The organism is Sagittula sp. (assembly GCF_052825245.1).
Genome location: NZ_JBRBWD010000014.1, coordinates 1 through 55808, shown reverse-complemented (window position 1 = coordinate 55808; position 55808 = coordinate 1). Strand labels below are relative to the sequence as shown.

Below are 55808 nucleotides of genomic sequence, written 5' to 3'. Positions count from 1 at the left end.
ACCTTCGGTGCCTGCACCTACGACATGATCCCGATCGAGATCCGCTATTCGGAGGACGACTCCAACACCGTGGATCTGCTGCATTATCTGCCCGAACTGGGCATCGCGTATTTCGCAGGCAGCACCTATGACGGGACCACCGACCGCTACAGCTATCACCGGATCGAGGCAGTGAAATGAACGATATCCCCGTGGCACAGATCCTGAAACGCGGTGAGGGCGCAGGCGCCCCCGAGACCGTGGTTCTGGACTATGACGGCCGCTTTCTGCGGCGCAAACGGCTGGTGGCCGAGAGCGGACTGGCCTTTGTGGTCGACCTGGAAAAGACCACCTCGCTCGACGATGGCGATGCGCTGGAGCTGGGCGACGGACGGCTTGTGGCGGTGAGGGCCGCCGCCGAGGAGGTGCTGGAAATCCGCGGTCCGCTGGCGCGTCTGGCCTGGCACATCGGCAACCGCCACACGCCCTGCCAGATCCTCGATGACCATCTTGTGATCCAGCGTGATCCGGTGATCCGCCACATGCTCGAACACGTCGGCGCCGAAGTGCGCGAAGCCGTGCGGCCGTTTACCCCCGAGGGCGGCGCCTACGGGCATGGCCGCACCCACAGCCATGAACACGGCCATACCGCCCATGCACATTGACCCCCGGCTCCTGACGGTCGCGCAATGGCTGTCGCCGTCCTACCCCTTGGGATCGTTCGCCTTTTCCCAGGGGCTGGAGCGCGCCTGCGCGGACGGCCACGTGCACGATGCCCGGTCGCTGGAGGCCTGGCTGCGCGACGTGGTCGAGGTGGGCAGCGGACGGTCGGACGCGGTCTGGATCGCGCGGGCATGGCACGAGGACCTGCCGCTTGCCGAACTGGACGCGCTGGCGCGGTCCTACATGCCCTCCTCCGACCGGCTGAGGGAGGCGGAGCGGCAGGGCGCGGCCTTTGCCCGGATAACCTCCGACGTGTGGCAGATCGAGGTGCCCGCGGTGGTGCTGCCGGTCGCCCTGGGCCATGCCGCGCGCCGCGTGGGGCTGGAGCTTGGGCCGCTGCTCATCCTTTATCTTCAGGGGGTTGTGAGCAACCTCGTGGCCTGCGGACAACGGCTGATGCCGCTGGGCCAGACCGATGCACAACGGATCATCGCCGCGCTGTCGGCGCCCTGTGTCGCGGTGGCGGAGACCGTCGTGACAGAAGGTGGCGAGATCTGGTCGAACAGCTTCATGGCGGATATCGCCTCCATGACACACGAGACACTGGACGTAAGGATTTTCCAATCGTGACAACCATGAACGGGCCGCTTCGCATCGGGATCGGGGGACCGGTCGGTGCGGGCAAGACGACGCTGACCGCCCGCCTCGCGGAGCGTCTGAAGAACGATTATTCGATCGGGGTCATCACCAACGACATCTACACGCAGGAGGACGCAGAGGCGCTGATGCGCATGCAGATCCTGCCGATGGACCGGATTATCGGTGTGGAAACAGGGGGTTGCCCGCATACGGCAATCCGCGAGGACGCCTCGATCAACCTGGCCGCGGTGGCGGAAATGGTAGAGCGGCACCCCGAAGTGGAGGTCGTCCTGATCGAATCCGGCGGCGACAACCTGAGCGCCACCTTCTCGCCGGAACTGGCGGATTTTACCGTCTATGTCATTGATGTTGCTGCCGGAGAAGAGATCCCGCGCAAGGGCGGGCCTGCTATCCGGCGCTCGGACCTGCTGGTCATCAACAAGACCGACCTTGCGCCTTACGTGGGGGCCTCGCTCGACGTGATGCGTGAGGATGCCACCCGGGTCAGGGACGGTCGTCCCTTTATCTTCACCAGCCTGCGGCAGGGCACCGGGGCTGATGACGTTGTTCAGCAGATCCAGGCACTTACCGGGATCTAGACCCAGGCCTTATAGCGAAGCCCAGTCGGTGAAACGCCACGACTTGGGCTTCGGGGCCACCGGCAGTTCGGGTTGCGGTTTGCGTGTCTTGCGAGCCATTCTTGGCACCTCCTTTGACAAGATTAACCTGTGCTCTATCAGGAGGTTCCACCAGTACGGAATACGTGACCGGAGTGTGGCAGGATCACCCCGGCGGAATGATGCCCTTGGTCAGCAGGATGTTGCCGTAAAGTCTTGTTTCCCCGGTCTGAATCACGGCGAAACTACTTTTGGCCCGGTCGTAGAAGGCGAATCTTTCGGCGCTGGTAATCTTCGTTGGGTTATCGGAAACGCGGTCGATAATGCCTTGGAATTCCGCGACAATCTCGGGCACGGCGTCCGCATCGCCCACGACCTGCATGGTATAGGCGGGATCCGGGATGAAGCTGTCGAGCGGCATCAGCGTCAGAACCGCGTCCAGAACGTCGGTCGCCGGGATGCCGTCGAGGCGATGCACCTTGCAGCCCATTGAATAGGCCGGGAAATTCGCATCGGTGATGGCGAGCACATCGCCGTGGCCCATGGCACGCAGCGTGTGGAGGATGTCGGGGGACAGGATAGCCGGGATATTGCGCAACATGGCGCCATGAAGCGCGAGAACGGCGAAACTGGCAAGTGTAAATGGCGCGTCCGCACCGTTCATCCTGCCGCGTTAACCTTTGCGAAAGGTGAGTCCCGGCCGGTTTGGCCCCCCGAACCGGCCGGTTGGTAACCTTTTCGGGAGAGGCGCTGCCGCACAGTCTCAGAGACGCCGAAAGCGCCCCGAATCGTCTGCATTCGTAAGGGGACCGGCATGACCGGAGCCTGCGGCTCGACAGTGCTGGTGCCGGAAGGGGAGGGGCCCCGTCGCGCGGGCGGCGCGGAGCCCCGAAAGCGTGCTCAGAGCAGCTCGAGGTTGCCTGCGGACTGCTTGCCGTCGCGGCCGGTCTGCAGCTCGTAGCTGACTTTCTGGTTGTCGGCGAGGCCGGTCAGGCCGGAACGCTCGACTGCGGAAATGTGGACGAACACGTCCTTGCCGCCCTCATCCGGCTGGATGAAGCCATAACCTTTGGTGGTGTTGAACCATTTCACGGTGCCTTTGGCCATCGTGATGTCTCCTGTCTTGTTCCGCACGCGGGAGTGCTGCGGGTCGGCGTAGGTCAGAGCAAAATCGGTGCTCTGTCGCCGTATGAGGGAGACAGGTAGGCGATCTGGTAACGTAGCAAGGGCAATCGTATCTCAGATCTGGTGATTCTGAGCAAGAGAGATTGCGTTAACGTTGTGTTGAACGCGCAGCGCGACAGGCGCTTTTCGGCCTGAGCGTCAAATCTGCGTCGTCTGGCGCCGTTCTTTTCGGCGGCGTAGACATCGGGCGCGGCGGTCTGCGCCCGAGCCGCAGGGAGAGGGCACTCTCCCTGCGTCCGGTTCTGCCCGAAGGCAGAGTCGTCAGAGCAGCTCGAGGTTGCCTGCGGACTCTTTGCCGTCACGGCCGGTCTGCAGCTCGTAGCTGACTTTCTGGTTGTCGGCGAGGCCGGTCAGGCCGGAGCGCTCGACTGCAGAGATGTGCACGAACACATCCTTGCCGCCGGATTCCGGTTGAATGAAGCCGAAGCCTTTGGTGGTGTTGAACCATTTCACGGTGCCAGTGGCCATCGTGTGTCTCCTGATAGATTTACCGCACGCAAAATCGCTACGGTCCGGCGTAGGTCAGAGCAAAATCGATGCTCTGTCGCCGGATGAGGGAGACAGGGAGGCGATAGTGGTAACTGCAGCAAGACGGCGTATGACAGGTTGAGGGCCCGGACGCAAGGGGGAAGGTGTGTCGCCTGTCAGCGGCGTATCTGTGCGCTGTCGGCGGACCCAGGCAGGGGAACGGGATCGCGGCACTGGGGGCCGATCAGTGGCTGGCTGCCGACGATCCCTCTTCGGGGTCATGGCTGCCCGGGGGCATCCGGTGTCGCCGTTTGCCGAGGCGGGCGCCCTTCGCGAACAGCAGCTTTCCCAGCCGCATCGGGCGTGCCTGAGAGTGCGCGGGGACTTCGTCAGACGGTGCGCCAAAGGCCACGGCATCGCACAGCCGAGTTTCCAGGTCGTGGGGCGGCGCGGGCTGGCGGACGACATCGTTCAGGGCTTCGGACCCGTAGTGATGGACAAGGGTGGTCAGCAGGGCGTCGTGATCGGACTCCAGATCCGCCATCTGGCGCCAGTGCGTGGCGTAGCCTTCGCCGTCCGCGAGCCGGTCGTTCGCGGCCAGTCCCGTCGCCAGTTTCGCGCGGAGCTGCGCGGTGGAGCGGATCGGCAGGTGCAGGACACGTATCCCGCAATTCACGGACCGGGCGTACTTGTGCTTGCCGAGAAACCGGTGATTGCCCTGGGCGACGGTCAGGTCCCTGTCGGCAATCGCGAGGTTGATCGCGGACTTGCGGATCCAGATGGCCGTGTCGTTCCAGCGGCCGATACGGCTGTGCGGCTGCACCTTGCCCTTCTCCAGCAGGACCGCGTTGTCCCAGAACAAGTGCACGCATTGTCTGAACGACCAGCGCCGCAGGGTCCTGCTGAGGTGCTTGCGGGAGCGGACATCGAGGAACTCGTCGGCGTCCAGAAAGAACAGCCAGCCGCTTTCGCCCCTGGCCAAAAGCTCGTTCTTCACCGATGTCATGAGCCGGCCCTGGGCCAGCTCTGGCTCTTCGAAGGGACGGACGTCCAGGTTCGGGTGCCTGGCAGCCAGTTCCACCAGCTTTTCGCGGGTGCCGTCCGTGCTCAGGTGATCGTAGATGATGCACTGGTCGAAGATCGACGTGATGTGCGCGATCCAGGTTTCGATGATGTCGATCTCGTTGCGGACCATCCCGGTGCAGAGGAGCCGCCTGTGGGGCCTGCGCGAGACGACGCGCCAGAGGGGGTATGCGCCGGACGTGCGCGCCGAATTCGGTCTGCGGGCCATGGGCGTCTGTCCTCTTCGGCGGAAAGTCATTTGAAAACGGGTCGTGCTGAAAATGCAGGGTAGGGTGGGCTTGCCGCCCACCCTATATTGCTCAGCGCGTGAACTTCTTGTGCTTCAGGCGCTTCGGTTCGAGGGCGTCGGCGCCGAGGCGGCGTTTCTTGTCCTCTTCGTAGTCCTCGAAGTTGCCTTCGAACCATTCCACGTGCGCCTCGCCCTCGAAGGCCAGGATGTGCGTGCAGATCCGGTCGAGGAAGAAGCGGTCGTGGGAGATGACCACGGCGCAGCCGGCGAAGTCGACGAGCGCGTCCTCGAGGGCGCGGAGGGTTTCCACGTCGAGGTCGTTGGTCGGTTCGTCGAGCAGGATGACGTTGCCGCCCTCCTTCAGCAGGCGCGCCATGTGCACCCGGTTGCGTTCACCGCCCGAGAGCTGGCCCACCTTCTTCTGCTGGTCGCCGCCCTTGAAGTTGAACGCCCCGCAGTAGGCGCGGGAGTTCTGTTCGGCGTCGCCCAGCTTGATCACCTCGGCCCCGCCGGAGATCGCCTGCCAGACGGTGTCGGTGGCGTTCAGGTCGTCGCGCGACTGGTCGACGTAGGACAGCTGCACGGTGTCGCCGAGTTCCACCGTGCCGGCGTCGGGTTTTTCCTGCCCGGTCAGCATCTTGAAGAGCGTCGACTTGCCCGCGCCGTTGGGGCCGATGACGCCCACGATGCCGCCCGGCGGCAGCGAGAAGGACAGGTCCTCGATCAGGAGCTTGTCGCCCATCGCCTTGTTCAGGTGCTCCACCTCGATCACCTTCGCGCCGAGGCGCGGGCCGTTGGGGATGACGATCTGCGCCCTGCCGACGCGTTCGCGCTCGGACTGGTTGGCCATCTCGTTGTAGGCCTGGATCCGCGCCTTGGACTTGGTCTGGCGGGCCTTGGCGCCCTGCCGGATCCAGTCGAGTTCGCGCTCCAGCGTCTTCTGCTTGGCCTTGTCCTCGCGGGCTTCCTGTTCCAGCCGCTTGGCCTTCTGTTCGAGCCACGAGGAATAGTTGCCCTCGTAGGGGATGCCGCGGCCGCGGTCGAGTTCGAGGATCCAGCCGGTGATCGAATCGAGGAAGTAGCGGTCGTGGGTGACGATCAGGATGGTGCCCTTGTACTCGATCAGGTGCTGCTGGAGCCAGGCGATGGTCTCGGCGTCGAGGTGGTTGGTCGGTTCGTCGAGCAGCAGCATGTCGGGCGCTTCGAGCAGCAGCTTGCAGAGCGCGACGCGGCGCTTTTCACCGCCAGAAAGGGTGGCGACATTGGCGTCGTCCGGCGGGCAGCGCAGCGCCTCCATCGAGACGTCGATCTGGCTGTCGAGATCCCAGAGGTTCTCGGCGTCGATCTGGTCCTGAAGCTGGGCCATCTCGTCGGCGGTCTCGTCCGAGTAGTTCATCGCCAGCTCGTTGTACTTGTCGAGGATCGCCTTCTTGCCCGCGACGCCCAGCATGACGTTTTCGCGCACGGTCAGGCTCTCGTCGAGCTGCGGCTCCTGCGGGAGGTAGCCGACCTTGGCGCCTTCTGCGGCCCAAGCCTCGCCGGTGAAGTCCTTGTCGATGCCGGCCATGATCTTCATCAGGGTCGACTTGCCGGCGCCGTTGACGCCGACGACGCCGATCTTCACGCCCGGCAGGAAGGACAGGCGAATGTTTTCAAAGCACTTCTTGCCCCCGGGATAGGTCTTGGAGACGCCGTCCATGTGGTAAACGTACTGGTAAGAGGCCATAACATCGCTCCGCTGAGGGTGTCGGTTTCGTGCGCAGTATCGCATGGGCCGTGAAGGTGCAATCCTGAGCGGCGGGACACCTGCGGGCCGCCCTGCCGGCAAAGCGGCGCGGCGGTCATTTTTCCCAACGATTGCAGCGACCTGAAGGGTGGCGCGCGGGGATCCGGCCCGGCGCTCCTGTGATCGGTTTTCGATTAATTCGATCTAAAGACTTCGCGATCATGAATAGCCCGGACCGACGGGGCCGGAGGGCCGCGCCCGTCCAGACCCTTTTTCGCCGGAGAAGCCGATGACGTCCGAAACCCTGTCCCGCAAGACCAAGGCGATGAACCTGAAGTGGAAGGTTCCGCTGCAGATCGCGATGCCCACGCTTGCGATCGTCCTCGCCGTTTCGGCCTTTGCCTACTGGCAGGCGGCGCGGGCGCTGGAAGAGCGGCGCAGCGCGGTGCTGGAGGCGGTGATGGAAGAACGCCAGGTGGCGCTTCGGGAATGGCTGGCGCAGATCGAGACGGACATCATCCTGATGGCCGAATTCGACAGCACCGGGGATGCGCTGAACCGCTTCACGCGGTCGCGCCGCCTTGTGGGGGAGAACCCGGACGAGACGCTCCGCCAGCTCTATATCGACGAAAACCCCAACCCGGTGGGGGCCAAGGACGAGCTGATGACGGCGCGCGACGGATCGCTCTGGTCGGAGGCGCATGCGCTGTTCCACCCGGACCTGCGCCGGTTCCAGCAGATGCGGGACTACAATGACCTCTTCCTGTTCGATCCCGACGGCAACCTCGTCTACTCGGTCGTCAAGGGACCGGAGTTCGCCACGAATTTCGTGACCGGCCCCTATGCCGACAGCGCTCTGGGCAGGGTCTTCCGGGAGGCCCTGGCGCTGGAGGCCGTCGACGCGGTGTTCTCCGAGATAGAAGCCTACGCCCCGAGGGACGGTCTGCCCGCCAAGTTCGTCGCCGCACCTGTGCTCAATGCGGAGGGCGTTCTTCTGGGGGTCGCGGCGCTGCAGATCAGGGTCGAGGAGGTCGGCACGATCCTCGGACAGACGCCGTTCCTTGGCCGGACCGGCCTGATCTACGCCGTTAATGGCGAGGGGCTGGCGCTGACCGCATCGCAGCACCCGGGCGGGCACGGCATCCTCGACCCGCTGCCGGACCTGCCGCAGGTCATTGCGACGCGCCAGAACGAGACCTTCTTTTCGGACGACGTCACGGGGCTGTCGGGCAATCCGGCGCTGGCGCTGGCCGACAGCTTCGAGGTCAACGGCACGGACTGGCACATCGTGATGGAGCAGGACCGGGAGGAGGCGATGGCCACCGAGAACGGGCTGTTCGTCACGACCGTGGCGCAGGTGCTGATCGTGCTTGTCATGGTGATGGGCGTGGCGATCGTGGTGGCGCGGATGCTGACGGGCCGGATCGGCGACCTGCTGCAGAGCGTGCGCCGGATTGCTGACGGCGACTACCATACGGAAGTGGCGCAGGCCGGCACGACCGACGAGATCGGCGACATCGCCCGCGCGCTGAACGGCTTCCGCGAGGACCTGTCCCAGGTCGAGGCGGCGCATGCCCGCGAACAGCAGAAGGCGGCTCAGCAGGCGAAGGCCATGGAGGCGCTGCGCGAGGCGCTGGTCAAGCTGGCGGACGGCGATCTGGACTGTGCGATCCGGCAGACGCTGGACGGCGACTACGCGCCGCTGAAGGAGCACTTCAACGCCACGGCGGAGTCGCTGTCGGCGATCATCGAGGAGTTGCGCTCCAGCGCGATCTCCATGGAGACGGATATCGACCGGCTGGGCGAGGGGGCGGAACAGCTCTCCTCCCGGACGGAGAACCAGGCCGCCACGCTGGAAGAGACGGCAGCCGCGATGGACCAGATTTCGGCCAGTGTGAATTCCACCGCGCGTGGCGCGAAGGAGATCGTCGGCGCCATCGGGGTCGCCCGCGACCAGGCGGAGCGCGGCGAAGAGGTGCGGGGCCGTGCGGTGCACGCCATGAGCGCGATCGAAAGCTCTTCGAAGCAGATCGCGCAGATCATCGGGGTGATCGAGGACATCGCCTTCCAGACAAACCTTCTGTCGCTGAACGCGGGCGTCGAGGCCGCGCGGGCGGGCGAGGTCGGGCGCGGCTTTGCAGTGGTCGCCTCCGAGGTGCGCGCACTGGCGCAGCGGTCGTCGGACAGCGCGTCGGAAATCCGCAGCCTGATCACCAACTCCAGCGAGAACGTGTCGAACGGCGTGCGGCTGGTGTCGGAACTGGGCACCGCGATGGAGGGCATCCTGCACGAGGTCGTCTCGGTCTCCGAACGGGTGCAGCACATCGCGGTCGGCGCGGCAGAGCAGGCGCAGGGCATCGGCGAGATCAACAACGGCATCTCCATGCTCGACCAGGTGACCCAGCAGAACGCCGCGATGGTGCAGGAGAGCGTGGCCTCGGGCCGCGGGCTGAAGGACAAGGCGGTGGGGCTGCGCAGCCTCGTGGCGCGGTTCCGCACCCAGGGCACCCCGGGGACAAAGCCCCGGCCGGTGGCGAGGGACGCAGGCCCGGCCGCAGCCGTGTCCGAGAAGGCCCCCGCGCCGAAGCGCGCCGCACAGAAGACCCAGCCCAGGGCCGCCCGGCCCGCCGCGTCCGGCGGCGGCCATGCCGACACCGCGGACCTCGGCTGGGACAGCGCCGATGCACGGCCCCTGCCTGCGAAAAGCGCGTCCCCGGTCCGTGCAGCCGCCGGCGGAGCCGCGCCGCTCTGGCAGGATTTCTGAGAAACGGCAGCGGCTTGACGGCGATCCGCTTGATCCGGGCCCCGGGAATGCGTAGGCCTGAAAACAGGAGCCACGCAGGAACAGGACCCGCGATTGAGACCGTCGGACATGCCATCCGCGTTCCGGCCCGGCGCCCGCGTGGGACTGCTGGGCGGATCGTTCGATCCCCCGCACATGGGGCACGTGCAGCTTTCGAGGGAGGCGCTGAAGCGTTTCGGCCTCGACCGGGTGGTGTGGCTGGTGAGCCCCGGCAACCCGCTGAAACCCCATCCGCCCGCGCCCATGGCCGAGCGGGTGGCGGTGGCAGAGGCCATCCTCGGCGGCCATCCCGCCATCTCCGTCAGCGACATCGAGGACCGGCTGGGCACACGCTACACCGCCGAGACGCTGGCCGCGCTGACCGGGCTTTGCCCGCGTGTGCGGTTCACCTGGCTGATGGGCGCCGACAACCTCGTGCAGTTCCACCGCTGGGACAACTGGCACGACATCCTGGACCGCGTGCCGGTGGGCGTGCTGGCCCGTCCGGGCCACAGGCTCTCGGCGCAGAGGTCGGTCGCGGCGCGGACCTATGCCGATGCCCGCATCCCCGCCCGGGCCTCGCGCCTGCTGGGGTCGGCGGCGGCGCCGGCGTGGTGTTTCGTCAACATGCCGATGCGCCCGGACAGTTCGAGCGCGCTTCGGGCGGACGGCCGCTGGGGGTCGAAAACGTGAACGCCCGGGCCCAATTGCCCGGTTGCGGCGGGCTGTCGGATTGGCTTAGATCGCCGTCATGACCACCGGGGTTTCAAGACGTTCCTTTCTTTTCGGCGCGGGCGCCCTGGCGCTTTCCGCAGGCGGAGCCATGGCGCGGCCGCCAGAGGTGTCGCTCAGGCCAGTGGCCCGCGGCGACGACCTGCGGCTGCGCAACCTGCCCTCCATCGAGGAGATCATCGCGCGGGCGAAGCTCGACGGCACCGTGGGGTTCTGCGTCTCGGACGCGGCGACCGGCGAGGTGCTGGAAAGCCACGATGCCGAGATCGGCCTGCCGCCCGCCAGCGTCGCCAAGGCGCTGACATCGGGCTACGCGCTGGCCCATCTGGGCCCCGATCACCGCTTCGAGACGCGCGTGCTTGTGACCGGCGCCGTGACGGACGGCGTGGTGCAGGGCGACGTGATCCTCGCCGGCGGCGGCGATCCGACGCTGGAGACCGATCACCTCGCCACGCTGGCGCAGCGGCTGAAGGCGGCGGGCGTCACCGGCGCGACCGGCGGCTTCCGCGTCTGGGGCGGCGCGCTGCCCTACCAGCACGACATCGACACCGCCCAGCCCGACCATGTGGGCTACAACCCGGCGGTGTCCGGCCTTTGCCTGAATTACAACCGGGTGCATTTCGAGTGGCGCCGGGCCGGGGCCGAGTACGAGGTCACGATGGACGCGCGGTCGGGCGCGCACCGGCCGGAGGTGCGCATGGCGCGCATGGCCGTCGAGGCCCGGAGCATGCCGGTCTACACCTACAACGACGCCAACGGGCAGGACGCCTGGACCGTGGCGAAGGGCGCGCTGGGCTCTGGCGGGGCGCGCTGGCTGCCGGTCCGCAAGCCGGAGCTTTACGCCGGCGAGGTGTTCCAGAGCTTCGCCCGTGCGCAGGGCATCAAGCTGGGCGCGCCGCAGGTGATCGAGGATCTGCCCGAGGGGGCAGAGCCCGTGGCCCGCATCGAAAGCGGCCTGCTGACCGACATCCTGCACGACATGATGACCTATTCGACCAACCTGACGGCGGAGGTCGTGGGCCTGTCGGCCAGCCGGGCGCGCCTGGGGCGGTTGCCGCGCGACCTGCGCGAATCCGCGGGCGCGCTGAACGACTGGGCGAAGGAGAGCCTCGGCGTGCCGGAGATCGGGCTGGTCGATCATTCGGGTCTGGGCGACCTGAGCCGTGTGCCAGCCGCGCGGATGATGGAGGCGCTTGTCGCCCTGCACCGCGACAAGCAGCTGAAACCGCTGATGAAACCCTTCCTGATGCGCGACGCCCAGCGCCGCGTGATGGACAACCACCCGATCGCGGTCCACGCGAAGACCGGCACGCTGAACTTCGTCAGCGGGCTGGCGGGCTTTGCCGACCTGCCGAAGGGGCGGGAGCTGGCCTTTGCGATCTTCACCGCCGATCTCGACCGCCGCGCCAAGCTGACGGTGGAGGAACGGGAACGCCCTGACGGCGCTTCGTCCTGGAACGTCCGGGCGAAGATGCTGCAGCAGGCGCTGATCGAACGCTGGGGCGTGCTTTACGAGACCTGAGCCGGGGGCTGATCCCATCGGCTTCTGGTTGGCACCACGGCCCGCAGCGCACCTTGCAGCGGGCCTTTTCCGGTCATGGCGACGGCCTCGCGTGCCACGGGCACCTGTCCGCGGACCTTTGCAAGGCCCGTCCGCCCGCGGAACGCAGGGTAGGGCGGGGCTTTGCGCCGCCCCGCCTGCGGCTCAGTTGGTGATGACCACCCGCATGTTCTGCTTGCCGACCTGCTGGGTCAGGCCGAAGAGCACGGCGGCGTGTTCCGGGTGCAGCCGCACGCAGCCCGCCGAGGCCGGACGCCCCAGGCGCGAGATCTGGTCGGTGCCGTGGATCGCGTAATTGCCGTTGAAGAAGATCGCGTAGGGCATCGGCGCGTTGTTGTAGAGGCTCGACTTATGGTGGCGCGACAGCCACTTCGCCGACCACGCGCCGCGCGGCGTGTACTTGCCGCTGCGCGCGGTCGAGACCGGCCACTGGTAGGCCACCTGGCCGTTGTAGATCACCGTCATGGTCTGCGACGAGATATCGACCTGCGCCACGAGCGGCGCGGCAAGCGCGCCCAGCGGCAGAAGGCAGGTCATCACCGCACCGAAGGCGGCAGCAAGAAATCGGTTCATAATTGTCCCTCCAGGAAAACGCGGGCAGCGCAATTGGCGAAAATATGCCGATCCAGAGGATACAATGACGTTAACGCCCGGTCAGTCCGGGAATCCTGACCCCTGACGGGTTCGCGGCGACATTCGCGCCGACCGATGCGAAAATGCCGCGGTCGGGCGCGTTTTCTGCGGCGATATCAGAGGGAAAGGTGACGCGCGCGGGCGCCGCGCTCGATCGCGGCGGCGTGCAGGCGATCTATGTTCAATTCGTAGCGAATCTCTTCGAGCAGCCTGAGTTCGGTTTCCCGCAGCGTGCCGTCGGCAGCCGCCACGTCGCAGGCCAGCGCATAGGCGGTCTCGAACAGGCGCTCGGGCAGGTTGTCCCGCATCAGGCCGAAGAGCGCGTCGAGCCCGTCTTCCTGGTCGAACAGCTCGAACACCAGCCGCGACATGGCGCCGATCCGGTCGTTGTCGTAGTCGGCGAAGACCGGCAGCAGGTTCACCGCGGAGTCGATCTTGACCAGTTCCGAGGTGCGGACGTTCTCGTCCGAGGCGGAGACCGCGATCATCAGGGCCACGAGGCAGTCCTGCGGGCTGAGCGGGTGTGTCACGTCGGTCATGGTCGAAGCCTTCGTCTGGTCAGCAAGTCTCGTATATCCGCTGTTTATTGACCCCGGCGCGCCGGGGCAATAGGAAGCGCGCGGTATCCACCCCCTGATGATCCCGAGGAGTTCCGGACATGTCCGATCTGCGTGACGCCGCCATGACGGCAAAGGCCTGGCCCTTTGAAGAGGCGCGCCGGATCCTCAAACGCTACGAAAAGACGCCGCCGGAAAAGGGTTACGTGCTGTTCGAGACTGGTTACGGCCCCTCGGGCCTGCCGCATATCGGCACCTTTGGCGAAGTGGCGCGGACCTCGATGATCCGCCGGGCCTTCCAGGAGATCTCGGACATCCCGACGCGGCTGATCTGTTTCTCGGACGACATGGACGGGATGCGCAAGGTGCCGGGCAACGTCCCGAACCAGGAGCGCCTGCGGGAGGACCTGCAGAAGCCGCTGACCTCGGTCTACGATCCGTTCGAGACGCACGAGTCCTTCGGCCACCACAACAACGCCATGCTGCGACGGTTCCTCGACACCTTCGGGTTCGAGTACGAGTTCATCTCGGCCACGGAGTTCTACAAGTCGGGCCAGTTCGACGAGACGCTGCTGCGCGCGGCGGAGCGGTACGACGACCTGATGAAGATCATGCTGAAGTCGCTGCGCGAGGAGCGCCAGCAGACCTATTCGATTTTCCTGCCGATCCACCCGGAGACGGGCCGCGTGATGTACGTGCCGATGAAGAACGTCGATGCGGCGAAGGGCGAGATCACGTTTGACGACGAGACCGGGCGCGAATGGACGCTGCCGGTGACCGGCGGGCAGGTGAAGCTGCAGTGGAAGCCGGACTTCGGCGCCCGCTGGGCGGCGCTTGGCGTCGATTTCGAGATGTACGGCAAGGACCATTCGACCAACACGCCGATCTACGACGGCATCTGCCGGGCGCTGGGGGCGCGTGCGCCCGAGCACTTCACCTACGAGCTGTTCCTCGACGACAAGGGGCAGAAGATCTCCAAGTCGTCGGGCAACGGCATCTCGATCGACGAGTGGCTGAGCTATGCCTCGACCGAGTCGCTGTCCTACTTCATGTTCCAGAAGCCGAAGACGGCGAAGCGGCTCTATTTCGACGTGATCCCGAAGGCGGTGGACGAGTATCACCAGCAGCTCCGGGCCTATCACGGGCAGGACGCGGCGGCGCAGCTCAACAACCCGGTGTGGCACATCCACGGCGGGGACGTCCCGGAAAGCACGCTGGTGGTGCCGTTCTCCATGCTGCTGAACCTCGCGTCGGCGGCCGGGGCGGAGGACAAGGCGGCGATGTGGGCCTTCATCAACCGCTACGCGCCCGATGCCACGCCCGAGACGCATCCCGACCTCGACGCGGCGGCGGGCTTTGCCGTGAAGTACTACGAGGACTTCGTGAAGCCGTCGAAGGTCTTCCGCGCGCCCGACGCGCAGGAGCGCGCGGCGATGGAGGACCTCGCGGCCCGGCTGCGCGGCTGGGACGGCGGCGCCGACGACGAGGCGCTGCAGTCGCTGGTCTTTGCCGTCGGCAAGGAGCACGGGTTCGAGAACCTGCGCGACTGGTTCAAGGCGCTGTACGAGGTGCTGCTGGGCCAGAGCCAGGGCCCGCGCTTCGGCGGGTTCATCGCGCTTTACGGCGTGTCGGAAACCGCTTCGCTGATCGAGACGGCACTGGCGGGCGAACTGACCGCCTGAGCGGCAGTCCTGCATTCCGACGCGTGACGGCGGGCGGTTGAAACTTTTGACCGGCCGCCCGCGTGCCTTACCTTGCGACACATGCAGGGGAGGCACGTCATGCGCGGATTGCTGAAATTGGTCATGCTGATGGGACTGGCGGGGATGCTGCTGGTCGGTGCGGTGAGCGCCGACGAGGAGGTGCAGCCCCGCGATCCCGCCATAGAGGGCGTCATCCGCCAGCAGATGGATGCCTTCATCGCCGAGGACGTCGAAAGCGCGTTCGAGTTCGCGGCCCCCAACATCCAGAGCATGTTCCGCACGCCGAAGATCTTCGGCGACATGGTGCGCAACGGTTATCCGATGGTCTGGAAGCCCTCGGGCGTGCTGTTCGGCGATCTCCGGATGATCGACGGCGCGCTGTGGCAGGAGGTCTATGTCACCGACGGACGCGGCCGCAACTTTGCGCTGGATTACCGGATGCTGGAGGTGGACGGCGCCTGGCGGATTTCCGGCGTGCAGTTCCTGCAGACGCCCGACGTGGCGGCCTGAGCGGGGCGTTGTCGCGCGGTTGCCCAGCGTACGCTCGGGTTCCAAGGCGTTAACCGCGCGTTGATACTTCCCTTTCCCGACCGGGGCGCCCGTGCCCCTCGCGTGGAAAGGGATCTCGATGAACAAGGCGATTACCGACGGACTGGTCTTCATGCCGCCCGCGTTTGCGGCGGGCAACCTCGGCCTGTTTTCCCGGGGCGACGGGGTGCCGGGGTCGGACACCTACGCCAGCTTTGCCTCGGCGGCCTTCGTTCCGGCGGATCAGGACTTTGGCGGCTGCCTCGAGATCCAGAAGACCAGCGGCACGCAGAAGCTGCGCTACATGGGCCAGACGCCGCTGCCGCCGGGCTGCTACCTGCGGGTGACCGCGCGGGTGAAGGCTGTGGCGGGCGCGCTGCCCTCCGTCCGGATCGCGGGCTATCCGGCGACGGCGGGCGGGGCTGCGGTAGGCGGCGTCGTGACGGTGGGTGCGTCGGTCCCGCTGACGGATTACGGCGAGGTGGTCGAGGTCTCGGCCATCGTCGGGGCGGGCAACCGGGGCGGTGTCGACCTGGTCTGGGGGACGGGCGCGGCCTACGGGCATTTCGGCATCGACCTGACCGGGGCGAACGGCGGCGTGGTGCGGGTCGACGACCTGGTGATCGAGGATATCACCGCCGCCTTCCTGCGCGACATGATGAACTGGGTCGACGTGCGCGACTTCGGCGCGCAGGGGGACGGCGTGACGGATGACACCGCCGCCTTTGCCGCAGCCGACGCCGCCGCGGACGGGCGCCGGGTGCTGGTGTCGGCGGGGACTTACCGGCTGGCGTCTTCGGTGACGCTGGCGAACCGCGTGACCTTCGAAGGGACGCTCGACATGCCGGTAGAGGCGATCCTGTCGCTGACCAAGGATTTCGCGCTGCCGGATTACATCGACGCTTTCGGCGGCGACGAGGCGCTGGCCTTCCGCAAGGCGGTGCAGGCGCTGATGAACGGCGCCGATCACGAGAGCCTCGACCTCTGCGGGCGGCGGATCTCGGTCTTTGCGCCCATCGACGTGCAGGCGGCGGTGCCGAACCGCACCAGCTATGCGCAGCGGCGGGTGATCCGCAACGGCCAGCTTCGGGCGGAGGACAGCGGCAACTGGACGCCGGACACGGTCACCAGCCAAGCCACCTATTCGGCGGCGAACGAATGGAAGCTGACCGGCGTCGCCAATGTCGCCAACATCGAGGCCGGCAGCCATGTCACCGCGCCGGGTGTCGGGCGCGAGGTCTACGTGCGGGAGGTCAACGTGCCCGCGCAGGAGGTGACGCTGTCGCAGCCGCTGTCCGACGCGGTGGGCGTGCAGGTCTACACCTTCACGCGCTACAGGTTCCTGCTGGATTTCACCGGGTTCGAGCGGCTCGACGGGTTCGAGCTGGAGGGCGTCGAGTTCCAGTGCAACGCACTGGCGAGCGGCATGGTGCTGCCTGCGCTGGGAGCGGTGAACGCGGTACGCAACTGCGTCTTCAACCGGCCCGGCCATCGCGGGCTGGTGTCCATCGGCGACGGGTGCCGGGGGATGCTGGTCGACCATTGCCAGTTCATCAGTCCCGAGGGCGGGACGCTGTCGCAGAACCGCCAGTCGGTGGGCCTCGTGGTCAACGCCGACGATGTGAAGATCCGCAACTGTCGCGCCTCGCAGTTCCGGCATTTCGCCGTGGTGAGCGGCGCGCAGAGCGTCATCGCGGGCAACCACGTCTTCCAGGGCGACGATGCGACGAACGGGGTGCGGACGGCGGGGATCGTCCTGGCCCTGCGCGCCTGCAACACGCAGATCACCGGCAACTGCATCGACAACTGTTTCATCGAATGGACCAACGAGCGCGAGCCGGAGCCGGATTTCTCCGGCGGGTCCGGCTTTGCGGGGCTGTCGGTCACCAGCAACGTCATGCGGGTGTCGGACGTGGCTGCGAGCTTTGCCTTCCTCGTGGTGAAGCCCTACGGCTCGGGGCATTTCGTCGACGGCCTGAACGTGTCGGGCAACACCTTCCGGGGCGTGCGCGTGTCTATCGACCGGGCAGAGAAGGCCGACACCTCATTTGCGGCGCTGGAGATGGGCAGCATGCGGGCGCTCAGCTTCCACGGCAACACCTACCACAACGTGGTGCGCGGCGCCGAGAACCCGCTGACCGTGACGCACAGCCAGAACACCCACGCGCAGGTCTGGGAGATCGACAGCGACCAGCGGCTGCCGTTCGGGGGGTGGGCAGAGCAGGTGGACGGCGTGACCGCCACCTCGCGCCCGCGCGACGCGTCGGGCGTCAGCACCTACGCGATGCCCTACACGCAGGCCGCCATCGGCAGCAACAAGGACAGGGTGCAGTTGGTCTGGCCGGTGCCGGTGCTGGGCGACGTGGCGGTGACGATGCGCTCCGACGTGTGAGCCGTTCTTCGGGGGTGATAGGCCGCGTTCCCTGCCGGGGGCGCGGCCTTTGCGCGTTCAGGCCGCGCTCAGTGCCAGCAGGGCAGAGCGGCGCACCGGCGCCAGCATCATGTCGAAAACGGTCTGCAGGAACTCCACCGTCAGGTCGGCGGCGGTGACGGCGGCGCGCAGGGCCAGCCGTCCGCACATCCTGAGCGCCGCCTTGACGAAGCGCAGCGTGGTCTCGGCGATCTTCTTCGACAGGAGCGCGCCCTGGTGGATCGCCTCAACCATGCGGTCGAGCACGGTGATCCCGGCCGACAGCGCCAGCCCCGCCATGTTGACCATCCGCATGATGCCACGCAGCGCCATAGACAGCGCGTGGTAGCCCAGCGCCGAGAAGCCCTGCGCCTTCTCCGCCAGTCCCAGCCAGTAGTCCGGGTCGCTCTTCTGCGCCAGCGGCGTGGCGGCCGGCCAGCCGGACGACGGCATCCGGTTGCGGTACTGAATGCGGTCGTGCGCGCGGGGCGTGATGTAGGTGAAGCCGAAGTCGAGCCCGGTCGCCCCGGCGGCAAAGTGCTGGAAGGGCAGGACGGGCAGCATCGGCACCGGGTCGGACACGGAGTAGACCCGCCGCACGGTGCCCGGCGTCAGCACCCGGCGCAGTTGCGAGGACAGGCCGAAGCCGCCGACCCGGGGCGTGCCGAAGGTATAGAGCCGGCAGGCCGCGCCGCCCCTCAGTCCGTAGTCGGCCATGGCAAGCGTCGCCATCGCCCCGCCCAGCGAATGCCCGACGAAGTGCAGCGTCTCGGGCTTTGCGGCATCGACGATGTGGTGCAGGTCGTCCTGGAAGGTCCTGTAGATCCGGTTGAAGCCGGAATGCACGATGCAGTCCCCCGGGCCGCGGTCCATCCCGAAGTTGAAGTTGGACACCCAGTCGCTGGCCGACACGCTGCCCCGGAACGCCACCACGAGGTCGCGCCCGCCGCCGCCGTTCCGCGTCTCGAACACCGCGCCGAAGCCCGAGGTGTCGCGCAGAGAGAACGCGCCGGACTGCCCGGTGAAACCGGTGAGGGTGGAGAACTCCGACAGGTCCGCCGTACCGCGGCCCTTCTTCTTCTGCGCCGCCGCCAGCGACCCCTTCGCGCGCCACGTTGCCGCCGCGTCGTCGGTCGCCGCGGCGGTGTCGTAGGCGAGATCGGCGAAGGTGGCGGCCTGGCTGCCGGTCAGGAGGGTCATGGCGTGTCCTTCACTCGATCAGGGTGCAGGTGCCGAAGTGGATGTCGTCGGCGTGGGGCTCCACGCCGATGGCACAGCGGACGTTGAAGGGGCGGCCATCGGTTTCGGCATTCAGCGTCAGGCCACGGGTCGACAGGTAGAGGAACTGGAAGGCGCCGTCGGGAAGGTCGGCGTAGAAGTCCTGGGTCACGGCCTCGCGCGCGGGGATCATCTCGAAGATCCCGCGCTTCGGCGGCACGGCTCCGAAGGAGAACCGGCCCTCGGCATCGGTCACGGTGCTGTCCTCGCCCCGCTTGCCGCGCCAGAACCACGCGCGGCGCACCGGCGTGTCGGGAACGGGCGCACCGTCCGCGTCGACAAGCTGACCGCTCATCGGGGAGCAGAGGTATTCGTCAGCGCGGGCCATCGCCGTCTCCGCATGAAAAAGGATGAGGGCCGCAAGCGCGGCCCGGGCCAGGATCCGAACCAGGGTCTGAAAGGGCATATCGCATGAACTTTGTCCTGCTCTCCTGTCTACCGCTTTGCGCGCAAGGCGAAAGTCAGGAAAACCGGAGGTGGCGCAGGCTGTCCGGATACCGGTCAGGTGGTGGGTCTTTCGGGCGGGGCGGGGAGTCGCGTTCAGAACTCCGTCCAGAGGCCGAACTTCAGCCCCATGGAGCTGTCGCCGGTCAGCCCGTAGGTGCCGCCGACCTCTGCCTTCAGCCGCTGGCCGAGCGGGACCACGTAGGACGGCACGAGGCGGGCAAAGGCCGGGTCGCCCTGCCTGAGGCCGCTCTGCATCTGCAGGATCAGCTTGCGGTCGTCCTTCAGGTTCCGGCCCCATGTCACGTCCAGCTTCAGGTCGTTGCGCCCGGTGCCGGTGTGCATCTCCGCCAGCGCGTCGACCGAGACCCAGCCGCGTTCCAGCCCCCAGCCGACGGAGAGGCCGGGCCGCACCACGGTGTCGGAGTCGATCCGGCCAAGGCCCAGTTGCGCCGCCACCTTCGGCCCCGTGTCGCGGTTGCGCAGCGGGGTCTGGAAGAACACGATGGTCTTGTCGCCGCCCGACACCGACCGCCCGAGGTCGAGCCCGAGGGTCAGCCGCGGTGTCAGCCCGTATTCGAGGTAGAAGGTCTGGTAATCCTCCGTCGGCCCGAACGCCGTGGCGAGCAGAAGGTCCTGCGGCCAGGACACCTGCGCCGAGACCATGGCAAACCCCGCCCCCTTCTCGCGCTGCCAGGCGCCCGCCTGCGCCGGGGCGCAGCCGAAGCAGGTCAGGACGAGGATGGTCACGGCAAGGACGGCGGCGCAAAGGCGCATGGCGCGACACTCCGGATACGGCAGACGTGGTAATCCTGGCGCAATGTTGGTTAAGGTGCCGTAAAGGCCCGGGTGCGGGCGGTTTACCGTCGGCGCGAAGTGTCGCGGTGCCGGGACCGCGGAAGGGGCTGGAACCGGCCATGCTGCAGGTGCACAATCGCGGCAGGCTCCCGGGGGGATGGACGATGGCAGGACAAGTGATAACCGTGGCCCAGCAGAAGGGCGGATCGGGCAAGACGACGCTGGCGGCGCATCTGGCGCTGGGGTTCCGGGCCGAGGGCAAGACCGTCGGGCTGATCGACCTCGACCCGCAGGGCAGCTTGGGTCGCTGGTACATGACGCGCTTCGAGGCGGACGAATCCGCCTGCGAGCGGCTGGAATTCGCGACATCCTCGGCCTGGGGCATCTCGATGGAGGTGCGCAAGATGGTCAACGTCTGCGATGTGGTGGTGATCGACACGCCGCCGAAGGTGGACAGCGACCTGCGCCCGGCTTTGAGGGTGGCGCATCTGGTCGTGGTGCCGATCTCGGTCGGGCACATGGACCTCTGGGCGACCGAAGGGGTGATGGACCTCGCCGACCGCGAGAACAAGCCGGTGCTGCTGGTGCTGAACCGCACGCGGTCGGGCACGCGCCTCGGCGCCGAGGTGATGGAGGCGGCCAGGAAGCTGGGCGCGCCGCTGGCCGACGCGGCGGTGGCGCAGCGGGTGGGCTACGCCGAGGCGATGGGCCACGGCCGTGGCGCCATGGAGACCCGGGGCCCGGCCCGCGAAGAGATCGCCGCCCTCGTCGCAGAGGTGGCGGAGCGGCTGAAACCGCGCTAAGGGCACCGGACGGCCCGCCCGGGCCAGATGACGGAGGTGCCCCCTCATGGCAGGCAAAAGCACAGGTCGCACGACCGATCACGCAGATATCCTCGCGGCGTGGCGCGCCCATGGCGAAGCCGAGGGCCAGCCGGTTTCGCGGCTGGGCTACTTCTGCGCGCCCTTCCGCCCGGCAAACGGCCCGCTGGCCGACCGGGTGATCAAGGTCTACCGCGGCCTGCCCGACCCGGCGGTGATGGACCGCCTCGCGGCCTGCCACGACGACTACGTGGCGGCGCTGCACGCCGCCCGCGTGCCGCTGCCGGAAACGGAATTCCACCTTGTCGACATGGGCGCACAGGCGCGCGTGCCGGTGATCGTGCAGGAGGCGCTCGACCCCGCCAGCCTGATGCGCCCGCTGATGCAGAGCCGCCCGCTCGACGAAACCGTGCAGATGATGGAGGCGGCGGGCCAGGTCATCGCGCGCTTCTGGCACTGGGCGGAAGGTTTCGACGGGCGCATCGGCTTCCACCCCTCGATCCGCAACTTCGCCATCGTCGACGGGGAGGCGGTGTTCTTCGACACCTTCCCGCCGCTGATCCACTACAGCCGCGACGAGATGGGCAGGATGCTGCTCCAGTTCTCCGAAAAGCGGCTGATGCGCGTGGTGGGGCCGTTCCTGAAGGCGCGCGTCACCGGCATCCAGGACGAATGGTATTCGCCGGCGGAAACGCTGGTCGGGCTGGTGGGCTCGGCCTGCCGTCTGCGCCCCGACGACGCGGAGGCCTACCTCGCCTGGGGACGGGAATTCGTCGCGCGGGAAATGGCGCCCTGGGCCGGGGAGGCGCTGCCGGGCCTGCAGGACGCGCCGCGCCTGCCGGGCTACTGGACGGGGTTCCGCAAGATCCTCGGCCTGCAGGGCGAACCCAACGTCTGAGCCCCGGGCACGCCGCCCGCCCTTCATCTTGGCCGAAATACCTCGGGGTCCGGGGCAGCGCCCCGGTCCGCGCGTTCCGCAAGGAAAAAGGGTGGCGCAAAGCCCCACCCTACATGTCGTCGCGGCGGTCCCGCAGGGCGGGGCGCCGCCCCGCCCGCGAGGGTATCAGACGATCTTGATACCCGCGTCCGCGGCGTCCTTGACGAACTGCGCGAGACCCTTGTCGGTCAGGATGTGGTTCGCCATGGCCTTGATCACCGCCGGCGGGGCGGTGGCCACGTCTGCGCCGATCTTGGCGGCGTCGCTCATGTGGTTCGCGGTGCGGATCGAGGCGGCGAGGATCTGCGTCTCGAACCCGTAGTTGTCGTAGATCTCGCGGATGTCGGCGATCAGCTCCATCCCGTCGAGGTTCAGGTCGTCGAGACGGCCGATGAACGGCGAGATGAAGGTCGCGCCGGCCTTGGCCGCCAGCAGCGCCTGGTTGGCGGAGAAGCAGAGCGTCACATTGACCATGCGGCCCTCGTCCGACAGCGTCTTGCAGGCCTTCAGGCCGTCCCAGGTCAGCGGCACCTTCACGGCGATGTTCTCGGCGATCTCGGCCAGGCGGCGGCCTTCGGCGATCATCGCGTCGGCCTCGGTGGCGACGACTTCGGCCGAGACGGGGCCGGAGACGAGGTCGCAGATTTCCTTCGTCACCTCGAGGATGTCGCGGCCGGATTTCTTGATGAGGGAGGGGTTGGTGGTCACGCCGTCGACCATGCCGAGGTCGTTCAGTTCCCGGATGGCGTCGATGTCGGCGGTGTCTACGAAGAATTTCATGATCGGTCCCCTTGCGCGGCCTGATGAGAGTCCCGCGTGTCTTACCGCATGACGGGCGCCTCCGAAAGAGTTAGGTTTGCGCTAACGGAAAGCCGCCGGATCCTTGCCGACCGGCAGGAGGGCCGATGCTGTGTGTCCCGGCGAGGTCACCGGGGGCAAAAGCCTGACCACCTCGGGTCTCGGCACGTTCCCCGAAAGCTCCTGCAGATGTCGCCGCCCCGCCTCGTCGGGTCCGTCGGCAAGACCTTCCGCTGTGCGGTTGGCAGGCGCGGGTTATTGCGGTGGCCCCCGGTTTGCGCCATCTGTCGGGCATGCAGGAGTTCTTCGAACAGGGCGCGCGCGTCGGCGTGCTGACGGCGCAGCCGCTGGACCGGCTGCTGGATTACCGCGCGCCCGAGGGCGGCTGTTTCCTTGGTGCCTATGTCGAGGTGCCGCTGGGCCCGCGCAAGGTGCTGGGCGTGGTCTGGGGGCCGGGCGAGGGCCAGTTCGACGCCGCCAAGCTGCGCAGCGTGATCCGGGTGCTCGACGCGGCGCCGATGCGGGCCGAGATGCGCGCCTTCCTCGAAAAGGCCGGGGCCTACACGCTGACGCCGATGCCCGCGATGCTGCGGCTGGCGACCCGCGCGCCGGGGCTCGGCGACGGGCCGTCGATGCGCAAGGTCTACCGCCGGGGCGAGGGCGAGCCGGAGCGCATGACCGACGCCCGGCGGCGGGTGATCGCGGCCTCGGAAGAGCTGGGCGGCCTCGCGCTGACGCTGGGCGAGCTGGCAGAGGCGGCGGGCGTGACCTCGTCGGTGGTGAAGGGGCTGGTGAAGAGCGGCGCCATCCGCGAGGAGGAAAGCCCGCGCGACACGGCCTTCCCCGCGCTCGACCCCGACTATGGCGGCAAGGACCTGACAGAGGATCAGGCGGCGGCGGCGGATGTCCTGCGCGACGGTCAGCGGGCAGGCACCTATGGCACCGTGCTGCTGAAGGGGGTGACCGGGTCCGGCAAGACCGAGGTCTACCTCGAGGCGGTCGCGGAATGCCTGCGGCAGGGGCGGCAGGCGCTGGTCCTTCTGCCCGAGATCGCGCTGTCGGCGGAGTTCCTCGCCCGGGTGGAGGCCCGCTTCGGCGCGCGGCCCGCGGAGTGGCATTCCGGCGTGACCATGACGGAGCGGCGCCGCGTCTGGCGTATGGTCGGCGAGGGCCGCGCGCAGATGGTGGTTGGCGCGCGCTCGGCCTTGTTCCTGCCGTTCCAGCGGCTTGGGCTGATCGTCGTCGACGAGGAACACGACACTTCCTACAAGCAGGAGGACGGCGTCCTTTACAACGCGCGGGACATGGCGGTGCTGCGGGCCTCCATCCTCGGCGCGCAGGTGGTGCTGGCCTCCGCCACGCCCAGCCTCGAAAGCTGGGCCAATGCGGATGCGGGCAAGTACCGGCGGCTGGTCCTGACCTCGCGCTTCGGCGAGGCGGTGCTGCCGGAGATGCGCGCCATCGACATGCGGCGGCAGGAGGTGCCCTCGAACCGCTGGATCTCGCCCGCGCTGGCCGCGGCGGTGAATGCGCGGATGGAACGGGGAGAGCAGGCGCTTCTGTTCCTCAACCGCCGTGGCTATGCGCCGGTGACGCTCTGCCGGGCCTGCGGGCAGCAGATCGGCTGCGACCACTGCGATGCGCGGATGGTGGAGCACCGCTTCCTCAAGCGGCTGGTCTGCCACCAGTGCGGCGAGACGAAGCCCATGCCGGAGGTCTGCCCGTCCTGCGGGGCGGAGGACAAGCTGGCCGCGGTCGGCCCCGGTGTCGAACGGCTGGCCGAAGAAGCGCAGGCGCAGTTCCCCGAGGCGCGGATCGCGGTGCTGTCCTCGGACCTTTACGGCACGGCGCGCGAGCTGAAGGCGCAGATCGAGGGGATCGCGGCGGGCGGCGCGGACATCATCATCGGCACGCAGCTTGTGGCGAAGGGGCACAACTTCCCTCTGCTGACGCTGGTGGGGGTGATCGACGCGGACCTCGGGCTGCAGGGGTCGGACCTGCGCGCGGCGGAGCGGACCTTCCAGCTCATGCGGCAGGTGGCGGGGCGCGCGGGGCGGGCGGAGAAGCGTGGCGAAGCGCTGTTGCAGACCTACCAGCCGGAACACCCGGTGATCCGCTCGATCCTTGCCGGTGACGAGGAGGCGTTCTGGAGCGCGGAGGCCGACGAGCGCCGGCTGGGCGGGATGCCTCCCTTCGGACGGCTGGCGGGGATCATCCTGTCGGGTCCGGACGTGCAGGAGGTCTTCGACCTCGGGAACTGGCTGGCGCGCAACGATGGCGCGCTGCGGCGGGTGGGGGCGCAGGTCTTCGGCCCCGCGCCCGCGCCCATCGCCCGGGTCCGGGGGCGGCACCGCGTGCGCCTGCTGGTGCGGGCCGAGAAGGGCGTGGCGCTGCAGGGCGCGCTGGCCGACTGGGTGCGCCCGGTGAAGCTTAAGGGCGACCTGCGGCTGGCCATCGATATCGACCCGCAGTCGTTCTTCTGACCGGCTTCTGACCGCGGCCGCCCTTTGCCGCCCCGTCCGCCCTTTCCGCAGGGGAAGGGCGGACGGGCGCATCCATAAGGCGATCAGGGCGCATAAACCTGTGGTTTCCCCGGTGTTCTTGGGTCGGCCGTCTTGTCTGACTTCTTCGCGGCCTCTACATGCCTTTGCATGAAACGATGGATCCCTTTCGTGAAGAGCCGGCCACGGGTGTCGGTCGTGCGCCTGCAAGGCGCGATTTCCGTTCCCGCCAGAGGCAACCTGAGCGACAGGACCGCAGCCCCCCTGCTGGAGAAGGCCTTCCGGTCGAAACCGCAGGCCGTGGCGCTTGAAATCAACTCTCCGGGCGGGTCGCCCGTGCAGTCCTCGCTGATCGGGGCGCGCATCCGCCGCCTGTCCGAGCAGCACAGCATTCCCGTCTATGCCTTCGTCGAGGACGTTGCGGCCTCCGGCGGCTACTGGATCGCCTCTGCCGCGGACGAGATCTGGGCCGACGCGAGCAGCATCCTCGGCTCGATCGGGGTGATCTCCTCGGGGTTCGGGGCGCATGTCTTCCTGCAGCGGCAGGGGATCGAGCGCCGGGTGCACACGGCGGGCAAGTCGAAGTCGATGATGGACCCGTTCCGCCCCGAGACCGAAGAGGACGTGGCCCGTCTGAACCGGCTGCTGGGGCAGTTGCACGACACCTTCATCAACCAGATCCGGGCCCGGCGCGGCGAGAAGCTGGCGTCGAACCCCGACCTCTTCACCGGCGAGATCTGGGTGGGGCAGGCGGCGGTCGACCAGGGTCTGGCCGACGGCATCGGGCACCTCGTCCCGGTGATGAAGCAGCGCTTCGGCGACAAGGTGCGCTTCAAGCGGTACGAGGCCAGGCGGCCCCTGCTGCCGCGCGTGGGCGTCCAGATCGCCCAGGGCGCGTTGAGTGAGATCGAGGAGCGTGCCGACTATGCACGGTTCGGCGTCTCGTGATCGCAAAGATCGTCCTCCTGTTCCTGCTGGTCATGGGCCTTCTGGGCGTGTTCGGCAAATGGCGCATGCCGGGGGCGAAAAAGATCGGACAGTTGCGCAGGAAGGCGATGCTGAGCGCCAAGAAGTGCCCGCACTGCGGGGGCTACAGCATCGGCGACGCCCCCTGCGCCTGCCGGAAAGGTAAAGGCTGACATGGTATTCCTCTATGCCCTGCTGGGCTTGCTGATCCTGCTTCTGGCGGGCGACGCTTTGGTCAAGGGCGCGGTCAACCTGTCCCTGCGCGTGGGTATCCCCGCGCTGATCGTCAGCCTGACGATCGTCGCCTTCGGGACGTCCGCGCCGGAGATGCTGATCTCCGTGCAGGCGGCGATGCGCAACGTGCCGGGCATCGCACTGGGCAACGTGATCGGTTCAAACACGGCCAACGTGCTGATGGTGCTGGGCATTCCTGCACTGATCACGGTGATGCACACCTCTGCCCACGACACCCGCAAGAGCTATGTGCAGATGCTTTGCGCGTCGGTGCTGTTCATCGGGCTGGCGGTGCGCGAGGTCTTCGACTGGAAGTCGGGCATCGTGCTGCTGGCGGTGCTGGCGTGGATCCTCGCCGACCAGATCAAGGACGCGCTGGCGCACCGGCGGGCGGGCGAACTCGACGAAGAATTGGAAGAACCGGAAGGCGCCGACCCGGACATGCCGTGGTGGAAGATCGCCTTCTACATCGTGCTGGGCCTGATCGGCCTGCCGCTGGGGGCGGATCTGCTGGTGGACAGCGCGACCGAGATCGCGCGCATGTTCGACGTTTCCGACGAGGTGATCGGCCTGACGCTGGTCGCGGTCGGCACCTCGCTGCCGGAACTGGCGACCACCGTGATGGCGGCGCTGCGGCGGCAGGCGGACGTGGCCCTGGGCAACGTGATCGGGTCGAACATGTTCAACCTGCTGGCCATCATCGGTGTGGCCTCGATGATCGCGCCCATGCCGTTCGAGCTGCCGGAGCTGACCTTCGACCTTGCGGTGATGCTGGGCGCCTCGTTGCTGCTGCTGCCCTTCGTGTTCCTCAAACGCGACCTGAACCGGATGTGGGGTGTCATCTTGTCCGCGCTCTACGTGGGCTATGTCATCCTCGTGATCGTCTGAACGGAGGCCTGATGTCTGAACAGGGAAAACGTGCGCTTGTGACAGGCGGCGCGCGGCGGTTGGGGCGCGACATGGCGCTGACGCTTGCGCAACAGGGATACGATGTGGCGGTGCACTACGGCGGGTCCGCCGACGCCGCCGAGGAGACCGCCGCGGAGATCCGCGCGCTGGGGCAGAAGGCCGCCACGCTGCAGGCCGACCTGCTGGTCGAGGACGAGGTGCAGGCGCTGGTGGGCCGCGCGCAGGAGGCCCTTGGCGGGCCGCTGACGGCGCTGGTGAACAACGCCTCCATCTTCGAGCATGACGACTACGGCACGGCCACGCGCGAAAGCTGGGACCGCCATATCGAGAGCAACCTGCGCGCGCCCTTCGTGCTGATCCAGAACTTTGCGGAGCAGGCGCCGGAGCCGCTGACGGACGCCCGCGGCGAGCCTGTGGCGCAGGCCATGGTGGTCAACATGATCGACCAGCGGGTGCGCAAGCTGACGCCGGAATTCGCAAGCTACACCATCGCGAAGATGGGCCTGTGGGCGATGACCCGGACGGCGGCGATGGCGCTTGCCCCGCGTGTCAGGGTGAACGGGATCGGCCCCGGGCCGACCCTGCGCGGCGGCCGCCAGTCGGACGAGGATTTCGCCGCCCAGCGGGCCGCAACGGTGCTGGAACGGGGCTCCGACAGTGAGGATATCACCGCCGCGCTGGTCTACCTGCTTTCGGCAAAGGCCGTCACCGGGCAGCTTCTGTGCGTCGACGGCGGACAGCACCTTGCATGGCAGACCCCTGACGTGACGGAAGTAGAGTGAGCAACGGCGGCGAAAGTTTTGCACGGTTCACGGAACTGTCACGGAAGCGTTACGAAAATGCTAAGAGTCTCAGCCACTTGTAGGGTGACCCAAAAATTTTATCGTGATTTCAATGGGTTGAAAATGCGATTAATTTTTGTGCATCCCGGCGAAGTGGGCTGAAATCAATGGAAATTTGCCACTGCCCCGAATTTGCCACCAGACTTATCCACAGAAACGGTGGATGTAATACCGCTTGAAACGGCGGCGCCGGCATTGCAGCAGACGGGGATTCGACACAGGTTGAAGCCGAATGGGCAGAGTGACATGAACGACGGTCCGGAGAGCGCCACCTCGCCCCGCGGGGTCGAGGTCATCCAATCCTATCTCAGGACGCTTGAGACGTCCCCGGGCGTCTACCGGATGCTCGATGAGCAGAGCCGGGTGCTGTATGTCGGCAAGGCGCGCAACCTGCGCGCGCGGGTGTCGAACTATGCGCGGCTGAACGGTCATTCGCGGCGGATCGAGCGGATGATCCGCGAGACCGCCTCGATGATGTTCCTGACCACCCGGACGGAAACTGAGGCGCTGCTGCTGGAGCAGAACCTCATCAAGCAGCTCAAGCCGAAGTTCAACGTGCTGCTGCGCGACGACAAGTCGTTCCCGAACATCATCGTCACCAACCACGCCTTTCCGCAGATCAAGAAGCACCGGGGCGCGAAGTCGGAGAAGGGGCAGTACTTCGGGCCCTTTGCCAGCGCGGGCGCGGTGAACCGGGTGCTGAACCAGCTGCAGAAGGCCTTCCTGCTGCGCAACTGCACCGACAGCCAGTTCGAGGGACGCACGCGGCCCTGCCTGCTGCACCAGATCAAGCGCTGTTCTGCGCCCTGTGTCGGCAAGATCTCGGAGGAGGACTACGCGGCGTCGGTGCGTGACGCGGCGCGCTACCTGTCGGGCAAGTCGACCGAGATTCAGGAGAAGCTGGCCGCCGACATGATGGAGGCCTCCGAGGCGATGGAGTTCGAGCGCGCCGCCGCCCTGCGCGACCGCATCCGCGCGCTGACGCAGGTGCAGACCGCGCAGGGGATCAATCCGCAGACCACTGCGGAGGCGGACGTGATCGCGCTTTACATGGAGAACGGCCAGGCCTGTGTGCAGGTGTTCTTCATCCGCGCGAACCAGAACTGGGGGAACAAGGATTTCTACCCGCGGGTCGGCGACGACGTGGGCCCTGCGGAGGTCATGGAGGCCTTCATCGGCCAGTTCTACGACCAGAAGGAACCGGCGCGTCTGCTGCTCTTGTCGCACGGGATCGAGGACGAGGACCTGATGTGCCAGGCGCTCTCGGACAAGCTGGGCCGCAAGGTCGAGATCAGCGTGCCCCAGCGCGGCGAGAAGGCGGAACTGGTCGAGGGCGCGCTGCGCAACGCCAAGGAAAGCCTCGGCCGCAAGATGTCGGAGACCGCGACGCAGGCGAAGCTCCTGCGCGGGCTGGCGGAGGCCTTCGGGCTGGACGGGCCGCCGCAGCGGATCGAGGTCTACGACAACTCCCACATCCAGGGCACCAACGCGGTGGGCGCGATGATCGTCGCGGGCCCGGACGGGTTCATGAAGAACCAGTACCGCAAGTTCAACATCAAGGGCGAAGACCTCGTGCCCGGGGACGACTTCGGCATGATGAAGGAGGTCCTGACCCGGCGGCTGGTGCGGCTGAAGAAGGACGACCCCGACCGTTCGAAGGGGCTGTGGCCCGACCTGATGCTGATCGACGGCGGCGCGGGGCAGATCAGCGCCGTGGCCGAGATCATGCGCGAGCAGGGGGTGCAGGACGTGCCCTTCGTCGGTGTCGCCAAGGGGGTGGACCGCGACCACGGCAAGGAGGAGTTCCACCGCACCGGAGAGCGGCCCTTTGCGCTCCGCCACAACGATCCCGTGCTGTACTTCGTGCAGCGGCTGCGCGACGAGGCGCACCGCTTTGCCATCGGCACGCACCGGGCGAAACGGGCGAAGGCCCAGATGGCCAATCCGCTGGACGAGGTGCAGGGCGTGGGGGCTGCGCGCAAGCGGGCGCTGCTCCAGCACTTCGGCTCGGCAAAGGCGGTCAGCCGCGCCAACCTCGCGGACCTGAAGGCGGTGGAGGGCGTGTCGGAGGCGCTGGCCGAACGGATCTACGCCTTCTTCCACGAGCGGGGGTAGGGCGTCAGGCCTTGCCGCCGAGCCGGTCGAACATGGCCATGATCGGATAGGCGCGCGCCACGTCGCAGAGCGACGCATAGGCCGCGTCCAGCGTCTGTGGATCGAGCGTCGTGCCAAGCGGCAGGTACGCCTCGTCGAACGGCGGTGCGAGCGGTTCCGACACCACGGGCTTGCCGCTCTGCAACGCCATGAGCATGCGCGGCACCTCGGTGTAGACGCCTTCGAGCCTGTGCAGGTTGGCGACGGCGGCGGCCCCGGCGATTTCCTTCATCGCCTCTGAGTGGCTGACGTTGTGGCGCAGGTCGATCTCGGGGTGGCGGGCAACGATGCGGGCGCGTCTTTCGTCGATCGCACCATGGCTCATGATCCCCTCTCCGCCGCTGCGGGGCGGGCAGATGGTCGGAAAGACATACGGTCCGAAGAGGAAACGGCGCGGCATCAGCCGGGGCAGCAGCCCGTAGACCGACCGTTGCGCCGGGGACCAGTCCACAACCAGATCGGCGTGAAGCATGATGCGCAGCAGTTTCGACAGCCGCAGCTTGCGGTTGATCTTGTGGCCACGGAGGTACTTGACCTGCTCCGTCTGCAGCACGATCAGTTTGCGGCCGGGGGTTCGGGTCGTCCTGCCGAAGCGGTGGGCCCCGACCCAGATGTCGGTCTCTGGCAGGGGCGGCAGGTCTTCGGGGAGGCTACGACGGAGGTTTGCGGCCACCTGCATCAGGGTCTGATGGTTCGAAAGGAAACGAAGGGGGCCGTGCTCGATGCACTGTACCTCTTTCTGCATTTGATCGGGTTCTCTGTCGGTACTGGCGCTGCGGCTGTATATGAAAGTCAGTTGCCGCGGACAAGGCGGAACGCGGCGGAGGCGCCCCAGCCGGCTGCGATGGCGATGGCCAGCGACATCAGCCCGTAGATCAGCGGCTGTTCGCGCGACATCGTGAAGAGCCAGCGTTCGAGGCCGACCTTCCGGACCTCGATCTCGGTCGAATAGGACGACACCACCTTGCCCTCGCGGGTCAGGAAGATGCGGGTCGGGTAGGCGCCTTCGGTCAGGTTGGCGGGCATCGAGATGCTGGTGTCGAACAGCGTCTGTTCGCGCAGCGTGACGGTGTCCTCGTTCAGCGCGTAGGTGCCGCTGTTCTCGTTGATGCGGATCACCGCGCGGGTGAAGTTCTGGCTGTCGAGCACGGTCATCGGCGCGCCGACGGAGCGGATGACGCGCGGGATGGAGATGCCGTGGCGCAGGTCCTCGGTGTGGGTGATGACCTCTTCCCAGGGGGCGGAGGTGGCGATGGCGTAGAACGAGGGCGCGGCGTCGACCTCTACCGCGTCGGCGTTGACCCAGATGCCGAAGCGGCGCTCCTTGCGGCGGACGGTCAGGCGCTGGTCGGGGCCTTCGACGGTGACGATGACCTGAAGGGGCGGCTCGGCGATCGGGACCTCGCGCTTGACGGCGCCGAAGATCAGGATCTCCGACCCGTCGAAATCGGTGGAGATCGACACCTGGTCGCGCGACAGGCCCAGCACCACGTCTTCGGCATTGGCGGGCAGGGCGGCCAGCATCAGGACGAGAAGGGCGGTGAGCCGGGTCATGGCCGCGTCGGCCGTTCGATGACGTAAAGCTCGGACGGCGTGATCACCAGTTCCAGGCCCAGCTTGATGCAGACCAGCAGGACGAGCGCCGCCAGCAGGATGCGCAGTTGCTCGGCCTTCAGGCGGGTGCCCAGCATGGTGCCGAACTGCGCGCCGATCACCCCGCCGAGGATCAGCATCACCGCCAGCACCACATCGACCGTGTAGTTGGTGGTGGCGTGCAGAAGCGTGGTGAAGGCAGCGACGAAGATGATCTGGAACAGCGAGGTGCCGACAACGACCTTCGTGGGCATGCCCAGCAGGTAGATCATCGCGGGCACCATGATGAAGCCGCCGCCGACGCCCATGATCGCGGCCAGCACGCCCACGGCTGTGCCGACGAGCGCAGGCGGGATGACCGAGATATAGAGGCCGGAGGTGCGGAACCGCATCTTGAGCGGCAGGTTGTGGATCCAGTTGTGCTTGCGCCGCTTCGGGCGGGCACCGGCGCGGGCCTTGCGCAGGGCGTTGAGGCTCTCGATGAACATCAGCCCGCCGATGATCCCGAGGAACACCACGTAGCAGAGCCGCACCAGCAGATCGACCTGGCCCAGCGATTTCAGGTAGTTGAAGAGCATCACGCCGAACCCGGCGCCCACGAGGCCGCCGAGCAGCAGGACGGTGCCCATTCGGAGGTCCACCGTCTTTCGCCTGAGGTGGGCGAGAAGTCCCGAGAAGGAGGCCGCGACGATCTGGTTCGCGCCGGTTGCCACGGCGACGGCGGGCGGGATGCCGATGAAGAACAGCAACGGTGTCAGGAGAAAGCCGCCGCCCACGCCGAACATGCCGGACAGCACACCGACCAGACCGCCGAGACCCAGCAGAAGGAAAGCGTTTACCGCGACTTCGGAAATGGGAAGGTAGACCTGCATGTATATTCGTAGTCGCATTGAGCGCGACTGTGCAAGTGCGGCAATCCGGAAAATCCGTGGCGCCGGGCGGATGGCCTCTCATGCCCGGCGACGGCCTGTGCGCCTCTTTGCGTCACGCCGGGAAAAGCGGGGGCCGGAGCGGGGCGCTCCGGCCCTGCGCTCAACGCTCTTTCACGTAAGGTTCGCCCCCGGCGCGGGGGGGAATGGCCTTGCCGACAAAACCCGCGAGGATGACCACGGTCAGGATGTAGGGCAGGGCGTCCATCACCTGCACCGGCACGGTGAACGCGCCGAGGTCGATGTTCTGGTAGCGCAGCGCCACCGCCTGCAGGAGGCCGAAGAGCAGGCAGGCGCCAAGCGCGTACCACGGCCGCCACTTGGCGAAGATCAGCGCCGCCAGCGCGATGTAGCCCCGGCCTGCGGTCATCTCGCGGACAAAGCCCGCCTGCAGCCCGGTGGCGAGGTAGGCGCCCGCCATGCCGCAGAGCACGCCGGTGATGACCAGCGAGGAGTAGCGCAGCCCGATGACGGAGACGCCGGCAGTGTCCACCGCCTCGGGGGCCTCGCCCACGGCGCGCAGGCGCAGGCCGTAGCGGGTGCGGAACAGCACCCACCATGTCAGCGGCACGGCCAGGAAGGCCACGTAGACGAGGATCGAGTGGCCGGAGATCAGGTCGGCGTAGATCGGGCCGAGGACGGGCACGTCGCGCAGCGCCTCGGCGCCGGGGAGGGCGATGTTCTCGAACCGGCCGCCGGCCATGAGCGAGGGCGTGCGCCCGCCCTGGCTGAACCAGACCTGCGCGATCAGCACGGTCAGGCCGGAGGCGAGGAAGTTCAGCGCCACGCCGGAAATCAGCTGGTTGCCCCGGAAGGTGATGGAGGCCAGCCCGTGCAGGCCCGACAGGAACAGCGCCGCGAGGATGCCCGCGAACATGCCCCAGATCACCGCCGGGAACAGGTTCCTGAGCCACGTCAGGTCCATGCCCAGCAGGACCCAGGATTCAGCGGTGCTGACCATGGCCGCGATGGCGGCGGAGAAGAAGGCCGCGATCAGCATCTTGCCCTCGAGCCCGATGTCGATCACGCCGGAGCGTTCCGAGAACAGACCGGCGAGGCAGGCCAGCAGCAGCGGCGTGGCGAGGCGGACGGTGCTGTCGAGCACTTGCAGGATGGTGTCGAGATCCATGGGTCAGCTCCTGGCCGTGGCGAGCCGGATGGCGAAAAGGGTGAAGAACAGGCCGAGCGTCGCCTCGATCGTGCGGCGGGCGCGGGCGTAGAGCGCGCGCACCGGCGCGGCGGACAGCGCCAGCGCATAGGCGCCGTGCCCGGCGAGCGAGATCAGGAAGGCGCCCAGCAGGAACAGCGCGACGATGGCGGCGGGGGCGCCGTTGGTCGCGCCGACAGAGGCGATGGCGATCCAGAAGACGATGGCCTTGGGGTTGGTGACCTGCATGAGGTAGCCGGTCGCGAAGGCCCGCAGGGGCGACAGCGGCGGCATCTCGTCGGGGGCGACGCGGGGCGGGTGAATGGCCTTCCGGAACGATCCGTATGCCAGCCACAGCAGGTAGGCCGCCCCGACCATCCGCAGGATCGTCACCGCCCAGGCGGCCTGCTGCATGAGGACGCCCACGCCCGCCAGCGTCAGCGCGGCCAGCGTGGCGGCCCCGGCGGCGACTCCGACCGCCGCTATGACGGCAGAAGCCCGCCCGCGCGAGAGCGCCACGCCCAGCAGCATCGCGACGGCGGGGCCGGGCGACAGCACCGCCACCAGCAGGATGGCGTAGGAGGCGAGGAAGCCGGGCAGGTAGGCCTGCATCAGCGCGCCCCCTTGCCGAACGTCAGGAACAGCCGTTCGAGCGGCATCCGCACCATGTTGTCGAGCGCCCCTGTGAACAGGATCACCAGCGCCTGGATCACGGTGATGAGCTCGCGCGGGATGTTGGTCCAGAGCGCCAGTTCCGCCCCGCCCTGGTAGAGGAAGCCGAAGAGCAGCGCGGCCAGGAACACGCCCAGCGGATGCGACCGCCCCATGAGCGCCACGGCGATGCCGATGAAGCCCGCGCCCTCGGTGGCGTTCATCACCAGCCGCTCGGCCTCGCCCATGGTGGTGTTGAGCGCCATCATGCCCGCCAGCCCGCCGGAGATCAGCATGGCGACGACGGTGGTCCGCGCGGGCGAGATGCCGGCATAGCGCGCGGCGGATTCGGAATGGCCGAAAGCGCGGATCTCGTAGCCCAGCTTGGTGCGCCAGATCAGCAGCCAGACGACGATGCAGGCGAGGATGGCGAGGAAGAAGGTGACGTTCGCCGGAGAGCCGCGGAACAGCGGGTTGTCGGCACTGGCGAACATGTCCTGGAAGGTCGGCAGGTGCGTCGCTTCGGGAAAGCGGGCGGTGGCCGGGTCCATCGCGCCTTGCGGCCGCAGCAGGTTCACCAGCACGTAGTTCAGCACCGCGGAGGCGATGAAGTTGAACATGATCGTGGTGATGACGATGTGGCTGCCGCGCCGCGCCTGCAGGTAGCCGGGAATCCACGCCCAGGCCGCCCCGAAGAGCGCCGCGGAAAAGGTCGCCCCGATCAGCGCGATCGACCAGTGCGGCCACGGGATGTAGAGACAGGCGAGCGCCACGCCCAGCCCGCCGATCATCGCCTGCCCCTCGCCGCCGATGTTGAACAGGCGGGCATGGAAGGCCACGGCAACGCAGAGGCCGGTAAAGATGAAGTTGGTGGTGTAGTAAAGCGTGTACCCCCAGCCCGTCGACCGCATCAGCGCCCCGTCGATCATCAGCGACAGCGCCTCGGCCGGGTTTTCGCCGATGGCGAGGATCACCAGCGCCGACAGCGCCGCGGCGATCAGGATGGAGATCAGGGGAACGAGGACCGCGTCGGCCCAGGCAGGCATCTTATCCATGGTGGGCTCCGGTCGTTACGGGCCATGCCGGGGCGCCTGTGGCGGCGGCGGAGAGGGGGGTGGCCAAGGGCTGGGCGGCGGAACGGTCAGTCATGCTGCGCGGCCTCGCGGGCTTCCTTGGCCTCGAGCCTTTCGTCGATGGCCTCGATCGGCGCCTTGCCCCGGGTGTCGGTGACGCCGGCCATCAGCAGGCCCAGTTCCGTCTGGTCGGTCTCTGACGGCAGGCGTTCGCCCATGATCTGACCGTCGAACATCACCGCGATGCGGTCCGAGAGCGAGAAGATCTCGTCCAGTTCGACCGAGACCAGCAGGATCGCCTTGCCCTGGTCGCGCAGGCGCACGATTTCCTGGTGGATGAACTCGATGGCGCCGATGTCGACGCCGCGGGTGGGCTGGCCGACCAGCAGGATGTCGGGGTCGCGCTCGATCTCGCGGGCGAGGACGATCTTCTGCTGGTTGCCGCCCGAGAAGTTCTTGGCGGCGAGGTTGGGATCGGGCGGGCGCACGTCGTAGCGGTCCATCTTGGCCTGCGCCTCGGCCTTGATCGCGGCGTTGTTCATCAGCAGCCCGGACTGGAGCTCCGGCGCGCGGTGATAGCCGAAGACGGTGTTTTCCCACGCCGTGAAGGGCAGGATCAGCCCTTCGTGGTGGCGGTCTTCGGGGACGTGGGCGATGCCCCGGGCGCGGCGGCTCTGCCCGTCGGAATACTTGCCGGTCAGGTCGATCTCGTCACCGTTGACGCGGATCGTGCCGGTGGCGCCGATCATGCCGCCCAGCACCGCCAGAAGCTCCGACTGGCCGTTGCCGGATACGCCCGCGATGCCCAGGATCTCGCCCGCGCGCACATGCAGGGACACGCCTTTCAGGCGCTCGACGCCGTGGCTGTCGGTGTGGCGCAGGTCCTCCACTTCGAGGATGGGCGCGCCGGGGGTCGCGGGCTTCTTGTCGACGCGCAGCAGCACCTTGCGGCCGACCATCAGCTCGGCGAGTTCCTCCGGAGAGGTCTCCGCCGTCTTGACGGTGGCGGTCATCTCGCCGCGCCGCATGACGCTGACGGTGTCGGTGATCTCCATGATCTCGCGCAGTTTGTGCGTGATGAGGATGATCGTCTTGCCCTCGCGCTTCAGCCCTTCGAGGATGCGGAACAGGTGGTCCGCCTCGGCAGGTGTCAGCACGCCGGTGGGCTCGTCGAGGATCAGGATGTCGGCCTCGCGGTAAAGCGCCTTGAGGATCTCGACGCGCTGCTGGTGGCCGACCGAGAGGTTCTCGATCAGGGCGTCGGGATCGACCTGAAGCTCGTATTCCTCGGCGAGGTGCTTGAGCGACCCGCGCGCCTTGGCGAGCGAGGGTTTCAGGAGCGCGCCGTCCTCGGCGCCCAGGATGACGTTTTCGAGGACGGAGAAGTTCTGCACCAGCTTGAAGTGCTGGAAGACCATGCCGATGCCCGCCGCGATGGCGGCCTGGCTGTCGGTGATGTCCTTCTTCTGGCCGTTGACCCAGATTTCGCCCGCGTCGGCCTTGTAGAAGCCGTAGAGGATCGACATGAGCGTGGACTTGCCCGCGCCGTTCTCGCCGATGATGCCGTGGATCGTGCCGGGCATCACGCGGATCGAGATGTCCTTGTTGGCCTGCACGGGGCCGAAGGCCTTGGATATGCCTTTGAGTTCGATGGCGGGCGCTGTCATGGGGAGCCTTCGGAACGTAGAACGGCCCACCCCGGGGCGGGGTGAGCCGGTTGCGGGGCCGTCAGGCGGCCCCGGGCGTCATCAGAAGTTCAGCGCCGGGCAGGAGTCGTCGGAGGAGTAATCGTGCACCTCGGTCTCGCCCGCGATGATCGCGGCCTTGGCCTCTTCGACGGCGGTGGTCATTTCCTCGGAGACGAGCTCTGCGTTGTTCTCGTCCATGGCGACGCCCACGCCGTCCTCGGCCAGGCCCAGCGTCTTGACGCCGGTTTCCAGGTCGCCGCCCGCGGTCATCGCGTCATAGACGGCGACGTCCACGCGCTTGAGCATCGAGGTCAGCATGTTGCCCGGGTGCAGGTAGTTCTGGTTGCTGTCGACGCCGATGGCCATCTTGCCCTCGTCGGCGGCGGTCTGCAGCACGCCGAGGCCGGTGCCGCCGGCCGCGGCAAAGATCACGTCCGCGCCCTGCGAAATCTGCGCCTTCGCCAGCTCGGAGCCCTTCACCGGGTCGTTCCAGGCCGCCGGGGTGGTGCCGGTCATGTTGGAGATCACGGTCGCGTCCGGGTTCACCGCCTTAACACCCTGCGCGTAGCCGCAGGCGAACTTGCGGATCAGCGGGATGTCCATGCCGCCGACGAAGCCGACGGTGCCGGATTCGGAGGCCATCGCCGCCATCATGCCGACGAGGTAGGAGCCCTGGTGCTCGGAGAACAGGATGGACAGGACGTTCGGGTGCTCGGCCGGATCGACGAAGCCGTCGATGGTCACGAACTTGGTGTCCGGGTAGTCCGCGGCCACGGCGGCGATCGGCGAGGACATGGAGAAGCCGGTGGTCACGACCGGGTTGAAGCCGGCCTCCGCGAAGCGGCGCAGGGCCTGCTCGCGCTGTGCTTCGGACTGAAGTTCGATGTCGCGGTAGGAGCCGCCGGTTTCCTTGGCCCAACGCTCGGCGCCGTTGAAGGCGGCCTCGTTGAACGACTTGTCGAACTTGCCGCCGAGGTCGTAGATCAGGGCCGGATCGGCAAGGGCGGCGCCTGCGGACAATGCGAGCGCGGCAACAGTGCCGAGGGTCTTCTGCATGAAGGTCATAGAAATGCTCCCGGTTGGTTGGGGCGCTGTGGCCCCTTCTTGTGATTTATCAATGAAGACGCAGGGGCGGGTAGGGGTCAAGGCGGTTTTTGCCTGCGCAGCAGGATGCCGTCAGGGCAAAACGCGCGACATGATCACGGCGTCATCCGTGCTGCCGTCCGCCAGATGGTAATACCCCTTGCGCAGCCCTGAAACGGTATAGCCCTTCGCCTCGTAGAAGGCGCGGGCGGGGACGTTGCGGGCGGCCACCTCGAGGAAGGCGCTTTCGGCCCCGCGCGCCACGGCCAGCGCGTGGAAGAGCGCGAGCGCCCGGCTGGCTTCGCCCTTGCGCTGCACGTCCGGGTCGGCGGCCAGCGCGAGGATCTCCGCCTCTCCGGCGACCACGAGGCCGAAGACGAAGGCGTGCGAGGTTGCCGCGACCAGCGCGTGCGGGCTGTCGAGGCTGTCGGCGAAGTCATGCGCCGCCCAGGGGCGCGAATGCGTGTAGGCACGGGCGCAGAGCGCGGCCATGTCTTCGGGCGTCATCGTCTGTTCGGACATGAGGTCAAGCGTCATCGAGGATCACCGGGGCTGCTTCGGAAGACGGCGCTGCGTCGGCCGCCCGCACGTAAAGCGGGGCCGGACGGGTGTCTGTCGGTTTGCCTGCGGCGACGCGGGCGATGGTGGCCGCATTGGCCGCCGCGTCGTCCGCGGCGGTTGCGGCGCCGCCGGGGATCTCGGCCGATTGCGTGATCGTGCCGTCCGCGTGCTGAAGGTAGAACAGCCCGCCGGTGGCCGGAACGGCCGCGATTGCGGCGTCGCTGGTGGCGCGGATGACTTCAAAGGTGGTGACGCCCACGGCGGGGATCTTCAGCCCCAGCGCCAGCCCGCGGGCGGTGGCCACGGCGATGCGGATGCCGGTGAAGTTGCCCGGCCCGGTGCCCACGCCGATGCGCGTGACGTCTTTCCAGCCGCGGCCTGCCTCCGCCAGGAGGTCCTCCAGCAGGGGCAGGAGACGCTCTGCCTGCCCGCGTTTCATCGGCTCGGCCCGCGCGGCAAGCACGGTTTCGCCGTCGAGAAGCGCCGCGGCGCAGAAGGGACCGGAGGTGTCGAAGGACAGGATCATGTCCCTGTATGACTCCGTGCACATGGAGTCTGCAACCGGGCGTGAACGGTGGACCGCTCCACGGTGCCTGAACGTCGCGCAAACGGCGCTTTTTCGGTCAGTCGGGGAAAGGCGGTTGCGCCGCGGCGGAAACGGAAAGGGCGCCGCAACAGCAGCGCCCGGTGTGCGATCCGTGGGTCATGCGGTCCGAAGGGTCAGACGGCGACCGGGCGGACCTCCGTCACTTCGGGGATGTAGTGGCGCAGCAGGTTCTCGATCCCCATCTTCAGCGTCAGCGTGGAGGAGGGGCAGCCTGCGCAGGCGCCCTGCATGTGCAGGTAGACGACGCCGCGATCAAAGCCGTGGAACGTGATGTCGCCGCCGTCCTGGGCCACCGCCGGACGCACGCGGCTGTCCAGCAGTTCCTTGATCTGGCCGACGATCTCACCGTCTTCGCCGTCGTGTTCCGCGTGGCCGCCGGCCTGCGCCGCGCCATCGGACATCACCGGCTGACCGGACTGGAAGTGTTCCATGATCGCGCCGAGAATCGCGGGCTTCATGTGGTCCCAGTCGACGGTGTCGGCCTTCGTCACGGTGACGAAGTCGTTGCCGAAGAAGATTCCGGTGACACCGTCCACGGCGAACAGCCGCTTTGCCAGCGGGGACGCCCCGGCAGCGTCTGCAGAGGGGAAATCGGCGGTGCCCATCTCCAGCACGGTCTGGCCGGGCAGGAATTTCAGCGTGGCCGGGTTGGGCGTGGATTCGGTCTGAATGAACATCTGGAGCGTACCTTTTCTGGCCTCTTCCCTATATGCGCGCCGAGCGCGGCGGCGTCAAGGATTGGAACGATTCTAAACAGGCTGTCAGTCGATGCAGAAGCGGAACGCGGCGTCCAGCATCCGGCGGTCGAGTGGTGTGGGTTTCTTGGCCGCGACGTAGTTGCCACCGATCACGCGACCGTATCCCGCGCCGATCGCAAAGGTCCCGGCGGCCGCCATCGCCTGCGCCTGCGGCGGCGAGATCCGGATCGTCAGGTAGGCGTCTTCGCCGTCGACCCGAACGGAGACCGCATCCTCCGGCAGCTTCTGCTCGGTGTTGTCGGTCCAGAAGATCGGCGAGCCGCGCTCCTCGGGGCTCAGCGCGTGGACAGAGGCGTGCAGCAGCGCATAGGGCTGCCCGGCCCGGCAGTAGAACGACATCTGGTCGACGCCGTCGTAGGGCTGCGGCGGGTCGATCCGCTTGGACGCGGCGATCAGCCCGTCCTTGTAGGGTTCGAGGAAGAAGGCATCGTAGCCGACGCGCGTGACAAGGTCGTATTCCTCTGCCTGCGGCTGGGTGACGTAGTACATGCCGGTGCTGTCCTGGGCCGAGGCGAGGGTGAAGATCCGGGCGTCGACGCCCATTTCCACCATGTAGGCCACGAGGTCGCCCGAGAATTTCTGCGCCACCTCGCCGCCGATCTGCTGGCCGGGGGCAAAGAACTGGTGCAGGCCCAGCTTGTCCCTTTCGGACAGGAAGCGCCGTACGCCGCCCATGAAGACATAGGCGCAGGCGCTTTCGCAGCGGCCGGGCGAGGGACCTTCGCTGCCGAGGAAGATCGGTTTTCCGTCGGTGTGGCGCGGTATGCCGTCGGAGCCGCCGAGGGCCGTGTCATACCCCTGTTCGCGGATGTAGCGGCCCAGCCGCAGCGCCTCGCCCAGCGTCCCGCCCGGACTGTTGAGGTAGATCACGCCGCCATCGACGCCCTCGGTCTCGATCAGGCTGCGCAGCCTGTCGGTCAGCCCGGGCTCGATCTGCCCTTCGATCAGGACGAAGCAGCTTTCGTACGCGTTCCCGAGACAGGCGTTCTGGATCAGCGTCTCGGCCAGTGCGGGGCGGGCAGTCAGGAGGGCGAAGAAGACAAGAAAGGCACGCATGAAAAATCTCTCGGAAAGGCGGCATCAGAAAACGGGTGTCCGGCCAGAATGTCGCCTGCGCCCCGACTTGTGAAGCCCGCAGGTGGCGGGGCGGGCGGCCTTTCCGGAGGAGGATGGGGTGTCGTGGAGTGCGTGGAGGCGGAACGATCAGGTGATCGCTTCCAGCCGCTCCTTCGAGAGGTCGCCGGGCACCACGGTCACCGGCACTGGCAGCGATCCGGCGCTGCGGGTCATCTGCGTCACCAACGGGCCGGGGCCCTTCTTGTCGGCGGCGGCGCCCAGCACCAGCACGCCGATCTCCGGGTCTTCGCGGACCTGGGCGAGGATTTCCGTCACGGCGTCGCCCTCGCGGATCACCAGCTCCGGGTCGACGCCCTGCTTGTCGCGCATCCACTTGGCGAAGACCTCGAAATGCGCGTGGATACGTTCGCGGGCCTCCTCGCGCATGATGTCACCGACGCCGATCCAGTGGTTGAACTCTTCCGGGGCGATGATCGACAGGATCGCGACGCCGCCGCCTGACTTCGCGGCGCGCATGGCGGCGAAGCGCATGGCGTTCAGGCATTCTCTGGAATCGTCGAGCACGACGAGGAACTTGCGCATTGGGTCTCTCTCCTGTCGCGCGACCTTGGCAGAGGGGCAGGCGGCTGTCCACTCTGCAGTGACGTGGGCGTCAGAGCGGCGGCGTCCTGAGGAGTAGGCCGGGGGCGGCGGTGTCGATGAGGGTATGGCCCTGCGCCGACAGGCAGAAGACCGCAACCTGCGGATCGTGGTCGAGAAAGGCGAGGTGGCGGCCGGCGGGCAGCGCGGCGGCGATGTCGTCCAGCAGGGCGTGCAGGATGTCGTCCGGTGCCGTGTCGCGGGAGATGTCGCGGACCGTGTCGCCCAGGCGGTAGGACAGGCGGTCGGTCGTCATTGCGACGTGCAGCCTGTCGTCGACGCCCGTGGCGCGTGCGAGGTCCCGGAGCGCGGCGGCGAGGGCCTCAGGCGTGTCGAGGGCGTCGCGTTGAAGCAGGCAGGCGCGCGGACAGAAGGGTGTGTGCGGCGGGCGGTCGATGCGGATGGCGAAGGTCAGGAGGAGGAGCCGCCAAGGATCGTGGCGGTAGGTCTCCTCCGGCCCGAAGTCGGTCAGGTCGGCACGGGTCACGCCGGGCGAGAGCGTGAGCCCGGCCTCCGCCAGCAGGTCGAGCTGTTCGTCGAGGGAGGGCGCCTCGCGCTGGGGGGCAGGGCGCGCGGCAGGCCGGTTGGCGCGGATCACCGCACGGATCGCCAGCGCGAAGAGCGCCAGCACAATCCCGATGACCAGCAGTTTCAGCCACATGGCGCGGGCCGCCTCAGGCGCTGAGCGCCCAGTCCCAGTAGAGGTCGCGCACCCGGCTGGTCACCGGACCGGCCTGGTAGGAGGTGTCCTCGAACGCGGTGACGGGGGTGATCTTGTTCATGTTGCCGGAGAGGAAGACCTCGTCCGCGGCCTCGAAATCGGCGAAGGTCAGCACCGCCTCGACCACCTCCATCCCGTCCGCCTTCATGTTGGCGATGTGGCGGGCTCGGGTGATCCCGGCGAGGAAGGTCCCGTTGGGGATCGGCGTGAACACGACCCCGTCGCGGACCATGAAGACGTTGGCGGTGGCGCTTTCGGCGACGTTGCCCATGGCGTCGGTCACCAGCGCGTTACCAAAGCCGCGGCTGCGGACCTCGGTCAGCATCCGGGCATTGTTCGGATAGAGGCAGCCGGCCTTGGCATTGACCACCGCGTCCTCCAGCACCGGGCGGCGGAAGCGGGTGCGCCCCAGCGTGGTGGAGGCGGTGGCGGGCGCCATGGGGATTTCCTCGAGGCAGATGGCAAAGCCGGTCTCTTCGGGCTGCGGGACGATGGCGGTGACGTCGCCGTTGATGCCCCAGTACATCGGCCGGATGTAGACCGCGGCGTCGGGGGCATAGGCAGAGAGGCCCTCGCGCACGATCTCGACCATGTCGTCGGGCGCGACGGTGGGGTTGACCATCAGCGCCCGGGCGGAGGCGTTGATCCGGGCGCAATGGCGGTCGAGGTCGGGCGTGACGCCCTGCGTGTAGCGTGCACCGTCGAAGACCGAGCTGCCGAGCCAGGCGCCATGGTCCGCGGCGCGCATGATCATGGTGTCGCCCTCGTGCCATGTGCCGTTGAAATAGGTGCGGATGTTCTTGCCGGTCGCCATCGGGATCTCCTTTTGGCGCGGAGCCTAGGCCCGGCGGACGGCAAGGTCCAGAGGGCGGGGCGGCGCAGAGCCCCGCCCTGCGCGGCGGCTGCGCGGGCGACGTTGTGCACGGGTCGGCCCGGGGAGGGGATGCGCTGTGTCGGGCTTAAGGATGTTGGGGGTGGAGAGAGGGACGCGGAGCGGTGCTGTGCGCGTGCGGCATGTTGTGCGCCGACCGCTGCGCGTGACGCGGTGGAGTGGGGCCCCGACCGTCGGGCCTGTGGCGCGGGCGGGGTGGCGGCGCAAAGCCCCGCCCTACGGCGGCAGCGCGCGGGCGGGGAGGTGTCGCGCCGTCCGGTCGCGGCGGTTTCAGCCTGCGCGGTCTTCGGTCGCTTCCAGCAGCAGATTGGGCAGGTCGAGCGGTGCGTTGGTCATCAGGAGCGTGCCGTTGCCGCTGCGGGGCCAGTCCTCGGGGGCGCGGTCGCGGTAGATCTCGATCCCGTTGCCGTCGGGGTCGGAGAAATAGATCGCCTCGGAGACACCGTGGTCGGCGGCGCCCTCGATCTCCACCCCGTGGTCCAGGGCGCGGGCCAGAGCGTCCGCCAGGGCCGGGCGGTCGGGGAAGACGAAGGCGGTGTGATAGAGGCCGGGCGCGCGCGGATCGGCCCGGGGGCCGTCCTTCGAGTGCCAGGTGTTCAGGCCGATGTGGTGGTGGTAACCGCCGGCGGAGAGGAACGCAGCCTGCCGCCCGTAGGTCTGCATGACCTCCAGCCCCATCACGTCGCGGTAGAACGCGACGGAGCGGTCGAGGTCGGTGACCTTCAGGTGGACGTGGCCGATGCGGGTTTCGGGATGTGCGGGCATGGGACGCCTCCTTTGAATGACAGAGATATGGGCGGGCCGGGCCAGCCGTCTATCGCCGCCAGCGCGTGTTCCGCGTGCGCGGCTGCACAGGCGGTGCCAAGGCGGACGTACGGGCCCTGCGGTCCGGGCGGCGGGCACGCGGCGGGGCACTTGGGACGCACGGCGGCGCGCATCGGAAACCCGGCGACGCAAAAACGTGACCGAAGGTCGGCATTGATCCACGCCGCCCGGACTGCGCATGGTCTACAAGAGCCGGAAACGAGAGGAGGCGCGCGTGGCCGACAGGATCCGATTCACACTCGACGGCGAGGAAGTCGAAGCCGAAAAGGGCATGACCATCTGGGAGGTGGCAAACGGGCGCGGTCTGAAGATCCCGCACCTGTGCCACAAGCCTGCGCCGGGTTACCGCCCGGACGGCAACTGCCGCGCCTGCATGGTGGAGATCGAGGGCGAGCGCGTGCTGGCGGCCTCCTGCATCCGCGAACCCGAGGACGGCATGGTGATCAAGAGCGCCTCGGCCCGGGCGAAGACCGCGCGCAGGATGGTGATGGAGCTGCTCGTGGCCGACCAGCCCGAGCAGGCGGCGGCGCATGACAAGTCCTCCCACCTTTGGGACATGGCGGCCGAGCAGGGCGTTGCCGAAAGCCGCTTTCCGACGCTGGAGGCGGAGCGCATCCCGCTGCTCGACGACAGCCACGTGGCGATGTCGGTCAACCTCGACGCCTGCATCCAGTGCGGCCTGTGCGTGCGCGCCTGCCGCGAGGTGCAGGTCAACGACGTGATCGGCATGGCCGGGCGCGGGCACGATGCCTACCCGGTGTTCGACCTTGGCGACGACATGGGCGCCTCCACCTGCGTGGCCTGCGGCGAATGCGTGCAGGCCTGCCCCACCGGCGCGCTGATGCCGTCGTCGGTGGTGAACGACGCGCAGGAAGGCGACCGGGCCGATTTCGACAAGGAAACCAAGTCGGTCTGCCCGTTCTGCGGCGTCGGCTGCCAGGTCTCGATCAAGGTGAAGGACGGCAAGATCAAGTACGTCGAGGGCATCGACGGCCCCGCGAACGAGGGGCGGCTGTGTGTCAAGGGCCGCTTCGGGATGGACTACATCCACCACCCGCACCGGCTGACGAAGCCCCTGATCCGGCGGGAAGACGCGCCCGAGAAGGGCCTGAACGTCGATCCGTCGAACCCCTGGACCCATTTCCGCGAGGCGACCTGGGAAGAGGCGCTGGACAAGGCCGCCCACGGGCTGGCCGACCTGCGGTCCTACTACGGCGGGCAGTCGGTTGCGGGCTTCGGCTCGGCCAAGTGCACCAACGAGGAGGCCTACCTCTTCCAGAAGTTCATCCGGCAGGGCTTCGGTCACAACAACGTCGACCACTGCACGCGGCTGTGCCACGCCTCCTCGGTGGCGGCGCTGATGGAGAACGTGGGCTCGGGCGCGGTGACCGCGACCTTCAACGAGATCGAGAACGCCGACGTGGCGATCGTCATCGGCTCCAACCCGACAGAGAACCACCCCGTCGCCGCGACCTACTTCAAGCAGTTCACCAAGCGCGGCGGCGAGCTGATCATCATGGACCCGCGCGGCACCGCGATGAAGCGCTTTGCCAAGCACATGGTGCAGTTCCGCCCCGGCACCGACGTGGCGCTGCTGAACGCGCTCATGAACGTGATCGTCGAGGAAAAGCTCTATGATCGCCAGTACATAGAAGGCTTCACCGAGGGCTTCTTCGAGTTCCGCGACCACATCCGCGCCTTCACGCCGGAGCGCATGTCGGAGCTTTGCGGGATCGCGCCGGAGGTGATCCGCGACGTGGCCCGGACCTTCGCCACGGCGCAGCGGGCGATGATCTTCTGGGGGATGGGCATCTCGCAGCATATCCACGGCACCGATAACTCGCGCTGCCTGATCTCGCTGGCGCTGCTCTGCGGTCACGTGGGCCGTCCGGGGACCGGGCTGCATCCGCTGCGCGGGCAGAACAACGTGCAGGGGGCGTCGGACGCGGGGCTCATCCCGCAGGTCATGCCGGACTACCAGTCGGTCGCCGATCCGGAGGTCCGGGCGCTGTTCAAGCACATCTGGCAGGGCACGGAAATCCAGGCCACGCCGGGACTTACGGTCGTCGAGATCATGGACCGCGTCTACCGCGGCGAGATCCGCGGCATGTACGTGCTGGGCGAGAACCCGGCGATGTCGGACCCGGACGTGGAACATGCGCGCAAGGCGCTGGCCAAGCTCGACCACCTCGTCGTGCAGGACATCTTCCTGACGGAGACGGCGAACTTTGCCGACGTGATCCTGCCCGCCGCCGCGATGCCCGAGAAGGACGGCACCGTGACCAACACCAACCGGCAGGTGCAGATGATGCGCAAGGCGGTGGAGGCCCCGGGCGAGGCGCGCGAGGACTGGAAGGTGATCGTCGACCTGGCGCGGCGCATCGGGCTGAAGTGGGACTACGACGATCCGCGCGAGGTCTTCAACGAGATGAAGATGTCGATGCGGTCGTTGCACCACATCACCTGGAAGCGGCTGGAGACCGAGAATTCAGTGACTTACCCCTGCAACGGCCCGGACGATCCGGGCCAGGCGGTGGTCTTCGGCGACGGCTTCCCGCGCCGGGCGGGCCGGGCGAAGTTCACGCCGGCACGCGTCACGCCCCCGGCGGAGGTCCCGGACGAGACCTTCCCGATGGTGCTGACCACGGGCCGGCAGCTGGAGCACTGGCACACCGGGTCGATGACCCGCCGCGCCACGGTGCTGGACGCGGTGGAGCCGGAGGCCAACTGCTCGCTGCACCCCTCCACCCTGCGGGAACTGGGCGTGGAGCCGGGCGGGCTGGTGCGGCTGATCACCCGGCGCGGCTCGCTCGAGGTGATGGCCCGTGCCGACAGGTCGGTGGCGCGGGACATGGTGTTCCTGCCCTTCGCCTACGTGGAGGCCGCGGCCAACATCCTCACCAACCCCGCGCTCGACCCCTTCGGCAAGATCCCGGAGTTCAAGTACTCTGCCGTGCGGGTGGAAAAGGTCACCGACGGGGCGCTTGCCGCGGAGTGAGTGCGGTCCCGGGCGCCTTGCGCAACGGGTCCGCGGCGCCGGTCCCCGGTTAACGGGGCGGGCGCCGGGTAAACGCAGCGTGCGCCACCGGATGTGCCCGGCGGCGCCGCGTGCACCCCAACGGGTTACCGGAACGTTTATCGCCTGTGGCGCGCGTTAAGGGGCGAACCGGCCGGTTTGCCCCCGATTCCCGGCCGGTTGGAAACCTTCGTTAACGCCGGCAGGCGCCGAAGCGTTGCGCGGAAATCTTTTTCGTTAATGCCTGTGCCGGGACGGGGCCGGGCCCGGGCAGGGAGGGTGCCGCCGCGGCTGGCTGCGCCGGTTTCTCATCGTCTCGCCGAAAGGCTGTGAGGATCGGCCGGGACGTGGCAGGATGGGCGCAGGAGGATGTGCCATGGATCCTGTGTCCCTCGGCTATTACGCGGCGGTCTGCGGGCTTCTGAGCCTCGCCGGGCCGCGACTGGGCCGGGCGCCCGCCCGGCTGATCGTCGGTGCGCTGGTCGGTGTCGTGGCGGTGGCGTTCCTGCCGTCATTCCGGGCGGCGCTGGGCCTGCCCTGAGAATTCTGCCGCGGCGCGGCACTTCCTGCGACGGAGCGGGCGGGCACCTGCGTGAAACCCTGAAACGGAAGAAATTTCAGGGACATTCAGACATGGTTCGCAAGGTTGTTTTCTGGGGGCACCTGACGGCGGGGCTCGTTTCCGGGGTCTTCGTCCTGATGATGAGCGTGACCGGGGTCCTGCTGACCTACGAAAGCCAGATCATGCACTGGGCCACGGCCCGCGCCATCGAGGCTCCGGCGGGTGCCGTGGCCTTGTCGCCCGAAGAGATCGTCGCCGCGACGGGTGCCGTGCCGGGCCAGTCGCTGGTCCTCCCGCGGGAGCCCGGCGGGCTGGTGGAACTGCGGCAGGGGCGGTCCTCCGTCGCGCTCGATCCCTACAGCGGTACGGAACTGGACGGCGCGGGGGACGGCGTCGCGGCCTTCTTCCACGGTGTGACGGCGCTGCACCGCTGGCTGTCGTTCAGCGGCCCGACGGAGGTTGGCGGCTGGCTGGTCGATGCGGCCAACCTGCTGTTCCTCGGGCTGGTGGTGTCGGGGCTGTACCTGTGGCTGCCGAGGACGTGGACGTGGAGGCGCGTGAAGATGAACCTGGTCTTCCGGCGCGGCCTGCCGAACGCGCAGGCGCGAGATTACAACTGGCACCATGTGCTGGGCTTCTGGGCGCTGGTGCCGCTGTTCGTGATCGTGCTGACCGGCGTCGTCATGAGCTACGGCTGGGCCAACGCCGCGCTTTTCGCCGCGCTGGGCGAGGAGGTGCCGCAGGGCCGGGGCCGCGGGGCGGTGTCGCAGGAATTCGCGGCGCGGAAGCTGTCGGGCGCGCCATTGGGCTATGCCGCCCTGCTGGACGCCGCAGGGGTGGTGCGGCCGGACTGGACGACGGCGGCGATCGTTCTGCCGGAGACGGGTGCTGGCGCGGTGCAGGTGACGCTGGACGGGGGCAACGGCGTGGCGCCGGCGCAGCGGTCGGAGCTGGTGCTGGACCGTGCCACGGGCGAGATCCTGTCCGAAGATGCCGTGACGGGCAGCGCGGGTACGCGCGCGCGGATGTGGGCGCGGTTCGCGCACACCGGGCAGTATTACGGCATCATCGGTCAGACGGTGGCGGGGCTCGCCTCGCTCGCCGCGATGGTGCTGGTCTGGACCGGCATGGCGCTGGGCCTGCGCCGGCTCCTGCGGATGCGGCGGCTGCGCCGCGCGGCGGTGTGAGGAGAAGATCTTTCGGACGAAAGATCTTTGGAGGCGAAGGCTTTTCTTCCGAAAAGCCTTCGCGGGTCCCGGGGCGGGCGGCGGTCAGGACCAGGTGACGTCGCCGAGGAAGATGTAGCCCGCACCGTAGATCGTCTTGATCAGGCGCGGGTTCTTCGGGTCCTCGCCGAGCTTGGTCCGCAGCCGCGAGATGCGCACATCCATCGCCCGGTCGAAGCTGTCGCCCGCCGTGCCGCCCAGCGCCTCCTGCATGTGGGCGCGGGTGATCAGCCGCTTGGGGCTTTCGAGGAAGAGCCTGAGCACCTCGCCCTCGGCCTGGCTGAAGGGCGTCTCCACCCCGTCCTTTTCCAGCGCGTAGTGGTCGAAGTGTGCCGTCCAGTCGCCGAAGCGGGCGGAGGTCTGCGCGGGCCGGGGCGGGGTGCGCAGGCGGGCGCGGACGCGGGCCACGACCTCGGCGGGATCGAAGGGCTTGGTCACGTAGTCGTCGGCGCCGAGTTCCAGCCCGGTCACCCGGTCCTGGACCTGCGCGCGGCCCGAGATGATGATGACCTTGGCCCCCTGTTCCAGCGCCAGCCGATGCACCAGCGTCAGCCCGTCGCGGTCCGGCAGGGACAGGTCGACGAGGCAGACGGCGGGGGTGACGGAGCGCAGCGCCGCCTCGAACTCCGTCGCGCGGGAAAAGGCGCGGGTGCGGTAGCCCGCGTCCTGCAGCGCCTCCGTCAGGATGTCGCGGATGGCGGGTTCGTCGTCGAGGATCGTCACGAGGGGGGCGTCGGTCATGGCGTCCTTTCGCCGTCCCGGAGGGCGTTGGCAAGGGTTTCGGGGGTGAAGGGCTTGGCGATGACCGGCGCGCGGGCGCGGGCGGCGCGGTGGCGCGGGTCGCCGGGCGGCAGCGAGGTCATCAGGCGCAGCGGGATCTGCGGCAGGTGGTCGGCCAGCGTGTGGCCGGGTTCGCTGCCCTCGAGCGTGATGTCCGACAGGATCAGCGCGACCTCCAGCGTTTCGGCCAGCGCCAGTGCCTCGGGGACGGAGCTGGCCTCGGCCACGGCGTAGCCCAGGCCGGTCAGCATGTCGCGGATGGGGGCGCGCAGGTCGGGGCTGTCCTCGACCAGCAGCACGAGGCCGGAGGCGGGCAGGCTGAGCGCGTGGCGCAGCGGCAGGCGCAAGGTGACGCGGGCGCCGGTGGCCCCGTTCGAGAGCCGCAGCGCGCCGCCCGCCAGCTTGGTCATGTCGTAGACCATGGCGAGGCCAAGGCCGGAGCCTTCGCCGCCCTTGGTGGTGAAGAAGGGTGCGGTGCCGTGGGCCAGCGCGTCGGGCGAAAAGCCGGGGCCGGTGTCGGTCACGGCGATCTCGAGCCATGTGCCCTGCAGTTCGTGGGCGGCGATGGTGATCTGCGCCTCGGCCCGTCCGGCGCAGGCGTCCCTCGCGTTCAGCACGAGGTTCAGGAGCGCGTCCTGCAGGAGGCCGGGATCGGCCATGAGGGGGGCCGTGGTGTTGTCCTCCATCGTCAGGGTCAGGCCTTCGGGCAGGGTCGGCGCCGCGAGGTTGGCGAGGTCGTCGAGGAAGGGCGCGAGGCGCATCGGCTTCGGCTGCCAGGTGCGCGGGCTGGTGATGTCGGCGATGCGTTCCAGCAGGGTGCCGCCGCGCCGTGCCGCCTGCAGCGTGGCGGTGACGCAGGCGGGGGCTTCGCCCGGCAGGTCGAGGCGGGCCAGTTTCGCCTGCTGGCCGAGGATGATCGTCAGGAGGTTGGAGAAGTCGTGCGCGAGCCCGGAGGTGAGCTGTGCCGCGATCTCGCGCCGGCGGGTCTGCTGGAGCGCGGCGCGGGCCTGCGTTTCCTCGGTCACGTCCTGCGAGAGGATGTAGACGCCCGGTTCCAGCGGGTCGGGGGTGAAGGCGGCGCGGATCCGGCGGGAGGACGCCTCGTCACTGAACTCGAAGGTCGAGGCGCGCCCGGCGAAGGCGGCGTCGAGATGCGGCTGCACGCGGGCGTAGGCCTCCGGCCCCAGCGTGTCGGAGATGTGCAGCCCGACGATCGACGCGGGCCGTCCGGGCATCACGTCGGCCAGCCGGTTGTTGGAGAAGGTGTAGCGCCCGGTGGCGTCGACGCGGGCGATGTGGGCGGGCATCATCTCGGTCGTGGTGCGGGTGCGGGCCTCGGTCTCCATCAGCTGGCGGCGGGTTTCCTCGAGCGCGGTGATGGTGGCGGCAAGCTGGCGGTTGGTGCGGGCCAGTTCCTCGGACCGCTGCAGCACCTCCTCGGAGAGCGATTCCGAGCGGCTGCGGAGCAGTTCCTCCTGCTGCCTTATCGCGGTGATGTCGGTGTAGACGGTGACCCAGCCGCCCTGCGGCAGCGGCGCGCCCTCGACCGCGATGGTGCAGCCGTTGGCACGCTGGCGTTCCATGTAATGCGGTTCGAACGTGCGGGCGAGCGAGACGCGGGCGTCGATGAAGGTGTCGAGGTCGTCGATGGGACCGTATTCGCCGGTGGTGGCGAGGTGGCGGATGACCGCCTCGAAGGTGGTGCCGGGGGCGCAGAGCGTGTCGGGCAGGTCGAACATCGCCTGCATGGGGCGGTTGACCAGCACGAGGCGCAGGTCGCGGTCGAAGATCGACAGGGCCTGCTGGATCAGGTTCAGCCCGGCGAGGGTGAAGGCGGCGGTGTCGGCGCGTGTGGTCATGGCGGGAGCCTAGTCGCGGGCGGGCGCCGGGTCGATAGGGGTCGGGGGCGCGGGGGCCGGTGCCTGGTGTGTGCCTGATGCGGGCCGGTGTGCCGGTCCGGGGCGGGCGTACCTCTTTCTTCGAAACTCGGCCCGCCCACCCCTGCCATCCCTTCCGGTCGCCTTCCCGGCCTCGGCGAATGTGGCCCTGAAAGGATTTGTTACATTCTGGAAAACCTCAGGAAAAAGTTGACCGCGAGCCTGAGAGCCGCCCTAATTGGCCGCAGAATCGTGATGAACGCGATCGGGGTCCCGAAAGGGGCAAGACAAGGGAGGGGTGCCGGAACGGGCGCCCGGGGAGGACACACTTGGCTGCACTCGTCGAGGGCATCGAAGGCCTGCGCTCTGTGCCTGCGCTTCTGCGCAGGAACGCCAGAGAGTTTGCCGGCGCACCGGCTTACCGTGAAAAGGAATACGGGATCTGGCAGAGCTGGACCTGGGCGGAAGCCGAGGCCGAGATCGAGGCCTTTGCGCTGGGGCTGCTGAACCTCGGGGTGGCGCCGGGCGATTACGTGGCGGTCATCGGGCGCAACCGGCCGACGCTCTACTGGGCGATGGTGGCGGCGCAGATGTGCGGCGCGGTGCCGGTGCCGCTGTACCAGGACGCGGTCGCGGAAGAGATGGAATACGTGCTTTCGCACTGCGGCGCGCGCTTTGTCGTCGTCGCCGACCAGGAGCAGGTGGACAAGGTGATCGAGGTGCAGGAGAGCCTGCACCAGTTCGAGCACATGATCTACGTCGACCCGCGCGGCCTGCGGAAATACGACCACACGCGGCTGCACGACTATGCCCATGTGCAGGAGCAGGGCCGCGCGGCGCGCGACGAGCTGATCGGCGAGCTGGACCGGCGGCGCGGTGCGCTGGGCTACGACGACACCTGCGTGATGCTCTATACCTCCGGGACGACGGGCAAGCCGAAGGGCGTGGTGCTGTCGAACCGCAACATCATCGAGGCGGCGAAGTCCTCGGCGGAGTTCGACCACCTCAAGCGCGACGACGAGGTGCTGGCCTACCTGCCCATGGCCTGGGTCGGCGATTTCATCTTTTCCATCGGGCAGGCCTACTGGAAGGGCTTCTGCGTGAACTGCCCGGAAAGCGCGGAGACGCTGCAGACCGACCTGAAGGAGATCGGGCCGACCTACTATTTCGCCCCGCCGCGGGTGTTCGAGACGCTGCTGACCCGGATCATGATCCGGATGGAGGACGCGAGCCCGCTGAAGAAGCGGATGTTCGACCACTACATGGCCCATGCCCGAAAGGTCGGGCCGCGCATCCTCGACGGGAAGTCGGTGGGACTGCTGGACCGGCTGCGCTACCGGGTGGGCGAGTTCCTGGTCTACGGGCCGCTGAAGGATTCCATGGGCTTCTCGAAGGTGCGGGTGGGCTATACCGCGGGCGAGGCCATCGGGCCGGAGATCTTCGATTTCTACCGCTCGCTCGGGATCAACCTGAAGCAGCTTTACGGGCAGACGGAGGCCTCGGTCTTTATCACCGTGCAGCCGGACGGCGAGGTGCGGTCGGACACCGTGGGCGTGCCCGCGCCGGGGGTGGAGATCCGCATCGCCGAGAACGGCGAGGTCTTCTACCGCTCGCCGGGGACCTTCGTGGAGTACTACAAGAACCCCGAAAGCACCGCATCGACCAAGGACCCGGAGGGCTGGGTGGCGACGGGGGATGCCGGATTCTTCGAGGAAGGCACCGGCCACCTGCGGATCATCGACCGGGCGAAGGACGTGGGGCAGATGGCGTCGGGCGCGCTCTTCGCGCCGAAGTACGTCGAGAACAAGCTGAAGTTCTATCCCAACATCCTGGAGGCCGTGGTCTTCGGGGCGGGCCGCGACCGCTGCTGCGCCTTCATCAACATCGACCTCTCGGCGGTGGGCAACTGGGCGGAGCGCAACAACATCGCCTATGCGTCCTACCAGGAACTGGCGCAGCACCCGCAGGTCATCGAGACGGTGCGCGCCCATGTCGAGGAGGTGAACGCCTCCGTCGCGGAGGACGAGATGCTGTCGGCCTGCCAGATCCACCGCTTCCTGATCCTGCACAAGGAGCTGGACGCCGACGACGGCGAGATGACGCGGACCCGTAAGGTGAAGCGCAAGATCATCTCGGAGAAATACGACGACCTGGTGACCGCCTTGTACGACGGATCGGACAGCATCTACACCGAGACCGAGGTGACCTACGAGGACGGCCGCAAGGGCAGCATCAAGGCGACGCTGAAGATCGTCGACGCGAAGGTGGTGCCGGTCACCCCCAAGGCGATGGCGGCGGAATGACGGGTTCGCTGGAGTTCCTTCCCGGTGCCGTGACCTCGCTGGTGGCGCTCGGTCTGGCGGGGCCGTCGCAGGCGGCGCTGGCCGACGACTGGCAGGCGGCTGCGCAAGGCTGCCTGTCGGCGGTGCACGACGCGGAGGGGTTTGCCGAGGGCGGCGACACGCGCGGTGCGGTCCTGATCACACGCGGCACGCGCGCCCTGGGCGGGAGGCTTGCGGCGCGGTCCTGCGAGGTGACGGTGAGGCGCCATGCCACGACGGGCGAGGTGGCGGAGATCACCGGGCGCTTCGCCGACCTGCTGCCGGTGCTGCAGGAGGCCGGCTACGTCATCGCGCCGCAGCGGCGGATCCGCCCGGAGCCGGGCGTGCTGATGACCGAGCTTTCGCTTGACGGAAACGCCCGGGGCTGCGGGATGCGGGTCAGCTTCATGGCGGCCGCCGGGACCGGGACGGTACTGTTCGCGGTGGATGAAACGGGCGACGCGCCCTGTGGAAACGGGGGCAACTGATGCTCGATCAGACCGAAGGCTACACCACCGCGGACGGGCGGCAGATCGGCGGGACGCTGATGGAGATGAAGAACATCACGCTGAAGTTCGGCGGGGTGACGGCGATCTCGGACATTTCCTTCGACATCCGCGAGGGCGAGATCCGGGCGATCATCGGGCCGAACGGCGCGGGCAAGTCGTCGATGCTGAACATCATCAGCGGGTTCTACACGCCGACCATCGGCGAGGTCTGGTACAAGGGCGCGAAGCGGCCCCCCATGAAGCCCTACGAGGTGGCGCGGATGGGCGTGGCGCGGACCTTCCAGAACATCGCGCTCTTCGAGGGGATGAGCGTGCTCGACAACGTGATGACCGGGCGGCTGACGCACATGAAGGCCGGGATCGCCGCGCAGGCGCTGTGGTGGGGCAAGGCCCGCGACGAGGAGATGGCCAACCGCGAGGTGGTGGAGAAGGTCATCGACTTCCTCGAGATCCAGGCGATCCGCAAGACGCCGGTGGGGCGGCTGCCCTACGGCCTGAAGAAGCGGGTGGAGCTGGCGCGCGCGCTGGCCGCGGAGCCCTCGATCCTGCTGCTCGACGAGCCGATGGCGGGCATGAACGTCGAGGAGAAGGAGGACATGAGCCGCTTCATCCTCGACGTGAACGACGAGTTCGGCACGACCATCGCGCTGATCGAGCACGACATGGGCGTGGTCATGGACCTGAGCGACCGGGTGGTGGTGATGGATTACGGCAAGAAGATCGGCGACGGCAGCCCGGACGAGGTGCGCGGCAACCAGGACGTCATCGACGCCTACCTGGGCGTGGCGCACTGATGCGGGCGGCGGCAACAATGGGTCCGCGCGCGGTGCGCGCGGACGGGGGGGGGGGGGGGGGGGGGCCCCGGGGCGGGGGGGGGCCTTACCCCCCGCGTACGTGGTCACCAGAGAAACCCGCTGGGGGCCGGGGGGAGGGTAAAGGTGGACGCAGATTTAATAAAACCGGGGGGGGGCCAGATAGACGCCCCCGACATACGGGTGGCGGTGATGGATTACGGCAAGAAGATCGGCGACGGCAGCCCGGACGAGGTGCGCGGCAACCAGGACGTCATCGACGCCTACCTGGGCGTGGCGCACTG

General features: G+C 67.9%; 53 protein-coding genes and 1 pseudogene (1 of these 54 running past the window's edge). 25 read left to right on the top strand and 29 right to left on the bottom strand.

Features of this window, described 5'->3' with window-relative positions:
* The 4 genes in view from ACU0DV_RS03930 to ureG are tightly spaced (at most 5 nt apart) and all read left to right on the top strand, a layout consistent with a single transcriptional unit that may run on beyond the window.
* Positions 1-180 carry the 3' end of a hypothetical protein gene (locus ACU0DV_RS03930; RefSeq protein WP_446242425.1) on the top strand. 408 nt of this gene lie to the left of the window's left edge, so the window shows 180 of its 588 coding nt (coding positions 409-588); its start codon lies beyond the left edge, outside the window; its stop codon occupies positions 178-180.
* Positions 177-644: an urease accessory protein UreE gene (locus ACU0DV_RS03925; RefSeq protein WP_283982381.1), complete on the top strand. Its 468-nt coding sequence runs from the start codon at positions 177-179 to the stop codon at positions 642-644. Before ACU0DV_RS03930 ends, ACU0DV_RS03925 begins: the two co-directional genes overlap by 4 nt.
* On the top strand, positions 634-1272 hold the full coding sequence (locus ACU0DV_RS03920; protein ID WP_446242424.1) for an urease accessory protein UreF: 639 nt from the start codon (positions 634-636) through the stop codon (positions 1270-1272). The genes ACU0DV_RS03925 and ACU0DV_RS03920 overlap by 11 nt, the downstream gene beginning before the upstream one ends.
* A 5-nt stretch (positions 1273-1277) precedes the next feature.
* On the top strand, positions 1278-1880 hold the full coding sequence (gene ureG / locus ACU0DV_RS03915) for an urease accessory protein UreG (RefSeq protein WP_198521879.1): 603 nt from the start codon (positions 1278-1280) through the stop codon (positions 1878-1880).
* Between the two features lie 184 nt (positions 1881-2064).
* Here ureG and ACU0DV_RS03910 read toward each other — a convergent pair whose 3' ends face one another.
* The 5 genes from ACU0DV_RS03910 to ettA form a co-directional block, all read right to left on the bottom strand.
* Positions 2065-2562 carry an RbsD/FucU family protein gene (locus tag ACU0DV_RS03910; RefSeq protein WP_254698342.1) on the bottom strand — a complete coding sequence of 166 codons (498 nt, stop codon included), beginning with the start codon at positions 2560-2562 and terminating at the stop codon, positions 2065-2067.
* A gap of 236 nt (positions 2563-2798) precedes the next feature.
* On the bottom strand, positions 2799-3005 hold the full coding sequence (locus ACU0DV_RS03905; RefSeq protein ID WP_005860647.1) for a cold-shock protein: 207 nt from the start codon (positions 3003-3005) through the stop codon (positions 2799-2801).
* Positions 3006-3344: 339 nt separating this feature from the next.
* A complete protein-coding gene (locus ACU0DV_RS03900; RefSeq protein ID WP_100927809.1) occupies positions 3345-3551 on the bottom strand; it encodes a cold-shock protein in 207 nt (68 codons plus the stop codon).
* Between the two features lie 244 nt (positions 3552-3795).
* A complete protein-coding gene (locus ACU0DV_RS03895; RefSeq protein WP_446242423.1) occupies positions 3796-4842 on the bottom strand; it encodes a glycosyltransferase family 2 protein in 1047 nt (348 codons plus the stop codon).
* A 91-nt stretch (positions 4843-4933) separates the two neighbouring features.
* Entirely contained in the window at positions 4934-6589 is a 1656-nt protein-coding gene (gene ettA, locus ACU0DV_RS03890; protein ID WP_100927807.1) for an energy-dependent translational throttle protein EttA, read from the bottom strand.
* A 289-nt stretch (positions 6590-6878) separates the two neighbouring features.
* On the opposite strand from ettA, the gene ACU0DV_RS03885 reads away from it, so the two are divergent.
* The 3 genes from ACU0DV_RS03885 to dacB all read left to right on the top strand — a co-directional run bounded on the left by ACU0DV_RS03885 (position 6879) and on the right by dacB (position 11625).
* The gene (locus ACU0DV_RS03885) at positions 6879-9353 is read left to right on the top strand and encodes a methyl-accepting chemotaxis protein (protein WP_446242422.1); all 2475 of its coding nucleotides are present in this window, start codon (positions 6879-6881) and stop codon (positions 9351-9353) included.
* A 108-nt stretch (positions 9354-9461) separates the two neighbouring features.
* Positions 9462-10064 carry a nicotinate-nucleotide adenylyltransferase gene (locus ACU0DV_RS03880; RefSeq protein ID WP_446242421.1) on the top strand — a complete coding sequence of 201 codons (603 nt, stop codon included), beginning with the start codon at positions 9462-9464 and terminating at the stop codon, positions 10062-10064.
* A gap of 58 nt (positions 10065-10122) precedes the next feature.
* The gene (gene dacB, locus ACU0DV_RS03875) at positions 10123-11625 is read left to right on the top strand and encodes a D-alanyl-D-alanine carboxypeptidase/D-alanyl-D-alanine endopeptidase (protein WP_100927804.1); all 1503 of its coding nucleotides are present in this window, start codon (positions 10123-10125) and stop codon (positions 11623-11625) included.
* A 183-nt stretch (positions 11626-11808) separates the two neighbouring features.
* Here dacB and ACU0DV_RS03870 read toward each other — a convergent pair whose 3' ends face one another.
* Both ACU0DV_RS03870 and ACU0DV_RS03865 read right to left on the bottom strand, forming a co-directional pair.
* Positions 11809-12237 carry a L,D-transpeptidase gene (locus tag ACU0DV_RS03870; RefSeq protein ID WP_100927803.1) on the bottom strand — a complete coding sequence of 143 codons (429 nt, stop codon included), beginning with the start codon at positions 12235-12237 and terminating at the stop codon, positions 11809-11811.
* 176 nt (positions 12238-12413) lie between these two features.
* Positions 12414-12836 (bottom strand): tellurite resistance TerB family protein, encoded by a 423-nt coding sequence (locus ACU0DV_RS03865; protein ID WP_005860662.1) that lies wholly within the window; start codon positions 12834-12836, stop codon positions 12414-12416.
* A 119-nt stretch (positions 12837-12955) separates the two neighbouring features.
* On the opposite strand from ACU0DV_RS03865, the gene ACU0DV_RS03860 reads away from it, so the two are divergent.
* The 3 genes from ACU0DV_RS03860 to ACU0DV_RS03850 all read left to right on the top strand — a co-directional run bounded on the left by ACU0DV_RS03860 (position 12956) and on the right by ACU0DV_RS03850 (position 17477).
* Entirely contained in the window at positions 12956-14536 is a 1581-nt protein-coding gene (locus tag ACU0DV_RS03860) for a lysine--tRNA ligase (protein WP_100927802.1), read from the top strand.
* A gap of 99 nt (positions 14537-14635) precedes the next feature.
* Positions 14636-15067 carry a DUF4864 domain-containing protein gene (locus tag ACU0DV_RS03855; protein ID WP_254698341.1) on the top strand — a complete coding sequence of 144 codons (432 nt, stop codon included), beginning with the start codon at positions 14636-14638 and terminating at the stop codon, positions 15065-15067.
* A gap of 118 nt (positions 15068-15185) precedes the next feature.
* Positions 15186-17477: a glycosyl hydrolase family 28-related protein gene (locus ACU0DV_RS03850; RefSeq protein ID WP_446242420.1), complete on the top strand. Its 2292-nt coding sequence runs from the start codon at positions 15186-15188 to the stop codon at positions 17475-17477.
* 57 nt (positions 17478-17534) lie between these two features.
* On the opposite strand, the gene ACU0DV_RS03845 is transcribed toward ACU0DV_RS03850, so the two are convergent.
* The 3 genes from ACU0DV_RS03845 to ACU0DV_RS03835 form a co-directional block, all read right to left on the bottom strand.
* The gene (locus ACU0DV_RS03845; RefSeq protein ID WP_446242419.1) at positions 17535-18695 is read right to left on the bottom strand and encodes a lipase family protein; all 1161 of its coding nucleotides are present in this window, start codon (positions 18693-18695) and stop codon (positions 17535-17537) included.
* Between the two features lie 10 nt (positions 18696-18705).
* Positions 18706-19101 (bottom strand): DUF6795 domain-containing protein, encoded by a 396-nt coding sequence (locus tag ACU0DV_RS03840; RefSeq protein WP_157814925.1) that lies wholly within the window; start codon positions 19099-19101, stop codon positions 18706-18708.
* A gap of 212 nt (positions 19102-19313) precedes the next feature.
* Complete coding sequence (locus ACU0DV_RS03835; RefSeq protein ID WP_446242418.1) at positions 19314-19994, bottom strand: hypothetical protein; 681 nt, start codon at positions 19992-19994, stop codon at positions 19314-19316.
* A 185-nt stretch (positions 19995-20179) separates the two neighbouring features.
* Here ACU0DV_RS03835 and parA point away from each other — a divergent pair, with 185 nt between their 5' ends.
* Both parA and ACU0DV_RS03825 read left to right on the top strand, forming a co-directional pair.
* Positions 20180-20818 carry a ParA family partition ATPase gene (gene parA, locus ACU0DV_RS03830; protein WP_100930845.1) on the top strand — a complete coding sequence of 213 codons (639 nt, stop codon included), beginning with the start codon at positions 20180-20182 and terminating at the stop codon, positions 20816-20818.
* 46 nt (positions 20819-20864) lie between these two features.
* Complete coding sequence (locus ACU0DV_RS03825; RefSeq protein WP_446242417.1) at positions 20865-21734, top strand: DUF6206 family protein; 870 nt, start codon at positions 20865-20867, stop codon at positions 21732-21734.
* Between the two features lie 165 nt (positions 21735-21899).
* On the opposite strand, the gene fsa is transcribed toward ACU0DV_RS03825, so the two are convergent.
* Complete coding sequence (gene fsa / locus ACU0DV_RS03820) at positions 21900-22553, bottom strand: fructose-6-phosphate aldolase (protein WP_100927796.1); 654 nt, start codon at positions 22551-22553, stop codon at positions 21900-21902.
* A 311-nt stretch (positions 22554-22864) separates the two neighbouring features.
* On the opposite strand from fsa, the gene ACU0DV_RS03815 reads away from it, so the two are divergent.
* From ACU0DV_RS03815 to uvrC, 6 genes are all read left to right on the top strand, one after another.
* Positions 22865-25054: a primosomal protein N' gene (locus ACU0DV_RS03815; protein WP_446242524.1), complete on the top strand. Its 2190-nt coding sequence runs from the start codon at positions 22865-22867 to the stop codon at positions 25052-25054.
* Between the two features lie 168 nt (positions 25055-25222).
* Positions 25223-26020 carry a S49 family peptidase gene (locus ACU0DV_RS03810; RefSeq protein WP_446242416.1) on the top strand — a complete coding sequence of 266 codons (798 nt, stop codon included), beginning with the start codon at positions 25223-25225 and terminating at the stop codon, positions 26018-26020.
* Positions 26017-26211, top strand: coding sequence for a hypothetical protein (locus ACU0DV_RS03805; protein WP_446242415.1), 195 nt, complete (start codon positions 26017-26019; stop codon positions 26209-26211). Before ACU0DV_RS03810 ends, ACU0DV_RS03805 begins: the two co-directional genes overlap by 4 nt.
* A 1-nt stretch (position 26212) precedes the next feature.
* Positions 26213-27160, top strand: a complete 948-nt coding sequence (locus tag ACU0DV_RS03800; protein WP_100927793.1) for a calcium/sodium antiporter — start codon at positions 26213-26215, stop codon at positions 27158-27160.
* 11 nt (positions 27161-27171) lie between these two features.
* Positions 27172-27963: an SDR family oxidoreductase gene (locus ACU0DV_RS03795; RefSeq protein ID WP_446242414.1), complete on the top strand. Its 792-nt coding sequence runs from the start codon at positions 27172-27174 to the stop codon at positions 27961-27963.
* Positions 27964-28269: 306 nt separating this feature from the next.
* The gene (uvrC, locus tag ACU0DV_RS03790; protein ID WP_446242413.1) at positions 28270-30138 is read left to right on the top strand and encodes an excinuclease ABC subunit UvrC; all 1869 of its coding nucleotides are present in this window, start codon (positions 28270-28272) and stop codon (positions 30136-30138) included.
* A gap of 4 nt (positions 30139-30142) precedes the next feature.
* Here the strand turns inward: uvrC and ACU0DV_RS03785 are convergent, their stop codons facing one another.
* The 16 genes from ACU0DV_RS03785 to ACU0DV_RS03710 form a co-directional block, all read right to left on the bottom strand.
* A complete protein-coding gene (locus ACU0DV_RS03785; protein ID WP_446269996.1) occupies positions 30143-30922 on the bottom strand; it encodes a hypothetical protein in 780 nt (259 codons plus the stop codon).
* Positions 30923-30969: 47 nt separating this feature from the next.
* Positions 30970-31731, bottom strand: a complete 762-nt coding sequence (locus tag ACU0DV_RS03780; RefSeq protein WP_446242411.1) for a TIGR02186 family protein — start codon at positions 31729-31731, stop codon at positions 30970-30972.
* The gene (locus tag ACU0DV_RS03775) at positions 31728-32642 is read right to left on the bottom strand and encodes a sulfite exporter TauE/SafE family protein (RefSeq protein WP_100927788.1); all 915 of its coding nucleotides are present in this window, start codon (positions 32640-32642) and stop codon (positions 31728-31730) included. The genes ACU0DV_RS03780 and ACU0DV_RS03775 overlap by 4 nt, the downstream gene beginning before the upstream one ends.
* Positions 32643-32802: 160 nt before the next feature.
* Positions 32803-33828, bottom strand: a complete 1026-nt coding sequence (locus ACU0DV_RS03770) for an ABC transporter permease (RefSeq protein WP_100927787.1) — start codon at positions 33826-33828, stop codon at positions 32803-32805.
* A gap of 3 nt (positions 33829-33831) precedes the next feature.
* Complete coding sequence (locus tag ACU0DV_RS03765) at positions 33832-34458, bottom strand: LysE family translocator (RefSeq protein ID WP_446242410.1); 627 nt, start codon at positions 34456-34458, stop codon at positions 33832-33834.
* Complete coding sequence (locus ACU0DV_RS03760; protein WP_100927785.1) at positions 34458-35552, bottom strand: ABC transporter permease; 1095 nt, start codon at positions 35550-35552, stop codon at positions 34458-34460. Before ACU0DV_RS03760 ends, ACU0DV_RS03765 begins: the two co-directional genes overlap by 1 nt.
* Before the next feature lie 86 nt (positions 35553-35638).
* Positions 35639-37237 carry an ABC transporter ATP-binding protein gene (locus ACU0DV_RS03755; protein WP_446242409.1) on the bottom strand — a complete coding sequence of 533 codons (1599 nt, stop codon included), beginning with the start codon at positions 37235-37237 and terminating at the stop codon, positions 35639-35641.
* Between the two features lie 81 nt (positions 37238-37318).
* A complete protein-coding gene (locus ACU0DV_RS03750) occupies positions 37319-38323 on the bottom strand; it encodes a BMP family lipoprotein (protein WP_100927783.1) in 1005 nt (334 codons plus the stop codon).
* A gap of 111 nt (positions 38324-38434) precedes the next feature.
* On the bottom strand, positions 38435-38878 hold the full coding sequence (locus ACU0DV_RS03745) for a GNAT family N-acetyltransferase (RefSeq protein ID WP_283982393.1): 444 nt from the start codon (positions 38876-38878) through the stop codon (positions 38435-38437).
* Positions 38868-39428, bottom strand: a complete 561-nt coding sequence (gene tsaB, locus ACU0DV_RS03740; protein WP_446269997.1) for a tRNA (adenosine(37)-N6)-threonylcarbamoyltransferase complex dimerization subunit type 1 TsaB — start codon at positions 39426-39428, stop codon at positions 38868-38870. The genes ACU0DV_RS03745 and tsaB overlap by 11 nt, the downstream gene beginning before the upstream one ends.
* Before the next feature lie 194 nt (positions 39429-39622).
* Complete coding sequence (locus ACU0DV_RS03735) at positions 39623-40186, bottom strand: NifU family protein (protein ID WP_446242407.1); 564 nt, start codon at positions 40184-40186, stop codon at positions 39623-39625.
* A gap of 84 nt (positions 40187-40270) precedes the next feature.
* Positions 40271-41323, bottom strand: coding sequence for a hypothetical protein (locus tag ACU0DV_RS03730; RefSeq protein WP_446242406.1), 1053 nt, complete (start codon positions 41321-41323; stop codon positions 40271-40273).
* Positions 41324-41470: 147 nt separating this feature from the next.
* Positions 41471-41926 (bottom strand): universal stress protein, encoded by a 456-nt coding sequence (locus ACU0DV_RS03725; RefSeq protein WP_100927778.1) that lies wholly within the window; start codon positions 41924-41926, stop codon positions 41471-41473.
* Positions 41927-41996: 70 nt separating this feature from the next.
* Complete coding sequence (locus ACU0DV_RS03720) at positions 41997-42644, bottom strand: hypothetical protein (RefSeq protein WP_446242405.1); 648 nt, start codon at positions 42642-42644, stop codon at positions 41997-41999.
* Positions 42645-42657: 13 nt separating this feature from the next.
* On the bottom strand, positions 42658-43518 hold the full coding sequence (locus ACU0DV_RS03715) for a branched-chain amino acid aminotransferase (RefSeq protein WP_446242404.1): 861 nt from the start codon (positions 43516-43518) through the stop codon (positions 42658-42660).
* A gap of 348 nt (positions 43519-43866) precedes the next feature.
* Positions 43867-44361 carry a VOC family protein gene (locus ACU0DV_RS03710; protein ID WP_100927775.1) on the bottom strand — a complete coding sequence of 165 codons (495 nt, stop codon included), beginning with the start codon at positions 44359-44361 and terminating at the stop codon, positions 43867-43869.
* A gap of 274 nt (positions 44362-44635) precedes the next feature.
* Here ACU0DV_RS03710 and fdhF point away from each other — a divergent pair, with 274 nt between their 5' ends.
* The 3 genes from fdhF (at position 44636) to ACU0DV_RS03695 (ending at position 49186) form a co-directional block, all read left to right on the top strand.
* Positions 44636-47419 (top strand): formate dehydrogenase subunit alpha, encoded by a 2784-nt coding sequence (gene fdhF, locus ACU0DV_RS03705; RefSeq protein WP_446242403.1) that lies wholly within the window; start codon positions 44636-44638, stop codon positions 47417-47419.
* A 394-nt stretch (positions 47420-47813) separates the two neighbouring features.
* The gene (locus ACU0DV_RS03700; RefSeq protein ID WP_283982399.1) at positions 47814-47978 is read left to right on the top strand and encodes a hypothetical protein; all 165 of its coding nucleotides are present in this window, start codon (positions 47814-47816) and stop codon (positions 47976-47978) included.
* Between the two features lie 92 nt (positions 47979-48070).
* Positions 48071-49186, top strand: coding sequence for a PepSY-associated TM helix domain-containing protein (locus ACU0DV_RS03695; RefSeq protein ID WP_446242402.1), 1116 nt, complete (start codon positions 48071-48073; stop codon positions 49184-49186).
* Between the two features lie 84 nt (positions 49187-49270).
* Here the strand turns inward: ACU0DV_RS03695 and ACU0DV_RS03690 are convergent, their stop codons facing one another.
* Positions 49271-49966, bottom strand: a complete 696-nt coding sequence (locus ACU0DV_RS03690; protein ID WP_100927772.1) for a response regulator transcription factor — start codon at positions 49964-49966, stop codon at positions 49271-49273.
* Positions 49963-51864, bottom strand: coding sequence for a hybrid sensor histidine kinase/response regulator (locus ACU0DV_RS03685; RefSeq protein ID WP_446242401.1), 1902 nt, complete (start codon positions 51862-51864; stop codon positions 49963-49965). The genes ACU0DV_RS03690 and ACU0DV_RS03685 overlap by 4 nt, the downstream gene beginning before the upstream one ends.
* A gap of 347 nt (positions 51865-52211) precedes the next feature.
* Between ACU0DV_RS03685 and ACU0DV_RS03680 the strand changes: the two genes are divergently transcribed.
* The 4 genes and pseudogenes from ACU0DV_RS03680 to ACU0DV_RS03665 all read left to right on the top strand — a co-directional run.
* Positions 52212-54185 (top strand): AMP-binding protein, encoded by a 1974-nt coding sequence (locus tag ACU0DV_RS03680; RefSeq protein WP_446242400.1) that lies wholly within the window; start codon positions 52212-52214, stop codon positions 54183-54185.
* A complete protein-coding gene (locus ACU0DV_RS03675) occupies positions 54182-54691 on the top strand; it encodes a hypothetical protein (RefSeq protein WP_446242399.1) in 510 nt (169 codons plus the stop codon). Before ACU0DV_RS03680 ends, ACU0DV_RS03675 begins: the two co-directional genes overlap by 4 nt.
* Complete coding sequence (locus tag ACU0DV_RS03670; RefSeq protein WP_100927769.1) at positions 54691-55506, top strand: ABC transporter ATP-binding protein; 816 nt, start codon at positions 54691-54693, stop codon at positions 55504-55506. Before ACU0DV_RS03675 ends, ACU0DV_RS03670 begins: the two co-directional genes overlap by 1 nt.
* Before the next feature lie 198 nt (positions 55507-55704).
* A pseudogene (locus ACU0DV_RS03665) lies at positions 55705-55808 on the top strand (ABC transporter ATP-binding protein C-terminal domain-containing protein); the annotation flags it as partial.

Coding starts and splice junctions, on each gene's coding strand:
- ACU0DV_RS03925 (WP_283982381.1), top strand. CDS start 177: ATGAACGATATCCCCGTGGCACAGATCCTGAAACGCGGTGAGGGCGCA.
- ACU0DV_RS03920 (WP_446242424.1), top strand. CDS start 634: ATGCACATTGACCCCCGGCTCCTGACGGTCGCGCAATGGCTGTCGCCG.
- ureG (WP_198521879.1), top strand. CDS start 1,278: ATGAACGGGCCGCTTCGCATCGGGATCGGGGGACCGGTCGGTGCGGGC.
- ACU0DV_RS03910 (WP_254698342.1), bottom strand. CDS start 2,562: ATGAACGGTGCGGACGCGCCATTTACACTTGCCAGTTTCGCCGTTCTC.
- ACU0DV_RS03905 (WP_005860647.1), bottom strand. CDS start 3,005: ATGGCCAAAGGCACCGTGAAATGGTTCAACACCACCAAAGGTTATGGC.
- ACU0DV_RS03900 (WP_100927809.1), bottom strand. CDS start 3,551: ATGGCCACTGGCACCGTGAAATGGTTCAACACCACCAAAGGCTTCGGC.
- ACU0DV_RS03895 (WP_446242423.1), bottom strand. CDS start 4,842: ATGGCCCGCAGACCGAATTCGGCGCGCACGTCCGGCGCATACCCCCTC.
- ettA (WP_100927807.1), bottom strand. CDS start 6,589: ATGGCCTCTTACCAGTACGTTTACCACATGGACGGCGTCTCCAAGACC.
- ACU0DV_RS03885 (WP_446242422.1), top strand. CDS start 6,879: ATGACGTCCGAAACCCTGTCCCGCAAGACCAAGGCGATGAACCTGAAG.
- ACU0DV_RS03880 (WP_446242421.1), top strand. CDS start 9,462: ATGCCATCCGCGTTCCGGCCCGGCGCCCGCGTGGGACTGCTGGGCGGA.
- dacB (WP_100927804.1), top strand. CDS start 10,123: ATGACCACCGGGGTTTCAAGACGTTCCTTTCTTTTCGGCGCGGGCGCC.
- ACU0DV_RS03870 (WP_100927803.1), bottom strand. CDS start 12,237: ATGAACCGATTTCTTGCTGCCGCCTTCGGTGCGGTGATGACCTGCCTT.
- ACU0DV_RS03865 (WP_005860662.1), bottom strand. CDS start 12,836: ATGACCGACGTGACACACCCGCTCAGCCCGCAGGACTGCCTCGTGGCC.
- ACU0DV_RS03860 (WP_100927802.1), top strand. CDS start 12,956: ATGTCCGATCTGCGTGACGCCGCCATGACGGCAAAGGCCTGGCCCTTT.
- ACU0DV_RS03855 (WP_254698341.1), top strand. CDS start 14,636: ATGCGCGGATTGCTGAAATTGGTCATGCTGATGGGACTGGCGGGGATG.
- ACU0DV_RS03850 (WP_446242420.1), top strand. CDS start 15,186: ATGAACAAGGCGATTACCGACGGACTGGTCTTCATGCCGCCCGCGTTT.
- ACU0DV_RS03845 (WP_446242419.1), bottom strand. CDS start 18,695: ATGACCCTCCTGACCGGCAGCCAGGCCGCCACCTTCGCCGATCTCGCC.
- ACU0DV_RS03840 (WP_157814925.1), bottom strand. CDS start 19,101: ATGGCCCGCGCTGACGAATACCTCTGCTCCCCGATGAGCGGTCAGCTT.
- ACU0DV_RS03835 (WP_446242418.1), bottom strand. CDS start 19,994: ATGCGCCTTTGCGCCGCCGTCCTTGCCGTGACCATCCTCGTCCTGACC.
- parA (WP_100930845.1), top strand. CDS start 20,180: ATGGCAGGACAAGTGATAACCGTGGCCCAGCAGAAGGGCGGATCGGGC.
- ACU0DV_RS03825 (WP_446242417.1), top strand. CDS start 20,865: ATGGCAGGCAAAAGCACAGGTCGCACGACCGATCACGCAGATATCCTC.
- fsa (WP_100927796.1), bottom strand. CDS start 22,553: ATGAAATTCTTCGTAGACACCGCCGACATCGACGCCATCCGGGAACTG.
- ACU0DV_RS03815 (WP_446242524.1), top strand. CDS start 22,865: ATGCAGGAGTTCTTCGAACAGGGCGCGCGCGTCGGCGTGCTGACGGCG.
- ACU0DV_RS03810 (WP_446242416.1), top strand. CDS start 25,223: ATGAAACGATGGATCCCTTTCGTGAAGAGCCGGCCACGGGTGTCGGTC.
- ACU0DV_RS03800 (WP_100927793.1), top strand. CDS start 26,213: ATGGTATTCCTCTATGCCCTGCTGGGCTTGCTGATCCTGCTTCTGGCG.
- ACU0DV_RS03795 (WP_446242414.1), top strand. CDS start 27,172: ATGTCTGAACAGGGAAAACGTGCGCTTGTGACAGGCGGCGCGCGGCGG.
- uvrC (WP_446242413.1), top strand. CDS start 28,270: ATGAACGACGGTCCGGAGAGCGCCACCTCGCCCCGCGGGGTCGAGGTC.
- ACU0DV_RS03785 (WP_446269996.1), bottom strand. CDS start 30,922: ATGCAGAAAGAGGTACAGTGCATCGAGCACGGCCCCCTTCGTTTCCTT.
- ACU0DV_RS03780 (WP_446242411.1), bottom strand. CDS start 31,731: ATGACCCGGCTCACCGCCCTTCTCGTCCTGATGCTGGCCGCCCTGCCC.
- ACU0DV_RS03775 (WP_100927788.1), bottom strand. CDS start 32,642: ATGCAGGTCTACCTTCCCATTTCCGAAGTCGCGGTAAACGCTTTCCTT.
- ACU0DV_RS03770 (WP_100927787.1), bottom strand. CDS start 33,828: ATGGATCTCGACACCATCCTGCAAGTGCTCGACAGCACCGTCCGCCTC.
- ACU0DV_RS03765 (WP_446242410.1), bottom strand. CDS start 34,458: ATGCAGGCCTACCTGCCCGGCTTCCTCGCCTCCTACGCCATCCTGCTG.
- ACU0DV_RS03760 (WP_100927785.1), bottom strand. CDS start 35,552: ATGGATAAGATGCCTGCCTGGGCCGACGCGGTCCTCGTTCCCCTGATC.
- ACU0DV_RS03755 (WP_446242409.1), bottom strand. CDS start 37,237: ATGACAGCGCCCGCCATCGAACTCAAAGGCATATCCAAGGCCTTCGGC.
- ACU0DV_RS03750 (WP_100927783.1), bottom strand. CDS start 38,323: ATGACCTTCATGCAGAAGACCCTCGGCACTGTTGCCGCGCTCGCATTG.
- ACU0DV_RS03745 (WP_283982393.1), bottom strand. CDS start 38,878: ATGACGCTTGACCTCATGTCCGAACAGACGATGACGCCCGAAGACATG.
- tsaB (WP_446269997.1), bottom strand. CDS start 39,428: ATGATCCTGTCCTTCGACACCTCCGGTCCCTTCTGCGCCGCGGCGCTT.
- ACU0DV_RS03735 (WP_446242407.1), bottom strand. CDS start 40,186: ATGTTCATTCAGACCGAATCCACGCCCAACCCGGCCACGCTGAAATTC.
- ACU0DV_RS03730 (WP_446242406.1), bottom strand. CDS start 41,323: ATGCGTGCCTTTCTTGTCTTCTTCGCCCTCCTGACTGCCCGCCCCGCA.
- ACU0DV_RS03725 (WP_100927778.1), bottom strand. CDS start 41,926: ATGCGCAAGTTCCTCGTCGTGCTCGACGATTCCAGAGAATGCCTGAAC.
- ACU0DV_RS03720 (WP_446242405.1), bottom strand. CDS start 42,644: ATGTGGCTGAAACTGCTGGTCATCGGGATTGTGCTGGCGCTCTTCGCG.
- ACU0DV_RS03715 (WP_446242404.1), bottom strand. CDS start 43,518: ATGGCGACCGGCAAGAACATCCGCACCTATTTCAACGGCACATGGCAC.
- ACU0DV_RS03710 (WP_100927775.1), bottom strand. CDS start 44,361: ATGCCCGCACATCCCGAAACCCGCATCGGCCACGTCCACCTGAAGGTC.
- ACU0DV_RS03700 (WP_283982399.1), top strand. CDS start 47,814: ATGGATCCTGTGTCCCTCGGCTATTACGCGGCGGTCTGCGGGCTTCTG.
- ACU0DV_RS03695 (WP_446242402.1), top strand. CDS start 48,071: ATGGTTCGCAAGGTTGTTTTCTGGGGGCACCTGACGGCGGGGCTCGTT.
- ACU0DV_RS03690 (WP_100927772.1), bottom strand. CDS start 49,966: ATGACCGACGCCCCCCTCGTGACGATCCTCGACGACGAACCCGCCATC.
- ACU0DV_RS03685 (WP_446242401.1), bottom strand. CDS start 51,864: ATGACCACACGCGCCGACACCGCCGCCTTCACCCTCGCCGGGCTGAAC.
- ACU0DV_RS03675 (WP_446242399.1), top strand. CDS start 54,182: ATGACGGGTTCGCTGGAGTTCCTTCCCGGTGCCGTGACCTCGCTGGTG.
- ACU0DV_RS03670 (WP_100927769.1), top strand. CDS start 54,691: ATGCTCGATCAGACCGAAGGCTACACCACCGCGGACGGGCGGCAGATC.